Origin of the sequence: Mesorhizobium sp. B2-6-1 (assembly GCF_006440475.1) — a bacterium.
GTDB lineage: Bacteria > Pseudomonadota > Alphaproteobacteria > Rhizobiales > Rhizobiaceae > Mesorhizobium.
Genome location: NZ_VFUH01000009.1, coordinates 224,387 through 271,154, shown reverse-complemented (window position 1 = coordinate 271,154; position 46,768 = coordinate 224,387). Strand labels below are relative to the sequence as shown.

Here is a 46,768-nt window from a genome sequence, read left to right as displayed (position 1 = left end):
TACGACTACACCGACGCCGACGGCAACCTCGTCTTCCAGGTCGCCCGGATGCAGTACAAGCAGTCCGATGGGACCTGGCGCCTCAACAAGCACGGCAAAATCGATAAGACCTTCGCGCAGCGTCGCCGCTTCGCCGAGGAGAAGGACGTGTGGATCAACGGCCTCCTCGACGGCGAATACATGCGGAAGGGGCCCGGCCAGAATTGGACCCGATACGATTCCAAGACCTTCGACAAATGGGGAATGAAGGAGCGCCGCGAGTTCGACGGTATCTCGCAGCTGCCGCTATACCGCTGGCCGGAGGTCGCCGAGGCGATCAGCATGGGTCAAGCGATCTACCTCGTCGAGGGCGAGAAAAAGGCGGATGCCCTTTGGCAAGCCGGGATCGCGGCGACCTGCAACGCCGGTGGCGCCAAGAAGTGGACGCCCTATCATGCGGAGCAGCTGCGCGGCGCCCACATCATCCAGATCCCGGACAACGACGACGCCGGCAGGATGCACATGCAGATCGTCGGTTCCCGAATGAAGGAGATCGCGGCGTCGGTCATGATGCTCGATATCCGGTCGTTTTGGCCCGATGTTCCGGAAAAAGGCGATATCTGGGATTGGGTGCAGGCTGGTGGTGACCCCACGGATCTCTTCGACATCGTCGATCAGCACGCCCGACCATGGACGAAGGAACCACCGAAGTCGCGGTTCGGCGCCGTCACCTGGGACCGGCTTGATGAAGTCGGCCAGGAGCACGAATACCTCATCGAGGACATCCTGACCCGGCATGAGGTCGCCGTGATCTACGGTGAATCCGGATCCGGCAAAAGCTTCGAGGCCATCGACATGGCGATGGCGGTGGACCGCGGCGTCCCCTTCAACGGCAAGGAGGTCAGACGAGGTGGCGTCATCTACCAGGCCGGCGAAGGTGGCATCGGTGTAAAACAGCGCCTCCGCGCCTACCGGCAGACCTACATGGAGCCCGGCGAACGTGTCGACTTCGTCCTGCTGCCATCCCGCGTCGATCTCTTCGCCAAACCCGGGGAGCAGGATGTCGAAACCAGCCGCGGCACCGATGCCCTTATTGCCGAGATCAAGGCGTGGTCGGAGACCTTCACCGTTCCGCTCGAGCTCGTCGTCATCGACACCCTGGCGACGGCGACGCCCGGCGCCAACGAGAACGCCTCCACCGACATGTCCGTGGTGCTCACCAACCTGGAGCGGATCCGCGACGAATGCCGGACCTCCGTTCTCATGGTCCACCACAAGCCGCGGAACGGGAACAATCCCCGGGGCCACTCCTCGCTGTTCGCCAACGTCGACAATGCCATCGAGCTCGAAATCACACAGCGCCTCGATGTGGGCCAGCGTGCCGACGGCACTCAGCTGATCCGCCAGATCCACCGCGCCACCGTCCAGAAGAACAAGGATGGCGAACGCGGTCATGGCTGGGACTTCATCCTGAAGCAGGTCGTCCTCGGAACCCGGCCGAACGGGAAGCCGCTGACCTCCGTGGTTTGCGCTCCTCCAGGCGGGCAGAGCCCGGAGACCAATGACGACAAGCGGCTGACCGACCAGCAGCACATCGCGATGCAGGCCCTGATGTTTGCCCTGGAGCAGTTCGGCGAAGACACCCCCGAGATCCTCAAGCTCCCTCGCAGCATCAAATCCGTGGTGCTGTTCAAGCACTGGCGAGCCGAGTTCGAGAAGCTCACCTTCGTCGACGATGAAGATGAGAAGAAGCAGCGGGAGCGCATCAAGTCGGCGCTGAAGCGCGCAGGCGAGGCCTTCTACGGCCGCAAGTTCATCGGTCGCGCCGATCGGTTCATCTGGCTCACCGGTCGCCCGATCCCGGGCTTCAGGACGAGGAACAGCACGGAGATCGAACCACCGCGGCAGGATGCCAAGCAGACCTTGGCGGCGATGCAAGAGCTCGCCGACGGGGACATCCAGTTATGAGCAAGGATGTACCCATCAATGTACCCAGCCATATTTCGGCAATTTCCAAGCAAAGCCTTGCGGTGCAAAGGATTGTGGGGGATGCGCAGGATGTGCTCCGTGGCCCCCCATCGCGGCCTTGTACCCAAAATGTACCCAAAACACCGGAAAATGTACCCTGCCCTGTACCCCCGCTGCGCGTGGAAGCAATCGGCTTCGGCGCCTACTATTGCGCCGCCTATCGACGTGACGGCGCCCCCGACATCCTGCTGGATGGTGCCGACGGCAAGCCGCAGCGCTTCGCCTCGGCGACAGCGGCCGTCAAAGCCGCCAAGCTCGCCCTGCACTTCAGGCCGGATCAGCCGGCTGCCCCTGACGTTCTCGGCGCCAAGCGGTTCCACGAGCACCGCGCCGCCGAGCAGGCCGCCCTTCAGATCGAAGCCCTTGGTGGTGTCGTCGTCGACGGCCGCGTCGTCCCGGTGGAGGTGCGCCGGCGATGAAGCACCGTTGCGATATTTGGCGCGTCGCCGAACAATGCGGGGTTCGCCTCGTCGACCCTGACGCCCACGCCTGGCGCCAGCGCCGGCCGCGGGAGTGCTACGCTAAAAAGACGCTGAAGAAGATTGGGCAACGGCATGGCGAAGCCCATCTCGCGCTGACGCTGCGCCTCATCGTGGAGACCTATGAAAACGCGGCGGAGCTTTATTCGGAGACCATCCAGGCGGTGTCCTCGCTGGTGGCGAACCCCGCGATCGAGGCGCGCGGCGGCGCCCTGTTCGAGCAGTTCGATCGGATCAGCCTCGCCGAGATCCGGCATCAGGCCCGACAACTCGCCCTAGGGCTGCCGCTGGCGCACGTCATGCGGGTGCTGCTGGCGGTTAGGCTGGCCGATGGTATAGTCGCTGGGGATCGGAGGGCGGCGTGATGACCAAAATGGAAGTGGTGGGCGCGGTTTGCGTTGCGGTTTCGTGGTACTTGGCCCTTGAGGGCGGCTTCCGCGGGGCCAGGTGGGTATCGGAGGGCAATGATCCGGGTGGAAGCTGGTCTAAAGCTTCAACGATGATCATCCTTTCAATACCGATCGGCCTTTTCGGGATCGCGGTAATGGTTTGGTGGGGTTGATGGGGGCTTGGACCGCCAAAGCCGTCGAATACCGCGTCCTTGAAGCCGCGGAGACACTCATGCTGACACCCAATGTCGGCGGTGGCGTCGGCTCCGCATGGCCCGAGTACATCCCGCACTATCCCCGCGCCATGAAGATCAGGATCCGGCCCTCCCCCGGTGCGCTGACCCGGATGATGGAAACCTGGGGCTGGATAAACGCGTTGCAATCCGAGTCGGATCGGCGTCTTCTCTACGCTTGGGCCTGGACGAAGGCCCGGAAGGGGAAATTCCTCGACGATTTCGCCTCGCGGGAAGGGATCAAAACCCGGACGCTTCGCTGGACGATATCCCGTATTTGCCAAGCCATAGCGGAGCATTTGGAGCAAGCCAAAGTTCCCTGCTTCGAGCAAGCCATTGACGACGTTGCCGAAATCGAGCCAGAAACCGCATCACAAATGGTATCTTCCGAGACGTCTGCCACCCTCGAAATCGATGGTATCCGCAGCTCGATCGAGCCAGGCGCCCGCCCTCGCTACCCCACCAGAGATGAGATCACCGCCCTGGCGAAGCGCTTGGAGAGGGCGAACCGGAAGCGGGCTAAGAGCCGAGCTTAGATGGAAGCATATCGGTGAAGATTGCGGCCACCGCTGCTCGGTGCTCTGGACTGGTATTGGCTATTGCGCTTGTAAGGAGCAGCCCGGCAGCATCGTTCCGTACGACACCGACAGACTCCAAGTGTTTCAACAACTCCACGTTTAGCGCAAGACTAGCAATCGCGAGATCGTTCACATTGTGATCGGCCATATTCACCTCCCTTTTTCGGGTGGCAACGAAGCACGCCACTCGGGCTAAAACAATCCCGCTCGCCGATATGTCCACCGCGAATCCTTGTGCAGTTGGAAAACCGTCAAGGGAAATCGTCTCGTGCGAGGGTACACCGACGGGGACACGCCTTCGGGTCGTCTGCCCCGCAGACCCTTATGTGTCCGTCGAAATGGGTACGCCGGCGGGGTACATTCCGGGTACATTTGGGTACGGCCAGAGACGACACAATTCGTGATTTCCCTTAATGCCCTGAATTCGTGCACTTCTTCGCGCCTCCCTCCCCTCGCGTAGACGCCAAGTTCTGATGAGTGCAGCCTGACGGCGAGCGCGAAAGCGCGCTGCCGCCGTCATAGAGCTCTACGTTCTCAAGGCTGGCTCTATATCAAGAACCGTAGAAGAGAAGAGCGCTCGCTTGCGCGAGCTCCTGTCCGTCAGGGGATCGCTACCGTAGAGGTCACCACCAGCATGGCGAAGCAGATCGGCCCCCAGGTCCGTCAGCTCGACACGAGGACCGCGATGCCAGCAGCGAAGAAGGCAGACGCCGAGCTGCTCACCCCTCAACATAGGGCGTGGCGTGAAGCCGTCCTGCGTCGTTCCAACCATAGATGCGAAGCCATCGATGATGGTCGTCGCTGCCCTACATCGGCACCATCACGCCTCTTCGCCGACCACATCATCGAGCGCAAGGATGGTGGTGCACCCCTCGTCGTCGCCAATGGGCAGTGCCTTTGTGGGCGGCATCACACCCTGAAGACCGCCGCCGCTCGAGTCAAACGGATGAAAGAGCGATATTAACTCTCCCACTGTTCCGTACTGCGATCGTATCGGACCGTTCGCATCTCTACCGTCGACTGGCGCGGATAGCAGTCGATTGCCACCTCGGCCGCGGTCGATACGATGTGCTCATCGGCCCTTGCTTTCGCCCCCTCAAGCGCGTCGAAAGGGGGTGCGATCATATGGCCGTCCAGCGTAATGAAATATTGCATTTGGTCCGATCTCCTTCAGCCCCACCGATCTTCCGGCCAGCTGATCCTCGCCGTCAAGGGCGGGGGGTATCGAATCTCTAGGGCCTTTCGGGGGTCGAACCGCTCGGGGCTCATGTTCACGAAATTTTTTCCGCCGCCCATAAAAACCGGCTGATTTGCCGAAAGTGACCGAAAAAGCATGGCGAAACGAGGAAGGCCGCAGTGGAAGCCGACGGCGGCGATCCGGCGTACCGTGGAAGAGATGCGGTCATGCGGAGAGAGCGAGGCCACCATTGCGCGGTCGCTGGGCATCGACGCCGACACGTTGCGCAAGCATTGCGCCGATGAACTCGACAATGGGTTCTCTCACCGCCGGCGCGAGGTCATCGGCCTACTCTACAAAAGTGCGCGAGGCGGCAACGTCACCGCGCAGAAACGCCTCGAGGAGATGACGCGCCTCGCCGGCGCCGCGGCCGAGTTCGACGACAAGCAGAAGCAAGCTGGCCCCACGGCACCCCAACCGGTCGCCACCAGGTCGCCGAAGCGCGGCAAGAAGGAAGTCCAACGCGAGGACGCCTTTCACGCCGGCACGAATTCCGAATGGGGTGAGGATCTCGCGCCTATCCCGGGCACGAAGCCGAACTGATGCAATGGTCGACGGCGTGTCTCGACTGGGAGGCCCGCATCATTGCCGGCCGGTCCCTCATCCCGGATGGGTTGCCGATCGACAAGCTCCGCGCAGAGAAGGCGCTACGCATCTTCAAGCGGCTGAAGGTGAAGGACATCATCGGGAAACCAACGCTGGGCGAGGTCTGCCCTCAGTGGATCTTCGATCTCGTCTGGGTGGTGTTTGGCGCGCATGACAGCGCGGCGAAACGCCAGTTGATCCGGGAATTCCTAATCCTGATCAGCAAAAAGAACGCGAAGTCGACGATCGCCGCCGGCATCATGGTCACCGCGCTGATTATGAACCAGCGCGCCATGGGCGAGTATCTGATCCTGGCGCCGACGAAGGACGTCGCCGATAACAGCTTCCTGCCGGCGCACGGCATGATCACCGAGGACGACGCGCTCTACAAGCGCTTCAAGCCAAGTGATTCGACGCGGGAAATCACGAACCGGCTCGATGGCGCCGTGCTAGCGGTGAAGTCGGCCGATGCCGATGTCGTCGGCGGGCAGAAGGCGATCAGCTCCTTCGTCGACGAGCTCTGGCTCTTCGGCAAGAAGGCTTCCTCGGCCAACGTGCTGTCAGAGGTCACCGGCTCACAAGCATCGAGGCCAGAAGGCTTCACCATCTATGCGACCACGCAGAGCGATGACCCGCCGACAGGGGTCTTCAGCCAGAAGCTGCTCTATCATCGTGGCATCCGCGACGGGAAGATTGACGACCCCACCTCGCTACCGCTGATCTATGAGTACCCGGACGAGATGGTGAAGGCCCAGGCCTGGCGTGACGCCAAGACCTGGCACATCCCGAACCCAAGTCTCGGCTACTCGGTGGACCTGCAATGGCTGACCACGGAGCTGAAGAAGAAAGAGCTCGAGGGGACCGCCTCACTCAGCCTCTTCGTCTCGAAGCACTTCAACATTGAGGCCGGCCTCGGTCTCAAGTCGGGGAGCTGGGCCGGCGCAGAATTCTGGCTCGGCAACCAGAAGACCGGGGCCTCGAATGTCGATCGCACCCTGACGCTGCAGGAAGTAATCCGCCGGTCCGAGGTGATCACGATCGGGATCGACGGCGGCGGCCTCGACGATCTGCTTGGCCTCGCCGTCCTCGGCCGAGAGATCGGAACCGGAAAGCTGCTGCTGTGGTGCCACGCCTGGGCCCACGAGATCGTAAAGCAGCGCCGAACCGAAATCGCCTCAAAACTCGACGAGCTCGCCGGCTTGCATGAACTCACATTCGTTCAGCTGCCCGGTGATGACGTCTACCAGCTGGCCGATAACGTGCTCGAGGTTCACGCCTCCGGCAAAATGGCAGACGAGAACGCGATCGGCGTCGACTCCTTCGGCGTCGCCGCCATCACCAAGGCGCTGACGAGCCCACACCCGGAAACCGGCGATGAAAGTCCGATCGAAAAGGATCGGATCATCGGCATTCCGCAGGGCTGGAAGCTGAACGGCGCCATCAAGGACACCGAGCGAGATCTCGCCGGCGGCGTCATCACCCACAACGGCAGCGCTCTGATGAGTTTCGCTGTCGGCAACGCGAAGACCGTTCAACACGGCAACGCGGTGTCGATCGACAAGCAGGTCTCCGGCTCCGCCAAGATCGACCCGTTGATGGCGGTTCTCCATGCGAAGGTGCTGATGGGCTTGAACCCACAGGCCGGCAGGTCGGTTTACGAAGAACGCGGATTGAGGATCGCCTGACATGCCGAAGAACGATGAAGCCGGGCCCGGGATAAAGATCGATCGGCAGACCATCCGCGAGGTCGTCGGCGTTTGCGGCGCCGTCCTGGCCGGCTACGGCGCCTGGCTGCACTACGCGCCGGCGGGGTTCATGGTCGCCGGCAGCATCCTTGTCGGCCTCGCCGTGATCGGCACGCTGCGCGGCGGTAACTGACGATGGGTCTCTTTTCGACCGTACTCGGTGGCGTTAAGGCATCGAGTGGCGGCGGCGCTTGGCCTGCGGACGACGACCGCTGGTACGATGGTGCGGTCTCGAGCATGAGCAACGCGGGCCGTCGCGTCACGCCCGATGGCGCGATGCGCGTATCCGCCGCTTATGCCTGCATCGGCCTGCTCTCGAAGACGGTGGCGACTTTGCCGCTACGGATGTACCGAAAGGAACCCGCAACCGGGAAAACATACGAGGCACCCAACCATCCGCTGAACGATCTCCTGGAGTACCAGCCGAACTCTTGGCAATCCGCCTGGGATTTCAAGGCGATGATGATGATGCATCTCGCGCTGCGCGGCAACGCTTATGCCGAGATCGTCTCCGGCCCCCGGGGTTTTGCCGATAGTTTGGAGCCCATCCACCCGGATCGGGTTCTCGTCGACAGACTGCCAGACCAAACCATCCGCTACACGGTTTCCGATCCGGTCAAGGGAACCCGTCGCCTGCTCCAGGACGAGGTCTTCCACGTCCGGAGCCATATCGCGCCTGGTGGTCTCGTCGGCATCAGCCCGGTGACCTACGCCAGGGAGACTATCGGGCTCGCACTGGCGGCCGAAGAGCATGGCGCTCGGATGTTCTCGAACGGGGCTCGCCCGTCCGGTGTGGTCACCGTTGAAAAGACGATGAGTGACGCCGCGTTCGACCGCTTCAAGGCGCAATGGAACGCCAGTTTTGGCGGCATCCACAACGCCATGAAGACGCCGATCCTTGAGCAGGGCGCCAAATTCGATCCGATCAGCCTCGATGCCGAGGAGGCCCAGTTCATTCAGACGCGCGAATTCCAGATCGAGGAGATCGCGCGCTGGTTCGACGTCCCGCTCGTCCTGCTTCATCATATGACGAAGACGAGTTCGTGGGGTACCGGCGTTGAGGCCATCATGCTGGCCTTTGTTCGCAACAACCTCATGCCATGGTTGGGCTGCTGGACCGGGGCGATCCGCCGCGATCTCATCCTGGCGCCGAACATCTACGAGGCGCAGTTCGACGTCGAGCCACTGATCAAGGGCGATTCCCGTGCCTTGGCCGACTTCTACTCGAGGACGGTCCTCAACGGCATCCTCACCCGCAACGAGGCTCGCGCCGCACTCGGCTACAACCCGATCGACGGCCTTGATGAGCCGTTGGTGCCGACCAACACGACAACTTCGCAAGATGTGCCACGGGGCGATGGTCAGCCGCCGAACGGGTCCGCGCTAATCGGCCACAACGGTGGTCCCAAAATCGAAGACACCACGGAGCAAGCCGATGCCAACTAGGTTCCCGCACCTGCGTGCCGCGGTCCTGCAGCATCCCTGGGCGATTATGCCCGATCGTCTGGAGGCGATCGCGGAAGTCATAGAGCGTCGCGTCGAGGGCGTCAGACTTTCCGCGGACGAGATCGCTGGCATCAAAGGCGACCGCGAACCGAACGGTGTGGTTTCGCTACTCGATTCCGATACGCTGGGACCATCCGCAGCGGAGGCTCGCGCCGAGGGTGGCGCCGGCGGCCCATCAGTCATTGCGGTGATCTCAGTCTTCGGGATCATCGCGCAGCATGCGCGCCAGGTCGACGACATCAGCGGCCCCGGCGGCACCTCGACGGAGCGCGTACTTTCGAGCTTCCGATCGGCGCTGAACGACCCGAACGTGAAGGCGATCGTCCTCAACATCGACAGCCCGGGCGGGAATGTTAACGGGGTCCAGGTCCTGGCCGACGAGATCTTCAACGCTCGCGGCCAGAAGCCTGTTGTCGCTCAGGTCAACAGCCTTGCCGCTTCGGCCGCCTACTGGATCGCGTGCTCCTGCGATGAGATTGTCGTCACCCCCGGCGGCCAGGTCGGCTCGATCGGCGTCTACGCGCTGCATCGCGACGTCTCGAAGGCCGCCGAGATGGACGGTTTCAAGTTCACCTTCATCTCTGCCGGCAAATTCAAGGTTGAAGGCAACCAGTTCGAGCCGCTCAACGATGAGGCATCGAAAGCAATCCAAGACCAGATCGATGCCTACTACTCCGATTTTACGATGGCAGTGGCGCGCGGCCGCGGTGTCGAGGTCGCCGATGTCGTTGGGGGTTTCGGCCAGGGCCGAACCGAAAAGGACAAGAAGGCGGTGAAGGCGGGCATGGCAGACCGCGTCGCCACGATGGATGCGACGCTTCGCAAGCTGGCCGCCGCGAAGAAGCCGGCCGCTCCCAAAGCCGAAGCTGAAGGTGATACGCGGGTCGATCTCGAACCCGATGTGCAACCTGCTGCCCAGTCGGAGACCGAAACGACTGTCGAATCGACTGACAAACCCTCGAACAGCGAGGCAGAGGCCCTGGCCGCGCAGGCCGCGGCAGACCGAGATGTATTTCGTCGTCGCCGGCACGCAGCCCGCGCCCGCGGCGCCTAGTAGCCACTCAAATTCTTTGCGCCCCACGAGCCGCCGGGCACGTGGGCAGACTTTCCGCGCCCTTCTGCCCGGTTTTCAGCAACGTGGAGACCTAAAATGAGCATTAAAGTCCTTCGCCAGAAGCGCGCCGACCTCGTCAAAGAGGCCCAGGGCGTCTTCGACGTCGCCACCGCCGAGAATCGCGGCCTCACCGAGGCTGAAGCGGCGCGCGACGACGCGATTTCGGCCGAACTGACCGACATCGACGCACAGATCGTCCGTGCCGAGCGTCAGATGGAGCGCCAGCGCTCAATCGGCGGCGCCATAGATGCCAATGTCGATACCGACCAGCGCGATCGCGGCGGCCGCGGCAGCGAGCAGCGTTTCGCCACCCTTGGTGAGCAGATGATGGCAGTCGCTCGCGCAGGCAACCCCGATTATCGCGGCTCGGCCGATCCTCGCCTGATCATGTCCGGCCCGACCGGACTGTCGGAAGGGATCGCGGCCGACGGCGGCTTCCTGGTGCAGAACGACTTCAACAACGAGCTGCTGCAGAACACCTACGAGAGCGGCGAAATCGCCAGCCGTGTTCGCCGCATCGGAATTGGACCGAACTCCAACGGCATCAACATGAACGGTGTCGATGAAACCAGTCGCGCCAACGGTTCGCGCTGGGGCGGCATCCTGTCCTACTGGACCGGTGAGGCCCAGTTGAAGACCGCCAGCCAGCCGAAGTTCCGTCGCATCAAGATGGAGCTCGATAAGCTCACCGGTCTTTGCTATGCGACCGACGAGCTGCTGCAGGACAGCACGGCGCTGGAATCTTGGCTCCGCCAGGCGTTCGCAGACGAGTTCGTCTTCAGGATCGAAGACGCCATCATGAACGGCAACGGCTCCGGCATGCCGCTCGGCTTCCTCAACGGTGGTTCCACCATCACAGTGAACAAGGAGGCCAGCCAGGTCGCCGCCACCATCGTGGCGGAGAACATCCTGAAAATGTGGGCCCGCATGCCGGCGCGGTCTCGCAAAAATGCGGTCTGGCTTGTTAACCAGGATGTTGAACCGCAGCTCTACCAGTTCAACATCAAGATCAAGAATGTGGCCGGCACCGAAAACGTCGGCGGCATCGCAACCCCGCAGGTCATCTTCACCCCGCCTGGCGCCAACGGCAACCAGTATGCGACCCTGATGGGCCGGCCGGTCATACCGGTTGAATATGCTGCCACGCTGGGCACCGCCGGCGACATCGTGCTCGCCGATCTGTCGCAGTACCTGGCGATCGACAAGGGCCCGATGCAGTCGGCCTCGTCGATCCACGTCAGGTTCATCTACGACGAGACCTGCTTCCGGTTCGTATACCGCTTCAACGGCCAGCCGATCTGGGCTGCGCCGATGACGCCGTTCAAAGGCACTGCGACGCAGAGCCCGTTCATCGCCCTCCAGACGCGATAATCCCTGCGCCAACGGGCCGGCCTTCGGGCCGGCTCACCGCTCCCCCGATCAACCTATTCTCGCTGTCCTAGGAGACCGCAATGACCAAATTCACCCTTCCGCACCAGATGAAGCTCGTTGAAGGCATCGCGCCTGCGGCCGATGCCGCGGGCCGCAGCTCGGACATCGTCAGCCTGAAGAACGTTGGCAAGGCTTACATTTTGATCCACCTCACGCAGGGCAACGCTGCCACCATCGCGTTGACCCCGATGCAAGCCCAGGACGTCGCCGGCACAGGCGCCAAGGTCCTCGCCAACGCGGTGCCGATCTGGTCGAACCTCGACACCTCGCTTACCGACACGCTGATCCGACGCACCGATGCGGTGAACTACACCACCGATGCGGCCGTCAAGAACAAGCAGGTGGTCTTCGAAATCGATCCGGCCCTGCTCGACATGGCGAACGGCTTCGACTGCCTCTATTTCACGACCGGCGCGTCCAACGCGGCGAACATCACCCAGGCGGAGTTTCTCTTGGTGGATCTCCGCTACCAGCAGACGACACCGCCGAGCGCCATTATCGACTGATAGCGGGTCGCTACAGCCCGAGGGCCGCCGAAGAAGCGGCCCTCCTCTCCCTTTTCAACCCGGAGCACGCCCAATGTTCGTTCGCCAATTGATCGGTCGTGAGGCCGGCACCATCATCGAATTGCCCTACCACGCCGCGACGGCGAGCCTCGGAATGGGGACTTGCGCCGAAGTGACCGACGATGAAATCGCCGAGGCAGGTCTTACCCCGGCACCGACCTATTCCGCCATCCGCCCGGACGAGATGCCGGATGGCTATCGTGCGGTCGCGAGCGAAGGTGGCGGCTTCGACGTCATCGATGCCGGCGGCGTCGTCGTGAACCAGGAATTCATCCCGAACCTGCCGGCGGCGCGTTCATTCGCGCTGGCTTTGGCCGGGCACGAGGTTCCGCCCGCTGATCCTGTCGAGGTCAACGACCCCGACGAAGACCTCGAGAAGATGACGCGCGCCGAGCTCGACGCCCTGGCTGCGGAACGCGGCGTCGATATCTCTGAAGCCAAGAACAAGGGCGACGTGATCGCGGCGCTGCAACTGGCGGCCGAATAGCGCTGCCTTTTGACTGGTGGAGGCAGCGATGCGCTCATCCCTTGCAGTTACCACGCCGGCAGGCGACCTCTCGCTGCTCACTCAGTCCGAACGGCGCGAAGCAGCCGGCCTCGCCGCCGGTGATGCGTCGCAAGATGCAAAGCTCGCCGCACTCGATCTCCGCCTTGCCGCCGCCATCATGGCGGAATGCAAAATCGCCATCGGCGCCGGCGGGGAGCCCACCCTCCTTCAAGAAACCCTCACCGAGACGTTTCGGGGTGTCCATCTCGCTGAGATCATCCTTTCTCGGCGGCACAAAATCGAGATCACCAGCCTCACCGAGGATGATACGGCGATCACATTCGATACCGATTTCGTCGTCGATCCCGAATCTGGCCTCGCCGCACGTCTTTGCAGCGATCAACACGTCCGCTGGTGTGCCTCCAAAATCGTGGTTGTCTACAAGGCCGGTTTCACCTTCGCGACGATCCCGGGCGACCTGAAACAGGCCGCAATGGATTTCATGCGTCTTGCATGGGCGGAAAAGGACCGCGATCCGTCGCTGAAAAGCGAGGTTGTCGACATCCCCGACGTTCGCCGTGTGGAGCGCGGCTTCTGGGTCGGCTCAGTACCGGGGCAATCCACTGAAGGTGCGGTTCCGGACATCGTGGCCGGTCAGCTCGCCCGGTACCGCAATTGGTGGATTTCGTGACAACTCCGGCGTCCCTCATCGCCGACCTCGACGCCGCCCTTGCCGACGCCGGCGAGACCGTCACGATCCGGCGCTACACCGCGCCGACGGGGACGCCGCGGCCGAAGATCGACGTTGCCTCTGTCCCGGCCGCGATCCGCCCGGTGAAACCCGATGAGCTCGTCGGCGACGTCCAGCAAACGGATCGTCTCGTCGTCCTCAGTCCGTCCATGATCGAGGCGCTGTTACCGCTGAAGATCGGCGACAAGGTGCTGATCGCCGGCGCCGAGGCGAACGTGCAGTTCGCCGGGCATATCCGGGTCCAAGACGTCGTCGTCCGTTTAAAGCTTATGGTGCGGGGCTGATGGCCAGCTTTGCCACCTTCGAGCGCGACCTCAAGGTTGCCACAGCCGGCCTGGAGCCAGCTGCAATCAACGCAGCCGTCGCCAAGTTTGCTCGTGAGGAGATCGCACGGGTCGTCGCGTCCGGCGAGGGTAGCCCGAATTTCGACCGCTACGTCAACGGCCGCGCCGGCGCCGCCGAGGAATCGGTGCAGGCGCCAGGACCGATCCTTTATGTCTTCAACTGGTGGGCGGACATAATCACCGCAGCGCTCGAGGAGCTCGTGAAGCGAAGCCCACGGAAATCGGGGCGCTACGCCCGCTCGTTCCTGGTTGTCGTCGGCGGCAGGACCGTCGTCACCGACTTCACCAAGCTTCGCGGCGACGCCGAGGTCATCATCTTCAATCCGCAGCCGTACACACGCCGCATTGAAACCGGATCGATGTCGCTGTCAGTGCCGGCACGTCACTTCGAAACGGCGAGAGGGGCGCTGCGCCGGCGCTTCGGCAATTCGTACCGCGTCGAGATGAAGTTCGTCGAGGTACCGAGCGGGATCTCCACCATGGCGCCCTACCGGCTTCGAACGGGCGAGCGAGCCGGCGCCATGCTGACCTATCCCGCACTCGTGATGAACGCGCTCTGATGTCCAGTCCCGAAGCCTTTGACGGCATCCACGACTACCTGTTGGCGGCCTGGGCCGGCCGGACGCCGATGGTGTTTGAAAACGAGCCCTCCCCGATCGGCGACACCCCGGAGGCATGGGTGCTCGTCGAGATCTTCGGCGACTTCTTCGATCTCGCCTCGATCGGCGCCGAACCCGTGCTTGCGAATCGCTGGCGCGAAGGCGGCCAGGTTCTCATGCATGTTCTCACTCCGAACGAAACCGGCTCCCGGGCCGGCCGCGTCTACGCCAAGCAGCTGGTCGATCTCTTCCGCGGCCAGGAAATCGCCGGCATCCGCTTCCGCGACGCCTCGATCGGCGCCGGCGAGCGGGGAACGCAGGATGGAAACTACTACCGCATGACCGCAACAATCGACTGGGAGCTCGACCAATGAACAATGTTCTGAAGCCCTTCAACTCGACGTCACGCCGGTATGCTGTTGGCGATCCGGTCCGCGAAACCGACGATCTCTCGCCGCACTCCTTCGAGGACCTGAAGGCGCGCAAGTTCATCGGGACGCCCAAGCCTGCCCAGGCCGAGAAGGCCGCTGCGCCATCCTCAAAGGACAAATAGTCCGCTTCGCCTTCCTGACCACCAGAACCGCCCGCTCGGCCCCGCCGTAGCGGGTTTTTTCATGGAGAAACCCAGTGACAGATTCCAATCGTCTGCGCCTTACCACCGTGCGGGAATCCTCGCTCGGCGTCACTCCCGTTACCCCACGCATGCGCACCATGCGCATCACCGGCGAGGGTTTGAAGTACGAGCCTCAGTTCGTGCAGTCCGCCGAGCTGCGGTCCGACCGCATGAACGCGGATCCGATCAAGATCAACGAGCAGAACTCGGGTCCCGTGAATTTCGAATTCTCCTACCCCGTGCAGGACGGGTCGCTTGCCGACTTCATGCAGTCCATGATGTTCAATCCTTGGGTCAACACCCCGACCCGTGACAACGACGGCACCGCCGATAGCGTCATCACGGCGCTCACCGGCACCACGGATGTGGTGACCTGTACGACTGGCCCCGCCTTTGCCGCGGGACAGATCGCCAGGTTCTCCGGGTTCGCTACCGGGGCGAACAACGGTGTCTTCAAGTGCACCACTGGCGGCGCCACCGCTCCGGCGTTTCTCGGCGCCGGCTTCGTCACGGAAGCGGCGCCGCCGGCAGCGGCACGCATCAAGGTGGTTGGCTTCCAGGGTGCCTCTGGCGACGTCACCGCGCTGGCCGATGGTCTGGGATCGACCGCGCTCGATTTCACCACTCTCGGGCTGGTGCCAGGTCAGTGGGTCAAGATCGGGGGCATCGCGGCAGGCGATAAGTTTGCGGCTGCGGTCTGCAACGGATGGGCCAGGACTTCCGGAGCCATCACGGCGACCAAAATTCCGCTCGACAACCTGCCCGTGGGCTGGACCACAGATGACGGCTCCGGAAAGACTATCAAGGTGTGGTTCGGCGATCAGATCAAGAACGGCGTCACGATGACGTCGCAGACGATCGAGCGTGGCTTCATGGGCCAGGCCGTGCCGACCTATATCGCGCAGCGCGGCATGGTCGTTGGCCAGGCCTCCTTCAACTGGACCACGGAACAGGTGATCTCGGGTTCGTTCACGATGAACGGTCTCACCGGCGAGCAAGGCACCACGCCTCTCGATGCCTCCCCGGATGCAGAAACCACCAATCGCATCATGGCCGCCAATGTCGACGTCGGCCGCATCGCTGAATCCGGGGCATCTGTGGGTTCACCGAACTGGATCCGGGCGTTGACGATGAACGTCAACAACAATCTCCGCATGAAGACGGCTGTTGGCAACATCGGCTCCGTCGATATCGGCGTCGGCGAACTCGCGATCGACGTCACGCTGGAGACCTACTTCGGCGACAACGCGCTTCTCACCAAGCTGCTCGCCGGCACCGTCGGCAACCTGAACTGCCGCACCGCCAAGGACGGCCAGGCCGTCGTGATGGCGCTGCCGCGGCTGACCTTCACCGGCGGCGCTCCCTCAGCCGGCGGTAAGAACCAGGATGTCACCATGGCGCTCGCCGGCATGGTGTCGAAGGATGCCCTGACGGCTGCCAGCCTCATCTGGGACCGGTTTGAGTACTTCGAGGCCTGATCCCAAATCCCGGCCCGACACCGGGGAAAGTTTGCGCGCGAAGGCGGGCGGCGCTGTCGGGGCGTCGCCCGTTTCCTCCCGACAAAGGATCCACCGACATGACGATCAAGCTAGGCAGCCTTGCTGCAGATCTCAAAAAAGAACGCGAGGGCGACTGGATTGAGCCCAAGGAATGGGGTGGTCTAAACCCGGAGAAGCCATTCGAGATGACGCCGCTGCCCGGTCTCGCGCTTCTCGTCCGTTCGACAAACTACCCGCCGTACATGACGGCAAGACAAGCCGCGCTGGAGAAAATCAAGCTCGACTATCCTGACGGCCAGGTCCCGCCGGATGCGCAAGCGCGGATCAACGGTGAGCTCGCCGTTCAGCATCTTCTGCTTGGCTGGCGCGGTCTCGACATCGAGTACTCCCCTGACGTTGTGAGCAATGTCTTGGTGGCCGAGGAACACCGCGTCCTGCGCGATATCACTTACTATTGCGCCGGCCTGGTCGGCAAACGTAAGGTCGAGTTCGTCGAGGCCGCCGCAAAAAACTAACAGCGGCCTTCCGCTACGATCTGAAGCGGAAAGGCCTCGATACCTGGCTGCTGAAACTGGCGGCCCAATACCCGAATGAGTTCCCGAAATCGCAGCTGCCGTCTCGGCCGCATGACGCAAAACCCGAGTTCTGGCACGAGTTCTACTGGCGAGCCTGGGAAGCACTTCGGTTCGATCGCCAGTACGGCGCATTCGGTGGTGAAAGCCCGATCAGCTTCGTCACCCTCGACACATATGCACGTCGTTACGGCATCGAGGGTGAAGCCTTCGAGACCTTCCATCGGTTCATGACGGCCATCGATACCGAATGGCTGCTCTACACAGCTGAAAAAGACAAGGAAGAGGAGGCTAAACGCAAATGACAGTTCAGCTTTCCAGCCTCCGCGTCTCCGCCGACATTGACGCCTCGAAATACGTCGCCGGGGCGCAGCAGAAGGTTGCTGCTGACGCCGCGATGACGGCGTCGAGCCGAAACGCAGCGGTTGGGATTGCAGCAGTTGGAACGGCTGTCGGCGCCGCAGCCCCCAAGATCAGCGAATCTGGCGACGTCCTCGCGCGGCTGTCGCGCCAGTACGTCGAAGGCTTCGCGGCCTCCCAGAAATTCAACTCGGCGATCAACCAGCTCGCCAAGGGGGTCGACACCGGCAAGATCGCGATCACGCAAACTGGGCCAATCCTCGACGGCATCTACAAGAAATTCGGCCAGACTGCGGATTCCTCGGCGATCATGGCCAGGGGACAAACCGAGCTCGCGCTTGCGGTCACGGCGGCAAACGCTCGCTTCGTTGCAGCCCGCAAGCCGCTCGATGAGGTCGGCAATTCCGCGCGCCTGACGTCGGGCCAACTGCTCAATCTGTCGCGCCAGGGCAATGACGTCATCACGATGTTTGCGCTCGGCGCCCCGTTGATGCAGGTCTTCGCTTCTCAGGCTGGCCAGGTCTTTGACGCCCTGGAAAGCGGGCCTGCCGGCGCCTTGGGGTCCTTGAAGGCGATTGGTGGCGGCCTCCTCAGCTTCGTTGCGACACCGCTTGGTGCTGTCACGGTGGCAACGACAGCCGCCGTCGCTGGGCTAGCCGCGTATGCGACCTTCGGGCGCGAGCACATCCGCGATGTCGACGAGGTCCTCAAGGATCACGAGAAAAACATTCGGGCGCTGAAGGATGCCTACGGTGAGGCCGCTGACAGCGCGATCGCCTACGGCAAGGCGGCATCCAATGAGGGCCGCGCTGGAATTGCAATTCCGACCGCTATCACCGAGCTGGAGCTGAGGCTCTCTCTCGCAGAAGCTACACGCACGGCATCGCGGAGTATGACCGCCAATGCCAACGGTCTGCAAGGTGGATCGCAGTTCGGCCCGAGCGTGACATCGCAGTTCAAGGATTTTGCCGCCGAGATCGATAAATTCCAGGGCACAATCGCACAAGGTAACCCTGATCTTCTCGCCTTTCGCAAAGCAATCACGGAGAAATGGGATCTCGATCGCAACAACGAAGCGCTGACCAATGAAGCCTCAGCGCTGCTGAAGCTTACCGATGCCGCCGCGAAGGCAGCACTCGCCTTGCCCGCCGCGAAGGCAGCAATCGACGCCTTGAACAACGGCAGGTATCCAAGCTTCGCCGACATCCAGCCCCGCCAGGACTATGAGGATCGGAACAGCGCCAATCTGACATGGATGGAGCGGCAGCGTGCCGCTGCACTCGGCGGTATCGGCGCCAAATCTCCTAATCAGTTGCGCGCGGCCGCTATGGCGACGGAGGCTGCCCGGCCGAGTGCCGCCGGTGAGAGCGACGACGTCCGGCAGTACAGGATTGCGAGCGCCGGCGCCCTCGCTTACGCGCAAGCCGTTCATTCGTTGGCCGAGGCCCAGAAGGATCGTGCTCGTGCGCTTGACCAGACCCTTGCCGGCCAGCAGCTCGATCTCGACCTCGTCGGGAAAACCGCTGGCGAAGCCGCCAGGCTCCGCATGGAGTTCGATCAAATCGCGCAGCTCCGCGCCGAGGCGGCTCGCAACGGCGTCGCCGCCGACGAGCAGGAAATCGAGCGGATCAAGGAAAAGGCGGCAGAATACGGCAAATTCGCTGATCAGATCGCCCGCGCCAATCTTTCACGAGATCTCGCTTTCGAGCGTGACCAGCTCGGCCGCACCTCACAAGAGCAGGCGATTGCATCCCGTCTGCGCGGCGCCGGCTTGCCCGTCGATCTCAACTCGCCGGAAGCGCAGCGGATGCGTTCCAACCAGGTGTTCTCCGACAACAAGGAGATGGCAACCAGCTTCCTCAACGACTTCAAGAGCGAGCTTCTCAAGAACGGCGGCAACATCGGCAAGGCGCTTGGGACTTCGATCCTGAATGCGCTGACGCATTCGATGGACAAGCAGTGGGAAGCCATCTTCGACAGGCTTGGCACCGCCTTTGCCAACTGGATGAGCGGCGGCAAAGGCGCCGGCGGCGCACTCGGTGCGGGGTCGGGCATCGTCGGTGCCGTGCTCGGTGGTGCCAACGATAACTATGCGCCTGGAGCCGTCACGCGCGCGCCGTTGGGCGCGACCGGCGGCAGCATGGCGCAATATGCCGCCGCGATCCGCTCGATTGAGAGCGCTGGTAGCGGTGGGTATTCAGCGCTGGGGCCAGTCCTGAAAAATGGCAACCAGGCGCTCGGCGCCTATCAGGTCATGAAGAGCAACCTGCCTTCGTGGTCGCAGGATGCCCTTGGCAAGACCCTATCGCCGAGCCAGTTCCTCGCCGACTCCGGCGCGCAGGACGCGATCTTCGCGAAGCAGTTCGGCAAATACCTGTCGAAGTACGGAAATCCGCAAGATGCGGCATCAGCCTGGTTCACCGGCCGGCCGCTATCGAGCGGCGCCGGTGCCAGGGATGTCCTGGGCACCACCGGTTCCGTCTATGTCGACAAGTTCAACGCCGCGGTGGACAAGGCCGCCGGAAGCCTTGGTGGCCTGGATAGTAGCGTCAGCAACACGGTGCAGGCGCTCGCCGGCGGGATTGGCGGCAAAGGCGGCCTCGCCTCCATCCTGGACGGACTGAAGCCGTCGAATTTCCAGGCCAACACTACGCTGTCGGATATTCTGGGATATTCGGGAGGCGGCGCCGCGGCACCTAGCGGCGGTGGCGGTGGCTTCCTAAGCTCGATCTTCAGCTTCATCCCGAAGTTGTTCGGTTTCGCCGATGGCACCGAATCGGCCCCAGAGGGCTGGGCATGGGTTGGTGAGCGCGGTCCGGAGCTCCGCAGGCTTCGCGCCGGCGACACCATCCGCAGCAATGCGAGGTCGATGCAGATGGCATCGGCCGGCAATTCGAACAGGCAGCCCAACGTCGAACTGCATGTCCACGTCAACGGCGCCAGCGGTGATGATCATATCCGAACGCTGTCCAAGCAAGGCGCCCAGGAGGCGATCGGCGAGTATCATCAGGGCCAGGTGAACGGCGGGTTCGGTGATACGCAACGCCGCTACACTTCACAGAAGGGGTAAGGCATGGGGTACATCAATCTCCCCACGCTCGACATCGACTTCCTGCGGCCATCCAAGATGTCCTTTGACACCAAAGGCGGCGGCCTGGAAGGCGGCCGCAACGGGCTGGGCGAATCGATCACGATCGAAACCAGCGGCGGCGGTGTCCTCATCGGCTCCTACGAGGAGTGCTTCGTCCAGGCGAGGGAATCGCACGAATATATCAACTGGGTGGCTGCCCGAATGAACAGCTCGGTCCGGTTCATGAACGTGCCAATCAAATCCGACTGGATGGGACCTTTCCCGGTCGATACGAGGAGCATCCCGCGGCCGATCATAGACGGCATCCCGCATTCGGATACCTCGCTGTTTTCCGACGGCGCCGGCTACAGCCAGTTCACGGTGTTCGGCACCATGGGCGCCGCTGCGGCGCTCAATGCCGGGCAGATCACGCTGAACATCTACGGCGCTGAGCGCAACCTACGTTGGTCGGATTGGTTCTCAATCTACCATCCGATCAAGGGCTGGCGCGCGTACCGCTACTGGGAGACGACCGATCCTGTCCCGGTGACGGAAACCGTTGAGGGTGTCGTCTACACCGGTTCGCAATACGTGCTGTCGCTCGACCGGCCGTTGCGCGAATCGGTGCCGGCGGGGACGCGCATCGAGTTTGCGAGGCCGCGCTGCGTCATGAAATTTCCGTCAGGGTTCACCCTGCCTTGGGATGCGCAAGGGTTTTGGCAGTCGACGCCAACAATCCAATTTGTCGAAGGCTTCTAACCCATGGCCTGGCAGGATCTGATCGGCTCCTATGACCTCGACTATGTGCCTCAATCGGTCCTAGATCGTATGGCATCGAGCCATATACTCGGCATCTTCTTCCGGCTCGACAGCGATCCCGGCCTGCATATCTGGGCAGGCGTCAACGACATCCCGGCCGGCTTCGACAGCCTCGACGAGGATGGTACGGTCTATCTCGGCGGCGGCAGGCTGCTCAACATCCCGACGCTCGAGGTGCTCGTCAACGGCCAGAGCTCCAGCGTGGAGTTCGGGATTTCGGGCATCGACCCGGATACCGCAGCCAATGTTCTTGACAACATGCCCGACATCCGCGGCAAGGATTTGAAGATCGGCTTCACCACGCTGGATGACTATTACCAGCCGACGACGCCGATCATTGCGCTGTGGACCGGAACGGCGTCGCATCCCACCGAATCCATGCCGCCAGTCTCAGGGACGGACAACCCGACCACGACCCTGACGCTTGCCGTGGTTTCGGGGTCGAACACCAGGTCGCGCGCCTCGCTGGTGCTTTGGTCGGGACCACACCAGAAGGCGATGTATCCGACCGACAAGTTCTGCGATGGCACCGCGCGTCTGGCGCGAGGCGTCGCACCGGCCTGGCCGAACTACTGAGGCACCAATGACGCTTGAACAGTATATCCGGCTGCCGCACCGCTGGCAGTGGGGGTTCACCGACTGCACTCTGTTCGCGGCCGACTGGGTGGTCAAGGCAACCAGCAAGGATCCGGGCGCCGAGCTGCGCGGCACCTATTTCGACGCCGATGGCGCTGCCGCCATCCTGCGGGCCGCTGGCGGCTGCGAAGCCCTCGTCGGGGCAAAGCTCGGTGCACAAGGCTTCCAGCGCGTCCAGCAGCCGCGGGACGGCGATATCGGCATCATCAGCGCCATGACGGGTTTCGAGGCAGCCGGCCTCGCGGTCAAGGAAATCCCAGCCATAAAATTCGGCCCGCTCTGGGCGGTGATGTCGGCGCGCGGGGCAATGGTGAAGCATCTCGACTGGACCGGCGTGGCATGGCGTATCGCGTGAACCCGTTCGATGACGCGTTGCGCCAGGCGCTGGCCAAGGTTTCGCGAGCGCGCACCTACAATCCCGGCATGGGCGCCTTCGAGACCGCGTCGACGCAGGAGATCATCGCAGAGGGCTGGCACGGCGAATACCGCTGGCCTGTCCGCAAGGATCCGATCTTCACGCCGATCTTCACCGCCATTCTTGGCTCTGGCGGGTTCACGCTTTTCGGCACGACTGTCTCCTATGCGGCCATCGCCTCGGCTATTGCCACCACGGCGATCGTCGCCGGTGTGCAGTATCTGCTGACGCCGAAGCCGCCGAAGCCGGAGGACGGCCGCGCGCCACTGACGCAGCCGATCCCTTACCGGTTCTGGGGCGTCGGGGAGGCCAGGCTTGCCGGCGCAATGATGCTTTGGGAAGCGGTCGACAACCGGATGTACTCGGTGCAGGCCATCGTCGGCCATCGCATCAATGCCTACACCGGCTACTACCTGAATGACGACAAGGTCGAGCTCGACGGCAACACCGTCATCAGTCCGGACGGCGACCGATACGCCAGTGCCGATCCTGTGCGCATCTACCGGCGCCTGGGGCTGACGCCGGAAACCGCGATTGCCGAAATCGTAGATGATCTGGGCGCCGAAGGCGTCTGGACATCAGACCATCGAGGCGACGGCCAGGCGTCGGTCGGCATGACATGCCGCGCACCAGGTGCGGAAAACTTTCAGAAGCGGTATCCGTACGGCAAGCCTGCTCTGTCTGTCGTCGCCGAGCTCGCGCTGTGCTGGGATTTCCGCGATCCGGCGCAGGACCCGGAAAACCCGGGGACATGGCTCTTCACCAAGAATTCTGCCCTGATTCTGGCGTGGCACGAATGCTTCAACCCGTTCGGCACCAAGCGTGATTTTCGCAAGGCGTTGCTGCCGGTTCTCGACATGTGGCAAGAAGAGGCCGACGTCTGCGATGAGGACGTGCCAAGGGCCGCTGGCGGCACGGAGAAGCGCTATGAGTGCGGCGGCTTCGACACTACTGACCACGACCCGAAAAGCGGCACGAATGCCATCCTCGCCTCCTGCGACGGCTGGATGTGCGAGCGCGGCGATGGCGCGCTGCTATTCGTCGCCGGCAAATTCAGGGAAAAGTATGTCGCCACGCTGACTGATGCCGATATCGTCGGCCACACCGTGCAGCACGATGTCCTGTTTGAGGAAGAGGTCAATCAGTTCATCCCGAAATTCACCTATCCGGCCACGGATTTCACGACGACCGACACCGACTTTTTCGAAGATACGCCGGCACAGATCGAGGCCGGTCGCGTCTTGCCACAAGACGGCAACTACATCTGGGTGCAGCAATGGCGGCAAGCTCGCCGGCTCGGCAAGCGGGAGTTCGCCCGTCTGCGGGAGAAGAAGCGCGGCACGTTCGACGTCCGCTTCACCGGCATCAACGCGGTCTACGCGCCATGGGTCAGGCTGGCGACACCGCGGCGGCTGCCATCGATGGATGGCAAGCTGATCGCCAACCGGCGGTCGACCCTCTCCGTCTCGCGCGGCGGTTTTCAGATGACGTGGATCAAGATGCCTGGTTCCGGCCCGGAGATCGACGACTGGAACCCGGCGGTCGATGAAGGGGCGGCGCCACCGGTGCCGGCGAAGCCGGTTTCCGACGGCATTCCGAAGCCAATCATCGATACCGCGGCGGCAATATCCGGCAGCGGGACGGTCTATATCCGCCTCGCCTTGGTTGATCCGAACCGCACGGATCTCACGCCGGCCCTGCGCTATCGCGTCGCCGATGTGGGTGGTGGCGTCCCTGGCGCCTGGATCGAGCAGAAATTCCCTGGGATCGCGCCGGATGCCGGCCTCATCGTGCTGAACACCAATCCGGTTCCCGCCGACACATCGATCAACATCGAGGCCGTCTATATTGGGTCGAACGGCAGCTATGGCGACTACTCGGAAAGCGAAACGGTGGTCTCCACCGTCGACAACACACCGCCGGCCGCGGTGTCGGGTGTTGTCGCCACTGGCGGCGTCGGCCAGGTTGCCTTGACCTGGAATACGCCGAACTCTGGCAATTATGTAGCCACCAACATCCGCCGAAACACCGTCAACAACGAAGGCGCCGCAACCGTGGTCCGCACCGAATATGGCGCGCCGTCCTCGTCCGATGCCTGGACCAATACCGCGCTCGCCGCCGGCACCTATTACTACTGGCTGCGCTCAGTGAACGGCTCTGGCGTGGAGAGCACGTCCAGCGTCGCCACCGGCCCGAAAGTCGTCACCTAACCCCCGGCCCATCTACCCGTTTCCACGAATTTCACCCTTGCCGTTCCGGTGGGGTCTCCAGCCCTGGAGCTTTCGCATGCCCGAACTGATGAATACGATCATGGCCGACGGGCCGTCCTCCAATCCGTCTCAGCCGGTCAAGGCGCTGTTGCGGGCATGGGGTACCTGGGTCGAGGGCATCATCACCGCCTTTCTGTCTAATGGCGGTCTCATCTACGACACCAAGGCGCACATGGATGCCGATCTCGCCCACGGCGCCAATTCGTCGGCATGGGTTCTGGGCGATCCGACCGTCGCCAACAATGGCATCTATCGGAAGCTCGGCGCCTCCGGGGCGGGATCCTGGAATCGCATTGCCGACCTGCCCTACAGCTTCATCGCGGCGACCGATGCCGGGGCCGGCACGGCTAACGCGATCGTGGCGACAACGAGCATTCCGTTGCCGTCGGCGAACGGTGCGGCGCTCATCTCGCTCAACATCTTCGAGAACAATACCGGACCTGCGACGGTATCCTTCAACGGTGGAGCAGCGCTGACCATCAAAACCAATGCCGGCAACGACGTGCAGACCAACTATCTGGTGGCTGGCATGATCGTCGCCGGCTACGTGTCGGGCTCGACATTCCGGTTGATCTCGGAAATCGGCACCGCCGCAGACCGGGCCGCGGCTGAAGCAGCGGCTGCCGCGTCCGCAGGCTCCGCCGCGGCTGCTGCCGCCGCTGCCGCGACGGTCAATCTGCCCACTACCGTAGCCAACACCATGCTTGTCGCAAAGCCGGATGGCTCCGGCTACCTGGCAAAGGTGGCTGCTGACGTTCGGGACTTCCTCGATACGCCGGTCTACGTTGCCGATCGAGCCTCAGCGAAGGCTCTCGACCCGACGAAGGATAAGGCATTCATCATCTACGACGAGGGCGGTCGCAATGGCCCCTTCATCTTCAAGCTGACCTCCGCTCTGACCGCAGCGGAGTCCACGGCGAAGGCCGCCGACACACAGGAGGGCATCTATTTCACCAACGGATTGTACACGGCGATCCGGCAGGGCAAAGTTTTTGATGTCACCGTCTTTGGCGCGGTGCAGAATGGCGTCACCGATGACAGCGCTGCAATTCAAGCATCTCTCGATGTCCTAGGGTACGCAAACGTCCTCGAATGGAAGGGCAGCACGATCAAGGTGAATAACATTCGCCTGAAGGAATACGGAAACACTCTCCAAGGCTATGGCTGGCCTAAGCTGATTTCGAGTGCGGGCGTGGTCATCAACATCGAGCACAGCTTTCAGACGGTGCGCGGATTTCAAATCGACGGGACGCTCCAGACCTTAACCGTTCCGGCGATCATGCTCAAAACAGGGCTGCGAGGTTTAACCACAGTAACTGTAGAGGATATCTACGGCATCAACTGTGGCGCGGGTATCGCGGATGATCACAATGGAACAAACAAAGGTGTGTTCATCAACTTCCGAAACATGACTTGGGAAGGCCATCGCGGCGGTGGCATCACTACGTATGATTGTTGGGCATCCTACTATATCGTGAATGTTGTGTTTAGCCGCGTAGGTGTGACTGGCGCTTCATACAACTACAACAGCTTCTACATCAACGGAGCGCAGGGCGTATTCTTCCTGAACAATGCGGTCAACGGGTCGGCTGGCACAAGCATTCAACCTCAACAAGACGGCGCGTTCTTCGACAATTGCGGTTTCGTCGTTTTCGACAACTTCATCCCGGATCACGTCGGCGGTCGAGGCATGGTCTTCAATGCGTGCATCAACGTCCGGGGAGGTAGGAGCACGATCGTCAATTGCGTAGACCATGGCTTCGTTGTTGTCGGGGGCAGCTATTACAGCATCGAGGATGTTCACTGCTCGCAACTGGCGGCAGTCGGTCTTGCCAGCAAGGACGGGTTCAGCCTCTCAGGCGCGGTCAATACGTTTAGAGCTACAGGCCTGGCCGCTAAAGGCTTTACGCGCGACGGCTTCCATGCAGATGTCTGCGCGAGGCTCAATGTTTCTGGCGATTTTTCATCGAATGCCGGTCGCGGCATCGTGACTACGGGGGCGGGAACCGTCAACCTTTTCCACGGCTGCCTCACAGCCGGAAACACTGCTGGAAATTATAGCCTGTCGTCGGCAACCGATTTTCTGCGCGACCATATCGTCAACGCAGGAACAATCGGGGACGCGACGGGGCCGGCAACGGCATAATCGCTTGCTTGAGGGCAGAGCTGAACTGGGCTAAGGACACGGATCTAAACCTCGGAGCGCGCGTTGTCCCCACTTAAGCACATCACGATTATCCTGCCGATTGCCTATCGAGGCGGTTCTCTTCGCGTTACCAAGACGATAGCGCGCATGATCCGCGCCGGAAGCGATAAGGCCGGCGTGCCGTGTAAAGTGCGGATCGGTGTCCCTGAGGGAAAATACGATCTGGTTTCAGACTTCAGCGATGCCATCGAGGACGGTGTTGAGGTGGCGGAATTCGAATGGTTAAAAATAGACGATAAGGCCGTTACGACCGCGAATTCCCACCAAGGCAGGCAGGTCAATCTTCCCTTTTTGGAATACCAAATGCCCATCGCTGAAGGGTCGAAAAATTTCTCGGACTCAGACCTTTGGCTTTTGGTTTCTGATCGTACAGAGAAGCCGCTGGCGCCAATCAGGCCGTATGCGGTTTTCGCAACGGACTACATCCAGCGCTATGTGCCTGAGATTTTCGAAGGCAATGCGAGCGGGAGCTACGACCTGTCGTTCTTGCAGACAGTCAGGCAGGCAAACGCGGTAATCACCACAACGCCGCAAACTGCCGAAGATGTCGTTTCTTATGTCGGGGTTCCCCGGAACAAGGTCCAGCTCGCGCCGATGGATTTCGATCCAACGCCACTGTCAGGGACAGCTTCATCAAAGAAAAAGGAAGAAGGCTACTTTGTGTGGCCCACCAACACTACCAAGCACAAGAATCATTTGAGGGCATTCGATGCTCTCATGGACTATTACGACCTGTTTGGCGGCAATCTGCGCTTGAAGGTCATGGGGCCATTCTCGGATTATATGAACCCCGACAATGAGGACGTGCCGGACTGGTTCCAGAAGATCCCCTATATTCAGGACATTCAGAAGAAGATCCGTTCGTCTTCATCGATCCGGCAAAACGTAGAATTCGTTGGGGAGCTGTCCGATGCTGCATATGCCGCAACGGTCGCCGGTGCGGAGTTTCTTTGGCACCCGACCATCTACGATAATGGGACTTTTGCTGTCGCAGAGGCCGCTTGGCTCGGGACGCCGGCTCTATCAAGCGGCTATCCGCAAATGAGATACATCGGGGAGCGGTTCTCAATCCCGATGGAGTTTTTCAACGCGAGAAACACAAGCGAGATGGCCGGCGCGCTGAAGGGCATGGAGGCGAAGGCCTCTGACTTGAGGAAGACCCTCCCGAGCCGTGACGGCCTGGCGCAGCATTCGTGGCAAAGATACGCGTCTGACTACTGGAGCATGCTCCAGTCGATCCCGTTGAACTAGATCACCACTTACGATCTGCGTAGCACGTTTAACGATCCGCTTCAAACCAAGTCGTCGTGATGCCGTTAGGATGCGTTACCCTGATCCATTCGCCGGCCTGAGGTTCTTCCCGACACGGTATAGTTATTGGTCCACGGGTCTTTGCGGCATCGACAACATTCTCGGCCCGAACCTCGGCCCGCTCGACCGCTTCGCTGTCGCGCATCAACTCGACGATGAAACACCGCATGAGCCGCGCATCAATCCAGCGTATCGAGAGGCATGTCGGGCCGCTTCTGCTCTGGATCGTCTCCTCCACCAAATATCATATATGCCATGGCTAAGCCGCCTATCGCAGCGACTGATGCGGACGCCCACACGAGCGCGCCCGTCCACCAAAACAAGCTATTCATAGTTTCTCCCCTTGCCCGGGAGCTTTGTATTACATTGTTCTAAATAGAGCAAATGTACCAGCAGCAGTCGCCACAACGGCAAGTTTGCTCGGCTAGTGCTCAGCCAGCAACCAGCTCGTCTCACTGCTGCCTAGCTCGGCCTGCGCACCACATTACGGATCACATCGGCATCGTTGTGATCGCCGCTCATCAGCACTTCCCACACGCGTCAATGCGTATGAGACGCCCGCCGTCATAGGTGTGTATCTCGCCGGCGTTCAAAACCGCATCGCGCATGCCCTGCCGTAGCTCAAGCCACGGCTTGGGCAGCGATACCCAATCCCCTCGGGGTTCGTCGTATCTCATCCCTGGGCCCTCCCGCGGCCGACCATAGCCAAAATCCGAAAAGCCACAACCTGCCCCGCGAGGGCGGAAAGGATATGCCATGCAGATCTCCGCTGCCCTTCTGAAGCGCATCGCGAAGGGAACTCCCGACAATGCCAACGTGCAGTCGATCGTCATCGCCATGAATGAGTATGGGCAGCGCTTCGGTCTCGACCTGCCGCACCGTGCGGCGCATCTGATCGCTCAGGAGGCGCACGAGTCCGGTGGCTTCCACTATGACCGCGAGATCGTCAGCGGCGCCGCCTATGAAGGCCGCAAGGACCTTGGCAACACCCAGAAAGGTGATGGGAAGCGGTTCAAGGGCCGCACCGGTATCCAGATCACCGGCCGCGCCAACTACCGGAAATTCACCGCCTGGGTGCGCAAGTTCATCCCGGATGGCCCCGATTTCGAAGCCAAGCCCGAGCTCGTGAACACCGATCCATACGAGGGCCTGGTGCCGATCTGGTACTGGGACGCCGGCAACCCGACGGGCAAGACGCTGAACGTCTATGCCGACCAGAACAACATCGAGATGATCACCCGCAAGATCAACGGTGGCCTCAACGGCTTCGACGATCGGCTCGACTATTACGACCGCACCGCCCTGGTGATGCTCGGCTATCCCTTGGGGGCCTACAAGGCCTTCCAGCAAGCGGCAAAGCGCAAGGGCTGGTACACCGACGCCAAGATTGACGGAGCACCCGGCCCGAAAACCCGGGCAGCGCTGGCCTTGGCGCTGGTGCACATGACCGACCCAAATATCCAGCCCGTCACGCAGGCGGCTCCGGTTGTTGAGACCAAGAAAGTCGAGACCAAGGTGGAGGTACCCGTCGAAACCCCGGTGCCGGTGGCGGTCGGCGGCGAAACGGAGCAGAAGCCGTTCTGGCAGGATCCGCAATTCCAGAAGGACGCCGCGCTCGGCGGCGCCGCGCCGACACTCACCGCGCTTGGCGGCGCTGACTGGAAGGTGGTGGCGATTGTCGCCGGCGTGCTTCTGATCGGCATCGGCGCGTTCTTCCTGATCCGCCGCGCCAAGCAGGCCAAGGTGCAAGCCCAGAAGGCGGAGATCAATGCGCAGGCCGCCACGATCAGGGCGGGCATGTGATGATGAGCGAGGTCAAGACGCAGCCGGTTGTCGCCCAACTGGTCGACAGCATCATCGACGGCCCTGCCGGCAGCATCAAGTTCTATGATGCCGAGGGCCAATCGCCATCGGGCTTCCACTTCCAATGTCCTTGCGGATGCGGCGACATCGGCGCGGTGAAGTTGGCTGGCGCTGGCGCTTGGACGTTCTGGAACGGCTCCCGCGACAAACCGACCGTCAGGGAATCGGTGGCTCTCACGACGAATGGCGGGCCGCATTGGCATGGCTATCTCACCGATGGCGTCTGGGAGAGTTGCTGATGCTCGAGCTCCTCACCGTTGCACTGAAGAACTGGAAGCTGATCGCGCTCGGCGCGCTCATTGCCGCGGTGCCCGCAAGCTACCTGGTCGGGCACTGGAAGGGCGATTCCCAGGGTTATAGCCGCCGCGTCGCGGAAGTCGCGGCGGCGGATGTCAAAGCCGAACTCGAAAGGAAGGGCGACAATGCGAAGCTCGCTGGTATGTCTGACTATGATCTTTGCGTTTCTGGCCTGCGCGGGAGCGGCATGCCAGTCGACGCCTGCGACCAGCTGCGCGGGGTTCCTCAAAGCAAGCCTTAGCCCGGCCGGCACGGTGGCGCTGATCGGCGCCGACCGGCCTGGTTACGAGCGCGTGCTGGGCAACGACCGCAACGGCCAGCGCCGCGGCTGCTGGAAATAACGACAACAGTGCATCAAGGGGCTTGGGAACGTTGAGCGAGGATAACCAGATGCCGAACACTTCGGAGAAGATTGCAGACAACGTCCTTCTTCTTGCAATAGCGCGCGTATCGATGGCGCTCGCGATGCCGACGCTCGGTCTCATCGTCTTTTTCGGATCGCAATGGCTGGACGGGCGTATAGACGCCGTCACCAAGACGGCCAATCAGGCGAACGTTGCGGCCGACAAGGCCAACGATGTCGCCGCCAAAGTGAATGACCGGCTGATCGCGGTCGAGACAAAGCAGGTGCAGGACATGGCCGCCAACGAGCGTTTCCAGAACGGGACGCTGACCAGGCTGGACCGGGTGCAGGATAGCATTGTCGGCCTCTCAAACGCCGTTGCGGCGCTTACCGCCACGCTCCAGGCTGTGGCGGAGGAGCGCGCCAGGAGCAAGCCGCCGTAGCGCCCGACCATTTTCCCGACGCCAGCAATATGATCGCCCGTCTCGGCTCACGCCGGGGCGGGCTTTTTGCGTTTTAGCGCGGAACAAACCGGCTGTGTGCTAGGTTTTGAGCGTCGGAAGCTTCGCAGCGATGACAACTCCCCAGGCTTCCGCAGCCCGTCTCGCTCCACGGCAATGGCTTCGAGACGGGCTGTTTTTGCGTTCAGGCTATGCCTTGATATTCGGCGCCGGCGGCTTCATGGTCGCTTGCAATTGCAATCTCTCTACCGTCGCCACGATTGCCGCTGAGATCGCCTCGGCCTCGCCCAGCAAATCGGGACCAAAGAGGCCGTTCACCATCTCTTCGCTTGGCAGCACGCCCGGCGGGCAGTGTTCCTCGATCGTTCGCCGGATCATCGTCAGCGCCAACCGGCAATCGTCCACTTCGATGTTCATTTTTCCCACATTCAATTTCGCTAAAATGCAACCAAAACGGCCAGCGCGGCTTGAATCGCGGTTGGAGTAGCCAGTGCATGCGTAACGCCGGAGAGCGGCTGAAGTTCATCCCGCCCATGGAGCCGGAGCTTGTCGGCACCCCACCCGAGGGTGACGACTGGCTGCACGAGGTTAAGTTCGACGGCTACCGCACGCAGATCATCAAGGACTCCGGCGGCATCCGCCTGCTCACCCGGAGAGGGCACGACTGGACGGAGCGTTACAAGGTGCTCGCCGAAGATGCCGCGGCGATCGAGGCCGAGACCTTCATCCTCGAGGGCGAGGCCATCATGATCAATGAGGCCGGCCTGTCCGACTTCCATGCCTTGCAGGCGGCCGTCAGCAAGCGCACGCCATCGCGCGACCTCTATCTCGTCGCCTTCGATCTCCTCCATCTCAACGGCCACGACCTGCGCGACATGCCGGTGGAAGACCGCCGCGAGATCCTGCACGCCATGATCCCGGCCGGGGGCCGCATCCAGTTCAGCGAGGCGCTGCCGGGAACCGGCGATGCCGCCTATCACCTTGCCTGCGAGGCGAACATCGAAGGGATCGTCTCGAAGCGAAAAACCAGCGCCTACCGCAGTGGGCCGACGATGAACTGGCGCAAGATCAAATGCTTCGACGAAAAGGAGATGGACATCATCGGCGTGCAGCGAGAGACCGGGAAGCCGGCCATGGTGCTGATGGCCGACAAGGGCCACTACAAAGGCGGTGCCTTCGTCACCTTCAAGGCCGACAAGCGCCAGCGCCTGTGGGATCGCGTGCAGGGCAAGGTCGGCGGGCCGGTGCCAAAGGGCCTCAAGAAGGAAAAGGCCGAATGGCTTAAGCCTGGTCTTGTCGGCCGGGTGAAATTCCTCAAGGGTGAGGAAAAGCTGCGGCATGCGAAGCTGCTGGACTACAGGGAGAGTAAATGATGGCGGTAGCCAAGAAAGACCAGGAGCGCGTCACTTACGCCTGGATGTATGGTGCCCAGGCTCAAAAGGACGGCAAGGAGCGCGCGGTGCCGGCCTATTGGCAGGAGCACGCCGACGCCTGGCTACAGGGCTATGACGGGACCCCTCTGAACGGCGGGCCGAAGCCGATCAGTGATCAGATGGAAGCAGAGATCGACGAGGCCGGCGTCGAGAAAAGCTAAATCGACTTGCCGGCACGGATCATGGCGCGCGCTATTGCCAACTGTGCCTCCGTCTTGGCGTTCTCCTTCTGGGTCATATTGTCGGCCGCGATGAGCCGTCGCAGTGATTGCATGATTTCGCCTCGTGTCCATCCCACCTCGAGCATGCAATCTACGATGGCTTGAAATTCCGGCTCCATAGCCTCTTGGCAATCGATCGATCGGTCCGAATAGTCTTCCTGGCGCTTGGGCGGATTGATCATCGTTCATTCCATGTCCGGCACTTCGCCGCTGGTGAAAAGCACATTCGGCGGGCCGTAGTCACCCACCGCCGGGTCTGCATCTCGGCTCCAGGCTATGACACCGGCATGTTGTGCGGCAAGCGCCTTGGCCGTTCGAATGGCGCGCTCTTCACTCTGCTGATCTGTTGGGCCGTATGCGGTGAACAACTCACCGTCTTCGCCACGATCGAACGCGACGACAACAATCAGTTTTGGTTTCTTCTGGTTAGGCAGAACTTGATCGGACATTGCCGCCCCTAAAGGTAATGATCGCCATCAGCTCGATGCGCCAGACAGAACCAGTGTGGCTCTCGTCGCGGCCGAGCAAAGCCGAACGGCGCCCGCAGGCCGCACCCGGCATGTTCGCAGACGTGGTTCTCAATTCGTACCCGCTCGCGGGGTACCGCGGTCATGCCATCAGCAACTCTGGCCGGTTCGTCGCTCATCCGAAGCGCTTGCCGAGAGGAGAAGCCTCGAGCGCGTCGAGCTGATCCTGAAGGCGGCCGTTCAGCACGATCATTTCCTTCAGAGCCTTCATCGTATCGCCCTTGTGCTGGGCAACGAACTTGTCGGCTACGGCTTGCAAGGCTGCTTCCTGACGGCTGTCGAGTGTAATGATGCGGTCTGCCATGAGCGGAACCTCCACTGCTTAGAACAATGAGCCCTGCTGCGGCGCCTGTTGCGGAAACTTGATCTGGGTCGCTGGCTTGTCGACGATCACGAGGGCATCGTCAGGCGCGGGGCGCTGCAACTTCTTCGCCTCCGACCAGGGCGCGGTAAGCCAGGTCTCGATCTCTTCCTGGCTGGTCAGGATCACCGGCATGGCCTTCTCGTGGATCGGCTTGATCAGCGCGTTGGGCGCGGTTGTCATGAAGCCGTAGAGCTCGAAGTCTCCCGGGCCATCCTTGACCTTGCGCACGCCATGCCAAGGCGTCCAGAGGCCTGCGAAGAAGAACAAGGGACGCTCCTCGTTCAGCGCGAACCAGTAATTCCGCTGGATACCGGTTTCGGGGTCTTTGTCGCCGGGCGTTGGGGACGGCTCGGCAAAGCTGGTTACAGGAACCACGCAGCGATGCTCGATCCCGACATATTGCTGCCAGTGTCCATACTGTGGATTGCGAATGTTCGTGGTGCCGTAGTCGGCGGCGCCTTTCACGCGCTCGGCAGGCGTCGGCATGCCCCAGAGAAGGTTAGCGACCTCCCGCTGCCCATCTTGAGCGTTCCGAACCACCGGGCCCGGCCTGTTCGGGTAGATGTCGAGCGACGGTTCCAGGTTGCCGAGGACGTCGCGCAGCGCGCTCGTCCACTGGCGTATGGCCTCCTGGCTGGTCGTGAGATTGTAGAGATTGCACATGTCTTGCCCCTAGTTGCGCAGAATCTCGGGAACGCTCAAAGGCCCAAGGTCGAGGATGCGCTTGTATTCGCCCGTGCGGCGCCAGACACCCCGGATCTTCCCACCCTCTCGATCGCGTTTGGGATCGAACACGTCGCCGCCAAAATGGTCAAGGAAGGCCTTCGCCGCGGCGGGGTCGGCGAAGCAGTGGATGCGATAGTCCTCATATTTGCCGCTCGGCCATATCGCCTGCACCCGCCTTATCTGAGGCTTGACGCCGATGTCCTGGCAGAACCGCGTGATCATGGTCAGGTTCCGATCCGTGCAGATGTCATCCGGCAAGGCGACCTGGTACGGCCAATCCCGGTCGATGACCGATGGCGCCGGCGTGACGCGATTGCGTTTAGGCATCAGTGTAACGACGGCTTCTCGGTAGCTGCCTCCAGCGCATTGATTGCGTCGCGCACAGCCCGGCGCTTCGGCTCGATCGGTTCATCCGGGCGACGATGCGCAAGGGCTAGGACGGTGAAGGCCATAGACAGGTCGCCAATAAGGTCGCGCATTGAAAGCTGGCCAACGACCTCGGCAGCAACCCGCCAAGCCAAAACAGCGTCCTCCCCGTTCAACGTGTCCTTGCCATCTTGCTCGAGATGTTCGCGAAGCATCGCCAGCGCTGCCGAACGATCGGCGAGTTGCGTCTCCGCATCGGTCAGCAACTCCAGGCTGACCGAGATGGGCTTGCGGTTCTCCGGCCAGCCGTCACAACAGGCCTCCAATGCTGCAGCATGAGCTTGCGCCCAAGCACTTGCGGCGCGGGATGCCGAATGGTCAGGACCATCTTCGGGCGGACCGTTGATGTCCCAACCTTCAACGGTAAAGGCACCGTAAGCTGCTTCCTCGGCAGTGAAGCCAGCGCGCGCCAGGGCTTCCTCTGCTGCCGCTAGGCCTCGCGAAATTTCCTCGGGCGATGCGCCCGGAACTGACAGAACGAGGTCCATGTCATCCTCCTGTGACTATCCTGCCGATAGTGAACGAAATGAGAACATTTGAGTCAAGCCCCCTCTTGACGAGTCAGGAATACGTTCCTCATTTCTGGGTATGCCAGAGACCTACGCGCCCAAAAGACGAGACTATCCGCTGTCAAATTTGAACGACGGCATGCGTCTGGTGCGCATCCGCTGTCGCTACTGCAAGCGGACCCACTGCTACTACCCCTCGGATCTCATCCAGATATTCGGGGACGTCGATGTCGATTCCCTGATGGAAAGAATGAAGTGCGAAAATGATCCAAGCCACGGCCGGCTCGATGTCGAGGCGTTCGCGCCGACGGGCAGAGAGGCCGTCGGGCTTCGGATCCGGCGCCTTGTTGCTCTCAAGATCCAGCGCGTTCCTGTCTGGCGAGAGGAGCCGCCGCGGTGACCGATCGCCTGACCGTCCGCCTAGCCTAGGCGGTTTGGCCCCGCTAGTTATCCACAGAACGACTCGCGAACGTCCGTGGGACTTCCCGTGGGACTTTTCGTCGGGTTCCCCCGATATCTGCCCAGATTGATCGGCTTCTGTTCTCATCGCGCTTTTTTGCTCTTGCACCGCAACGCCTGAGAATATAGGGCTTTGCGCGGTCCGGAGTGTAGCGCAGCCCGGTAGCGCACTTGACTGGGGGTCAAGGGGTCGTCGGTTCGAATCCGGCCACTCCGACCATTTTAAACAAGGACTTACCCCCAAAGTCCGTCTCATCTATCGCCATCTACCCCTGGCACACATCGACCCATTCGGCGCCGGTAAGATCAGCCATGCGTTGCGGTGCGATGCGCACCGCCGCGTTGGTGGCGCCGGCGGCGGGCACCACCTCTTCGAAACCGCGCAGCGACACGTCGCAATAGACCGGCAGCGGCGCCGGCAGGCCGAACGGGCAGACACCGCCGACCGGATGGCTGGTTGCCTCGATAACCTCAGCGGCCTCCAGCATGCGCGGCTTGCTGCCGAACCGATCCTTGAACTTGCGATTGTCCAGCCTGGCGGTGCCGCTGGTCACGACCAGCATGGTGCGTTCGCCGACGCGAAGGCAGATCGTCTTTGCGATCTGTGCCGGCAACACGCCGTGCGCCTGCGCAGCCAATGCTACGGTTGCCGAACTCGCGTCAGTCACGATCACGTCGATGTCAGGCGCCTTGCTGGCAAAGAAGGCACGAACGGATTCCAAGCTCATCGAAACCCCGCGGATCGAAATGACGAAGCAGCAAGCTAGGCCGGCGCGTCCATAAACACGTGCCGAAGCCTTCAGTCACGGCAAACAGAAAACCCGCCAAGGTCCCCGGCGGGTTTTCGAACATGCATGGCACTGGCGCTACAGCGCGGGGCGGTCTTGCGCGGCCCGCGCCTGCACGGCCGTGCCGAGCAGCGCCTCCTGAGGAAGCCGAAGCGCCGACGCAATACGGCGCAGTTGCGACGGATCGGCCGTCCTGCCGTTCTCGATATCCTCGATTTCGTCGACCGACAGACCGGTTGTCAGGGAAAGCTCCTCGACACTGTATCCCTTGGTTTCCCGAATCGTTCTGAGGGCGCTATGGCCTTGCCCGGCTTCGCTGGCAACCAGTTCCGGGAGGGGTTCGCGCTTTGCACTGTATGGCATTGGCAACTCCGTTGGCTGAAAGAGTTTGATGAAAATGGTGTTGCCTGAGACGGCGAGAACATGCCCGCTTGCGGGTGATTTGCCAAGTCACAAACTGGCCGTCACAGCATCGTGAACCATGCCTGGCGGACGCCGCTCGCAACCGCTCTCGATCAAGTTCTTTTGAACACCTGATCACCTCGTCCCTCGATGATTTTTACGACCCCGTTCGTTGGTTCAATTGCGCCGGCGCGAAACCCAAGACGTTGCCGGCGCGGCTGTCATTTTCCTGAAAGGATCGATGCGATGAAATTGCGGACAATCATGATCGTGCTCGGCACGCTTTCCAGCCTTGGCCTTGCTGCAACCAGCGCGCCGGCGGCAGACACGGTGCGGGTGCGCGGCGTCGTGGCCAGTTCCGACCAATCCCAGCTGACGGTGAAAAACCGCCAGGGTGGCATGGATAAGATCAAGCTCGCTGCCGGATGGAAGATATCGGGCGTCGCGGGCGCGTCGGTAAAGGACATCAAGCTCGGCGATTTCCTCGGCATAGCATCCCTGTCGAAGGCCGATGGCGGCAGCGGCGCGCTCGAGGTCGTGGTGTTTCCCGCAGCCTTGAAAGGCACGGGCGAAGGCGACCGCGCCTGGGACCTCAAGCCCAACAGCCGCATGACCAACGGCACCGTCGCCGACGTGACCGACGTGAATGGCCGCGCGGTGACGCTGACCTATGACAACGGCCAGACAAAGAAGATCTCAATCCCCGACAAGACGCCGGTCGTCACCTTCGCGCCGGCCACGCCGGGCGATCTCAAGCCCGGCGCGCCCGTCGTGGTCACCGCGACGCGCGGCGCCGACGGCACGCTGAGTGCCAACCGCGTCGTGGTCGGCAACAATGGCGTGGTCCCGCCCATGTAAGCCGGTTGCGTCTGCGGCCCCGTATCGAAATTTCTCCCGCTCATCGGCGCTGTGGGCTCAGCCTGTCGGCGGAGCCCACAGCCTGCGCCGCCAGACACATTCCAGAAACAAAATTCTATATTCGGGAAATACTGACGAAAAAAATCGGGAGCGTAATCCCGCTCGCGGCGAACAGGCTGTTGGCCTGATTCAGATTGCCTGCGAAAAAAGGAAGATATCCATGAAGAAGTCCCTCCTCTCGGCCCTCGGGCTTGCAGTTGCACTTGCATTCACCATGCCAATCCTCGGCGCGACCAGCGCTGATGCCGCGCCGATGCACAAGCATCATCGTCATCATCGCAAGCACCATCGCAGCCACCACTACCATCATCACCACCACAAGGTTATGGGCAAGAAGGCCTGAGCTTAACCGACTGCCAATGAGAAGACCGGCTTTGGCTTCTTGTTCGAAGCCGGTCTTCTCCTGGTTTCCTCCGGATACGCGCCGTATCAGCGCGATCTCGCAGCGCTACAACGAGCGCCTGCTCTGACGAAAAAACCCCTGTTCGTGCTGCAGACCGACAAGCTGGGGCTATGGCCCTTTTTTCGTGGCACCCACAGGTGCCGCTGTCCTAAACCGGGTGCACTTTCGGGCAACATGAATCGCCCGCGCACCGATCCAGCGGAACCGAGGAATAAATAAAGGTCAGCGCCGGCTGAACAGCAGACTGGCGACCAGACCAAGCACCACAAAGCCGATCGCCGCGGCCGTCGCCGGATGCTCGCGGGCGGATTTCTCGATCGCCCTGCCCCGCTCGCGGATCGCCGGCAACGCATCGTGCAGACGTTCCGCAAGGTCGGAATACGTGTCAAGCGCCGCGTCGCGACCGTCTTCGTAATAGGCGCCGCCCCGCCTGGACGCAGCCTTCTTCAGGGCCGCCAATTCCCTGGAGAGTGCAGCGACCCGCCTGTCGAGATCGACGTCCGAGAGGGTCGAGAATAATGCCATGATGCGTTTCCTTGTCTGCTCAAGCCTTGTCTTGCTCAAGAAAACGTAACGCATCACCCAAAGGCGGGTTCCCGTTCTTCAGGCGCCGGCCGGTTGCCCGTCAGCGCACTTGGTCGAGGAGGCGCTTGCATTCGAGGAGGTCGAACAACGCTTCCTGCAACAGCGCGCGATTGTCCCGCGACAGTTTCGAAGCGTCCGGCTGGACCGGGCCTTCCTCGTCGCTCTTGCCAAGACCGAAGAAACGGCGGCTGGGCTTGACCCTCGGCTGGCCAACCAGTTCGTCATCTCCGCCGCGCGGCTGCGCTGCCGCCGTCAACGGCACCTGGTCGGCCTGCTTTCGTTGCGAGATCGCCTCGACGGCGGCCATATCGCCATTGCCGATGGCAACCAGGAAATGGTTGCCATTTTCGCGCAACAGCTTCTGCACGCCCTTGATGGTGTAGCCCTGGTCGTAGAGCATATGGCGAATACCCTTGATCAGTTCGACATCCTGCGGCCGGTAGTAGCGGCGGCCGCCGCCGCGTTTCATCGGCTTGATCTGGTTGAAACGCGTTTCCCAGAAGCGCAGCACGTGCTGCGGCAGATCGAGGTCTTCGGCGACCTCGCTGATGGTGCGAAAGGCGTCAGGGCTCTTGTCCATGGGCGAAATCCTCACACTGGAGCATGATCCCGGGACATGGGAACCGGCGTTCGAACGAGATTCCCTCGACAGGAGGGGAGCTCATTCCGGCTGCGCGTAACGATCACGCGGAACACCAATCCGGCCATGTTGCCGAATCGGGTCTCATTTCAGCGGTTTGTGAGGCAATATTCAAGCCCGGCATCATCGCAAGGCCTGTTTTCAACCGTGCATTTGCAGCGAGCCTACTTGCCGCCCTTTGCCTTGCCGCTCTGGTGGGAGCGCAAGATGCGGTTCTTCAGCACGTTCGACGACTTGAAGGTCATCACCCGGCGCGGCAGGATCGGCACCTCTTCGCCGGTCTTGGGATTGCGCCCGATGCGCTCGTTCTTGGAGCGGACGTGGAACGTCGCGAAAGACGACAGTTTCACCGTCTCGCCACGGACGATCGCCTCGCAGATCTCGTCCAGCACCGCCTCGACGAGTTCGGCCGATTCAGTGCGCGACAAACCTACCTTGCGGTAAACGGCTTCGGCAAGGTCGGCGCGCGTAAGTGTCTTTCCCCCCATGCGACCGTCCCATCAGCTCAAACATAAAATCGATACAACAGCGGCAGAGCCTAAGTAATTGATCCGGCAAGGTCAAGGACCGAACCGGACCGTTCGGCACTTACCAGCGAAGCAGAACCGCGCCCCAGGTGAAGCCGCCGCCCATCGCTTCCAGAAGCACAAGGTCGCCCTTTTTGATGCGGCCATCGGCAACAGCCACGGAAAGCGCCAGCGGCACGGAAGCAGCCGAGGTGTTACCGTGCAGATTGACCGTCACCACCACCTTTTCCTCAGCTATCCCGAGCTTCCTGGCGGAAGCGTCAATGATCCGTTTATTGGCCTGATGCGGCACGAACCAGTCCAGGTCGTCGGCGGTGATGCCGGCCTGCGAAAACGTCGCCTCGATGACGTCGGTGATCATGCCCACCGCATGCTTGAAGACCTCGCGGCCTTCCATCCTGAGATAGCCGACCGTTCCCGTCGTCGAAGGCCCGCCGTCGACAAAGAGCTTGTCCTTGTGCGCGCCGTCGGAGCGCAGGCTCATCGCTAGCACACCGCGGTCGGCAATACTGCCGCCCCCTTCGCCGGCTTCAAGAACCAGGGCGCCGGCGCCATCGCCGAACAGTACGCAGGTCGAGCGATCGGTCCAGTCGAGGATGCGCGAGAAGGTCTCCGAGCCGATCACCAGCACGCGCTTGGCCAAGCCGCCGCGAATATAGAGGTCGGCCGTGGTTACCGCATAGACGAAGCCCGAGCATACCGCCTGCAGGTCGAAGGCAAAGCCGTGATGCATGCCGAGCCGGTTCTGGATTTCGACGGCCGTGGCCGGAAAAGTATTGTTGGGTGTCGAGGTCGCCAGCACGATCAGGTCGATGTCTCCGGGTGTCAGGCCGGCATCGGCGAGCGCTGCGCGCGCCGCCGCCTCACCCAGCGAAGCGGTGGTCTCGTCGTCGGCCGCGATATGGCGCTGGCGGATGCCGGTGCGCTGGGCGATCCACTCGTCCGAGGTTTCGACCATGCCTTCAAAGTCGGCATTCTTCATGATGCGGCGGGGCAGCGCGGCGCCCATGCCGCGCACGACTGATCTGATCAAAGTTCTTTCCTATTCCTTTGCGTCGCTGACGACGTCGGATTTCCTAGATGTCTGGGCATGCGGATTGCGCGCATGGAACAAGTCCAGGTCGGCCTCGATGCGGTCGAGCAGATTGTTGCGCACCATATCGTAGCCGAGTTCGATGGCGGCGGCGAAACCATCCGAATCGGCGCCGCCGTGGCTTTTCACCACAATGCCGTTCAGCCCCAGGAAAACGCCGCCATTGGAGCGGCCGACATCCATCTTTTCGCGCAGGCGATCGAACGCGCCCTTGGCGAAGATATAGCCGACCCTGGCCATCAGCGTACGGCTCATCGCCGCCCGCAGGTAGCCGCCAATCTGGCGCACCGTGCCTTCCGCCGTCTTCAGGGCGATGTTGCCGGCGAAGCCTTCGGTGACGACGACGTCGACCACGCCCTTGCCGATATCGTCGCCCTCGACGAAACCGTGATAGTTCATCGAGGCCATATTGGCTTCACGCAGCATGCGCCCAGCCTCCTTGACCTCTTCCTGGCCCTTGATCTCCTCGACGCCGACATTGAGCAGGCCGACACTGGGCCGCGAGACGCCGAAGACCGATCGGGCCATGCCGGTTCCAAGGATGGCAAAATCAATGAGCTGGTGCGCATCCGCGCCAATGGTGGCGCCGACGTCGAGGACCACGCTTTCGCCGCGCAGCGTCGGCCAAAGTGCCGCGATCGCCGGGCGGTCGATGGTGGCCATGGTGCGCAGGCAGAATTTCGACATCGCCATCAGCGCGCCGGTGTTGCCGGCCGAGACGCAGGCGTCCGCCGTACCCGACTTGACCGCCTCGACAGCCTTCCACATCGACGATTTCCAGCGGCCATGGCGCAGTGCCTGGCTCGGCTTGTCGTCCATCCTGACGGCCACCTCGCAGTGGAAGAATTCGCTCACACCGGCCAGCTTGGGAAATTTGGCCAGTTCGGGTCGTACGGCCTCCTCCCGCCCGTAGATGACGAAGCGGACGTCGGGACGGCGGGTCGCGACCGTCATGAGCGCCGGAATGACCACGGCTGGTCCGTGATCGCCGCCCATGGCATCGATGGAAATCCTGATCACGCGGTATTCATCTCACGGTTTTGCTTAGGCGGCGGATCGTTTTAGTGATCGCGAAGGTTCGGCGAAAATAGCGGTTTTGGACATTCGCACAACCGACTTTTCCGTCGCGGGTGAGGTTTTCAGGATTTTCCCAACAGCGACCGCAGTTTCTGCTGAAATTCATTCTCCACCGGTTCGGCCTCGCGGCCGGCATCAAGCGACGCACCCGGCTTGCGCGGATAAGGATCGATGGCCAGTCCGAAGAACTGCTCGGCGAGTGCCCCGACATCGATCGTGTCGCCTGAAAATGTTTCGGGACTGTCAGGTCCATCCGCGTCGAGCAGGATCTCGCCGCCGCCTTCGAATCCCTGTCGTCCAAGCTTGGAATCCTCGGGCAGGAACAGAGCCTCGAATGATTCGTCGATATGCGCCCCGACCGGATCGAGCGTGACGATACAGGCCTGGGTGATGTCGGCCTCGACCCGGCCGCTGACCTTCACGCCATTGCGTTTCCACGGCGTCACCAGGAATTCGGCACGGTAGGCTTCGACCGAGAGCAAGCTGTGCTCTTCGGCGAGTGTCGCGCGCTGGGTGGCGTCGGCCTCGATGACCACCGGCAAGCCCTTCTGCGGCAGGCGGGCGACGTTGGCAAAAAACGATACCGGACTTTGCGGATCGGCGTGCTTCATCGATCTGCCTCCTGGGCGAGCGGAAAGGTCACCGTGCCGGAGACGATCGCCCGGCACGGCTGCGTGGCCAGCCGGTTGCGGGCATCGGCGACATAGTCGGACAGTCGTGACGCTTCCGCCCAGGCCGCGGCGTCGGGCCGGACATTGCGTGCAAGGGCGGCGGTGAGCCCATCATGATCATTGCGCTCCAATGCGTCGTCATAGGCGGCGGTGCGGCCATAAAACATCTTCGCCAGCTTTTTCATGCGCTTGGGCACTCCGACATCGCCAATGCCGAGTTCCCGCAGCGAATGGTCGACGTCGAGAAAAAACTCGTCGATCAGCACCTGCGCGATCTCCTGCGCCACGCCGTCTTCCCCACGCAGCCGGTGCTGGACCAGGAACATGTGCAGCGACAGCATTTCGAAACGCCCAAGCGGCGTGTCCGGCACATTCCAGTGGGAATAAAATACGGTCTGCCGCGCGGCCGCCACGATTTGTGCGTAAAGCGCGTCGGTGATGGCGCGGTTGGCGTGGCGTTCGCGACCAAAAAGGCGCTGGAACATGGGGATGGTCTCCGGGGACCGTTTGTTGAATTGGCCTTGTTGCATCGGCAAGCAAGCTGGTTTACCGGTTTTGCGGCCCAGCGCAAGTTGCGGCGATATAATGGAGAATTGTTGTTGCGCGCGCTGAATTTCAAGTCGACCTTCTCTTCCAGGCCCGCTGGCGCGATCTCGCTGCTGGCCATCATTGCGGCGCTTTCGGCCTGCAACAGTTCCAAGATGATCGGTGATCTGAACCCCAGCGAAACGCTGACGCAGGGGTATGTCATCGATCAGCAGGCGATCGATTCGGTGCCGGTCGGCTCAAGCCGCGAGCAGGTGCTGCTCGCGCTCGGCACGCCCTCGACGACGGCGACCTTCGACAATGAAGCCTTTTACTACATCTCGCAGACTCGCAAGCGCTATGTCGCCTTCGACAAGCCCCGGCTGATCGATCAGCATGTGCTGGCGGTTTATTTCGGGGCCGATGGGCGGGTCACCCAGATCGCCAATTACGGCCTGAAGGACGGCAAGATCTTCGACTTCATCTCGCGCACCACGCCGACTGGCGGCAAGGACCAGAACTTCCTCAGCCAGATCATCAACGGCGCCAGCAAGCTGGCGCCCGGCATTCCCGGCGGCGGCACTCCCTGATCTCAGACCCGCCTCCCCTTGGGGATGGCAGCACCATCTCAGGCGACCAAAAACCCGTGGGAGCGATCCCACGGGTTTTTGTTATCATGGGGCGGGAGAGGCCGGCTCGTCGGCGATGGGCAGACAGCGACGGCAGGACGCGGACGCAGCCGTTGAAATTCGTTTTCCGCGTTCCAAAACCGCCGTCAAATAAAAACCCGCGGGGATTGCTCCCCGCGGGTTTTCATTGTCGAGCTTTGCCGCTCAGCCGTGCGCCAGCACCGCCAGCAGCAGGAGCGCCACGATATTGGTGATCTTGATCGCCGGGTTGACCGCCGGGCCGGCCGTGTCCTTGTAGGGATCGCCGACCGTATCGCCGGTCACCGAGGCCTTGTGCGCCTCGGAACCCTTCAGGTGCTTGATGCCGTCCTTGTCGGTGAATCCGTCCTCGAACGACTTCTTGGCGTTGTCCCAGGCGCCGCCGCCCGAAGTCATCGAGATGGCGACGAACAAGCCGTTGACGATGACGCCGAGCAGAGAGGCGCCGAGAGCCGCAAAGGCCGACGCTTTCGAGCCCGAGATCAGCAGCACGCCGAAATAGACGACGAGCGGCGCCAACACCGGCAGCAGCGACGGGATGATCATTTCCCGGATCGCCGCCTTGGTCAGAAGATCTACCGCGCGCGCATAGTTCGGCTTGGACGTGCCGGCCATGATGCCCGGGTCGTCACGGAACTGCTTGCGCACCTCCTCGACGATGGCGCCCGCCGCGCGGCCGACGGCCGTCATGGCGATGCCACCGAACAGATACGGGATCAAGCCGCCGAAGATCAGGCCGGCGACGACGTAGGGGTTGGAAAGATCGAAGGAGACCTCGCCCATGCCCTGGAAGTAGGGATATTTGTCGCCATTGGCGGCAAAGAATTTCAGGTCGTTCGAATAAGCCGCGAACAGCACCAGTGCGCCGAGGCCCGCCGAACCGATGGCATAGCCCTTGGTCACCGCCTTGGTGGTGTTGCCGACCGCGTCGAGCGCGTCGGTGGAGTGGCGCACTTCCTTGGGCAGGCCGGCCATTTCGGCGATGCCGCCGGCATTGTCGGTGACCGGGCCAAAGGCATCGAGCGCGACGATCATGCCGGCAAGGCCGAGCATGGTGGTGACGGCGATCGCCGTGCCGTAAAGGCCGGCGAGCTGATAGGTCGAGATGATGCCGCCGACGATGACGATGGCCGGCAGTGCCGTCGATTCCAGAGAGACCGCAAGGCCCTGGATGACGTTGGTGCCGTGCCCGGTCACCGACGCCTGGGCGATCGAGTTGACCGGACGCTTGTTGGTGCCGGTGTAGTACTCGGTGATCACGACGATGAGACCGGTCACCACGAGGCCGATCAGGCCGCAGATGAACAGGTTCTTGCCGGTGATGACCATGCCGGCGACAGTGCCGACCTCGCCCCAGCCAAGCGTGGCCGAGGTGGCGACGCCCAAGCCCACGATGGACAACAGGCCGGTGACGATCAGCCCCTTGTAGAGCGCGCCCATGATCGAACCGTTGGAGCCGAGCTTGACGAAGAAAGTACCGACGATCGAGGTCAGGATGCAGGCGCCGCAGATAGCGAGCGGATAGAGCATCGCGGCACTCAGAACCGCGGTGCCGCCAAAGAAGATGGCGCCCAGCACCATGGTGGCGACGACTGTCACCGCATAGGTCTCGAACAGGTCGGCCGCCATACCGGCGCAGTCGCCGACATTGTCGCCGACATTGTCGGCAATGGTGGCGGGGTTGCGCGGATCATCCTCGGGAATACCAGCTTCGACCTTGCCGACCAGATCGCCGCCGACATCGGCACCCTTGGTGAAGATGCCGCCGCCGAGACGGGCGAAGATCGAGATCAGCGAGGCGCCGAAGCCGAGCGAAACCAGCGAGTCGATGACGATACGGTCATTGGGCTGAAGCCCCATGAAATGGGTGAGGATCAGGTAGTAGATCGACACGCCAAGCAGGGCAAGGCCGGCAACAAGCATGCCGGTGATGGCGCCCGACTTGAATGCGATGTCGAGGCCGGCGGCAAGGCTGTTGGAAGCGGCCTGTGCCGTGCGAACATTGGCCCGCACCGAAACATGCATGCCGATGAAGCCGGCCGCGCCGGAAAGCACGGCCCCGATCAGGAAGCCGATCGCGGCGGTGATGGACAGCAGCCACCAGGCGAGCAGCAGCACGACCACGCCGACGATGGCGATGGTGGTGTACTGGCGCGCCAGATAGGCTTGCGCGCCCTCACGGATGGCGGCGGAGATTTCCTGCATGCGTGCATTGCCCTGGTCCGACGCGAGGACCGAACGTGTCGCCCAGATGGCGTAAAGGACAGAAAGCAGGCCGCAGGCGATGACGGCGGAAATTATGGTCATGCCGGGTTTTCCTCGATTGCTGGCCCAAAAGAACCCCTCCCTGGGCCGTTGAGACAAAGACGGAATCCCGTGCGCGGAATCCCCCTCTTCGCAGCGGTGTATGCGAAACAGGGCCGCGAACGTCAAGATATTGTTCGGTTTTTGCCCGGCTTTCGCCCAAAAGAGCCAGACGGCGGCAGATGTCGCCATGCCGCTGCTGCTTTATATCGATTGAAATCACGGATCAGCACTCAGGTTTGGCGCAGATCACCGTCTGGCTGGATGACGAAGATCAGCACCGCCAGCATGGTCATGTAGAACATGAATGCCTTCTGCTGGCCGTTCCAGATGCTCGATTGCCACATGGCGAACCACTCGCCGCCCACCACCATAAATCCAAGATACCAGATCAGGAATCCCATCGTCGCGGCGATAACGGCGAATTTCTTGGCATCGTTGAAAACCTCTCCGCTGGCATTGCGCGCTTGCCACAGGTTCCAGGCCGCGATCAGGTAGAGCAGACAGGTCAGCGCCTCGCCGGCGATGATGAGCCAGTAGCCCGTCGTCCATAGCGAGGGGTTGGTGATCGAGCGATACATCAGCGCGTTGCCGGGAAAGGTCGTGTCCATGCTCAGCACGTGCTGGACAAAGGCGAAGTTTGAGCCGTAATCGGTGACGTTGCCGAAAGCGACAAGAAAGGCGAAAGCCGCCAGACAGAGACACATGACGATCTT

57 protein-coding genes and 1 tRNA gene (2 of these 58 cut by a window edge) are annotated in these 46,768 nt (G+C 62.0%); 39 read left to right on the top strand and 19 right to left on the bottom strand.

The features are described 5' to 3' along the window. The 5 genes from FJ443_RS20085 to FJ443_RS20065 all read left to right on the top strand — a co-directional run. A partial coding sequence (locus tag FJ443_RS20085; RefSeq protein ID WP_140665534.1) for an AAA family ATPase occupies positions 1 to 1,947 on the top strand: 1,947 nt, incomplete at its 5' end. Then, positions 1,944 to 2,426 (top strand): hypothetical protein, encoded by a 483-nt coding sequence (locus FJ443_RS20080; RefSeq protein ID WP_140665531.1) that lies wholly within the window; start codon positions 1,944 to 1,946, stop codon positions 2,424 to 2,426. The genes FJ443_RS20085 and FJ443_RS20080, both read left to right, overlap by 4 nt. After that, positions 2,423 to 2,851, top strand: coding sequence for a hypothetical protein (locus FJ443_RS20075; RefSeq protein ID WP_140665529.1), 429 nt, complete (start codon positions 2,423 to 2,425; stop codon positions 2,849 to 2,851). Before FJ443_RS20080 ends, FJ443_RS20075 begins: the two co-directional genes overlap by 4 nt. A 256-nt stretch (positions 2,852 to 3,107) precedes the next feature. Then, positions 3,108 to 3,644, top strand: coding sequence for a DUF6362 family protein (locus FJ443_RS20070; protein WP_140665526.1), 537 nt, complete (start codon positions 3,108 to 3,110; stop codon positions 3,642 to 3,644). A 676-nt stretch (positions 3,645 to 4,320) separates the two neighbouring features. Beyond that, on the top strand, positions 4,321 to 4,650 hold the full coding sequence (locus FJ443_RS20065) for an HNH endonuclease signature motif containing protein (protein ID WP_140665523.1): 330 nt from the start codon (positions 4,321 to 4,323) through the stop codon (positions 4,648 to 4,650). Here FJ443_RS20065 and FJ443_RS20060 read toward each other — a convergent pair. Beyond that, complete coding sequence (locus tag FJ443_RS20060; protein WP_140665520.1) at positions 4,647 to 4,841, bottom strand: hypothetical protein; 195 nt, start codon at positions 4,839 to 4,841, stop codon at positions 4,647 to 4,649. The two genes, FJ443_RS20065 and FJ443_RS20060, sit on opposite strands and share 4 nt — an antisense overlap. A 178-nt stretch (positions 4,842 to 5,019) precedes the next feature. Between FJ443_RS20060 and FJ443_RS20055 the strand changes: the two genes are divergently transcribed. The 26 genes from FJ443_RS20055 (at position 5,020) to FJ443_RS19925 (ending at position 30,768) form a co-directional block, all read left to right on the top strand. Beyond that, complete coding sequence (locus tag FJ443_RS20055; RefSeq protein ID WP_140665518.1) at positions 5,020 to 5,466, top strand: hypothetical protein; 447 nt, start codon at positions 5,020 to 5,022, stop codon at positions 5,464 to 5,466. Further along, on the top strand, positions 5,466 to 7,193 hold the full coding sequence (locus FJ443_RS20050) for a terminase large subunit (protein WP_140665515.1): 1,728 nt from the start codon (positions 5,466 to 5,468) through the stop codon (positions 7,191 to 7,193). The genes FJ443_RS20055 and FJ443_RS20050 overlap by 1 nt, the downstream gene beginning before the upstream one ends. Position 7,194: 1 nt before the next feature. Further along, positions 7,195 to 7,386, top strand: coding sequence for a hypothetical protein (locus tag FJ443_RS20045; protein WP_140665512.1), 192 nt, complete (start codon positions 7,195 to 7,197; stop codon positions 7,384 to 7,386). Positions 7,387 to 7,388: 2 nt separating this feature from the next. Then, positions 7,389 to 8,699, top strand: a complete 1,311-nt coding sequence (locus FJ443_RS20040; protein WP_140665509.1) for a phage portal protein — start codon at positions 7,389 to 7,391, stop codon at positions 8,697 to 8,699. Then, positions 8,689 to 9,813: a S49 family peptidase gene (locus FJ443_RS20035; RefSeq protein ID WP_140665506.1), complete on the top strand. Its 1,125-nt coding sequence runs from the start codon at positions 8,689 to 8,691 to the stop codon at positions 9,811 to 9,813. The genes FJ443_RS20040 and FJ443_RS20035 overlap by 11 nt, the downstream gene beginning before the upstream one ends. Before the next feature lie 96 nt (positions 9,814 to 9,909). After that, on the top strand, positions 9,910 to 11,244 hold the full coding sequence (locus FJ443_RS20030) for a phage major capsid protein (protein WP_140665503.1): 1,335 nt from the start codon (positions 9,910 to 9,912) through the stop codon (positions 11,242 to 11,244). Positions 11,245 to 11,324: 80 nt separating this feature from the next. Beyond that, positions 11,325 to 11,810 (top strand): hypothetical protein, encoded by a 486-nt coding sequence (locus tag FJ443_RS20025; RefSeq protein ID WP_140665500.1) that lies wholly within the window; start codon positions 11,325 to 11,327, stop codon positions 11,808 to 11,810. Between the two features lie 73 nt (positions 11,811 to 11,883). Further along, entirely contained in the window at positions 11,884 to 12,357 is a 474-nt protein-coding gene (locus FJ443_RS20020) for a Rho termination factor N-terminal domain-containing protein (RefSeq protein WP_140665498.1), read from the top strand. A 28-nt stretch (positions 12,358 to 12,385) separates the two neighbouring features. Then, the gene (locus FJ443_RS20015; protein ID WP_140665495.1) at positions 12,386 to 13,048 is read left to right on the top strand and encodes a hypothetical protein; all 663 of its coding nucleotides are present in this window, start codon (positions 12,386 to 12,388) and stop codon (positions 13,046 to 13,048) included. Beyond that, positions 13,033 to 13,392 (top strand): hypothetical protein, encoded by a 360-nt coding sequence (locus FJ443_RS20010; RefSeq protein ID WP_140665492.1) that lies wholly within the window; start codon positions 13,033 to 13,035, stop codon positions 13,390 to 13,392. Before FJ443_RS20015 ends, FJ443_RS20010 begins: the two co-directional genes overlap by 16 nt. Further along, positions 13,392 to 14,012, top strand: a complete 621-nt coding sequence (locus FJ443_RS20005) for a hypothetical protein (protein ID WP_140665489.1) — start codon at positions 13,392 to 13,394, stop codon at positions 14,010 to 14,012. Before FJ443_RS20010 ends, FJ443_RS20005 begins: the two co-directional genes overlap by 1 nt. Further along, on the top strand, positions 14,012 to 14,425 hold the full coding sequence (locus FJ443_RS20000) for a hypothetical protein (RefSeq protein ID WP_140583672.1): 414 nt from the start codon (positions 14,012 to 14,014) through the stop codon (positions 14,423 to 14,425). Before FJ443_RS20005 ends, FJ443_RS20000 begins: the two co-directional genes overlap by 1 nt. Continuing rightward, entirely contained in the window at positions 14,422 to 14,604 is a 183-nt protein-coding gene (locus FJ443_RS19995; protein ID WP_140665486.1) for a hypothetical protein, read from the top strand. The genes FJ443_RS20000 and FJ443_RS19995 overlap by 4 nt, the downstream gene beginning before the upstream one ends. Positions 14,605 to 14,678: 74 nt before the next feature. Next, complete coding sequence (locus FJ443_RS19990; protein ID WP_140665483.1) at positions 14,679 to 16,142, top strand: phage tail tube protein; 1,464 nt, start codon at positions 14,679 to 14,681, stop codon at positions 16,140 to 16,142. Between the two features lie 98 nt (positions 16,143 to 16,240). Next, on the top strand, positions 16,241 to 16,678 hold the full coding sequence (locus FJ443_RS19985; RefSeq protein ID WP_140665480.1) for a hypothetical protein: 438 nt from the start codon (positions 16,241 to 16,243) through the stop codon (positions 16,676 to 16,678). Between the two features lie 358 nt (positions 16,679 to 17,036). Beyond that, positions 17,037 to 20,165, top strand: a complete 3,129-nt coding sequence (locus tag FJ443_RS19980) for a phage tail length tape measure family protein (RefSeq protein ID WP_140665478.1) — start codon at positions 17,037 to 17,039, stop codon at positions 20,163 to 20,165. A gap of 3 nt (positions 20,166 to 20,168) precedes the next feature. Beyond that, positions 20,169 to 20,924 (top strand): hypothetical protein, encoded by a 756-nt coding sequence (locus FJ443_RS19975; protein WP_140665475.1) that lies wholly within the window; start codon positions 20,169 to 20,171, stop codon positions 20,922 to 20,924. A gap of 3 nt (positions 20,925 to 20,927) precedes the next feature. Beyond that, positions 20,928 to 21,560, top strand: coding sequence for a hypothetical protein (locus FJ443_RS19970; RefSeq protein WP_140665472.1), 633 nt, complete (start codon positions 20,928 to 20,930; stop codon positions 21,558 to 21,560). A 7-nt stretch (positions 21,561 to 21,567) separates the two neighbouring features. Then, positions 21,568 to 21,975 carry a hypothetical protein gene (locus FJ443_RS19965; RefSeq protein WP_140665469.1) on the top strand — a complete coding sequence of 136 codons (408 nt, stop codon included), beginning with the start codon at positions 21,568 to 21,570 and terminating at the stop codon, positions 21,973 to 21,975. Continuing rightward, on the top strand, positions 21,960 to 24,245 hold the full coding sequence (locus tag FJ443_RS19960; protein WP_140665466.1) for a hypothetical protein: 2,286 nt from the start codon (positions 21,960 to 21,962) through the stop codon (positions 24,243 to 24,245). The genes FJ443_RS19965 and FJ443_RS19960 overlap by 16 nt, the downstream gene beginning before the upstream one ends. A gap of 76 nt (positions 24,246 to 24,321) precedes the next feature. Continuing rightward, positions 24,322 to 26,451, top strand: coding sequence for a hypothetical protein (locus FJ443_RS19955; protein WP_140665463.1), 2,130 nt, complete (start codon positions 24,322 to 24,324; stop codon positions 26,449 to 26,451). 63 nt (positions 26,452 to 26,514) lie between these two features. Next, a complete protein-coding gene (locus FJ443_RS19950) occupies positions 26,515 to 27,762 on the top strand; it encodes a glycosyltransferase (RefSeq protein WP_181175117.1) in 1,248 nt (415 codons plus the stop codon). An 816-nt stretch (positions 27,763 to 28,578) separates the two neighbouring features. Then, a complete protein-coding gene (locus FJ443_RS19940; RefSeq protein WP_140665460.1) occupies positions 28,579 to 29,625 on the top strand; it encodes a glycoside hydrolase family 19 protein in 1,047 nt (348 codons plus the stop codon). Continuing rightward, on the top strand, positions 29,625 to 29,924 hold the full coding sequence (locus tag FJ443_RS19935) for a DUF6527 family protein (protein ID WP_210239613.1): 300 nt from the start codon (positions 29,625 to 29,627) through the stop codon (positions 29,922 to 29,924). The genes FJ443_RS19940 and FJ443_RS19935 overlap by 1 nt, the downstream gene beginning before the upstream one ends. After that, complete coding sequence (locus FJ443_RS19930) at positions 29,924 to 30,223, top strand: hypothetical protein (protein WP_140583700.1); 300 nt, start codon at positions 29,924 to 29,926, stop codon at positions 30,221 to 30,223. Before FJ443_RS19935 ends, FJ443_RS19930 begins: the two co-directional genes overlap by 1 nt. A 149-nt stretch (positions 30,224 to 30,372) precedes the next feature. Further along, on the top strand, positions 30,373 to 30,768 hold the full coding sequence (locus tag FJ443_RS19925; RefSeq protein ID WP_140583702.1) for a hypothetical protein: 396 nt from the start codon (positions 30,373 to 30,375) through the stop codon (positions 30,766 to 30,768). A 207-nt stretch (positions 30,769 to 30,975) separates the two neighbouring features. Here the strand turns inward: FJ443_RS19925 and FJ443_RS19920 are convergent, their stop codons facing one another. After that, positions 30,976 to 31,203, bottom strand: coding sequence for a hypothetical protein (locus FJ443_RS19920; RefSeq protein WP_140665455.1), 228 nt, complete (start codon positions 31,201 to 31,203; stop codon positions 30,976 to 30,978). A gap of 77 nt (positions 31,204 to 31,280) precedes the next feature. Here FJ443_RS19920 and FJ443_RS19915 point away from each other — a divergent pair, with 77 nt between their 5' ends. After that, the gene (locus FJ443_RS19915) at positions 31,281 to 32,159 is read left to right on the top strand and encodes an ATP-dependent DNA ligase (RefSeq protein ID WP_140665452.1); all 879 of its coding nucleotides are present in this window, start codon (positions 31,281 to 31,283) and stop codon (positions 32,157 to 32,159) included. Beyond that, positions 32,156 to 32,380 carry a hypothetical protein gene (locus tag FJ443_RS19910; RefSeq protein ID WP_246675740.1) on the top strand — a complete coding sequence of 75 codons (225 nt, stop codon included), beginning with the start codon at positions 32,156 to 32,158 and terminating at the stop codon, positions 32,378 to 32,380. The genes FJ443_RS19915 and FJ443_RS19910 overlap by 4 nt, the downstream gene beginning before the upstream one ends. Here FJ443_RS19910 and FJ443_RS19905 read toward each other — a convergent pair. The 6 genes from FJ443_RS19905 to FJ443_RS19875 all read right to left on the bottom strand — a co-directional run bounded on the left by FJ443_RS19905 (position 32,377) and on the right by FJ443_RS19875 (position 34,971). Continuing rightward, complete coding sequence (locus tag FJ443_RS19905; protein WP_140583707.1) at positions 32,377 to 32,622, bottom strand: hypothetical protein; 246 nt, start codon at positions 32,620 to 32,622, stop codon at positions 32,377 to 32,379. The genes FJ443_RS19910 and FJ443_RS19905 overlap by 4 nt on opposite strands. Positions 32,623 to 32,625: 3 nt before the next feature. Next, positions 32,626 to 32,889: a hypothetical protein gene (locus tag FJ443_RS19900; protein ID WP_140583709.1), complete on the bottom strand. Its 264-nt coding sequence runs from the start codon at positions 32,887 to 32,889 to the stop codon at positions 32,626 to 32,628. Between the two features lie 193 nt (positions 32,890 to 33,082). Beyond that, the gene (locus tag FJ443_RS31225) at positions 33,083 to 33,271 is read right to left on the bottom strand and encodes a hypothetical protein (RefSeq protein WP_181175116.1); all 189 of its coding nucleotides are present in this window, start codon (positions 33,269 to 33,271) and stop codon (positions 33,083 to 33,085) included. An 18-nt stretch (positions 33,272 to 33,289) separates the two neighbouring features. Further along, positions 33,290 to 33,994: an SOS response-associated peptidase gene (locus tag FJ443_RS19885; RefSeq protein WP_140583713.1), complete on the bottom strand. Its 705-nt coding sequence runs from the start codon at positions 33,992 to 33,994 to the stop codon at positions 33,290 to 33,292. A gap of 9 nt (positions 33,995 to 34,003) precedes the next feature. Next, on the bottom strand, positions 34,004 to 34,384 hold the full coding sequence (locus tag FJ443_RS19880) for a hypothetical protein (protein ID WP_140583714.1): 381 nt from the start codon (positions 34,382 to 34,384) through the stop codon (positions 34,004 to 34,006). After that, complete coding sequence (locus tag FJ443_RS19875) at positions 34,384 to 34,971, bottom strand: hypothetical protein (RefSeq protein WP_140583716.1); 588 nt, start codon at positions 34,969 to 34,971, stop codon at positions 34,384 to 34,386. The genes FJ443_RS19880 and FJ443_RS19875 overlap by 1 nt, the downstream gene beginning before the upstream one ends. Positions 34,972 to 35,131: 160 nt before the next feature. Here FJ443_RS19875 and FJ443_RS19870 point away from each other — a divergent pair, with 160 nt between their 5' ends. Continuing rightward, positions 35,132 to 35,392, top strand: a complete 261-nt coding sequence (locus FJ443_RS19870; protein ID WP_140583718.1) for a hypothetical protein — start codon at positions 35,132 to 35,134, stop codon at positions 35,390 to 35,392. 202 nt (positions 35,393 to 35,594) lie between these two features. Beyond that, positions 35,595 to 35,671 (top strand) — tRNA-Pro (locus FJ443_RS19865). A 46-nt stretch (positions 35,672 to 35,717) separates the two neighbouring features. Here the strand turns inward: FJ443_RS19865 and FJ443_RS19860 are convergent. Together FJ443_RS19860 and FJ443_RS19855 are read right to left on the bottom strand one after the other, a co-directional pair. Next, entirely contained in the window at positions 35,718 to 36,179 is a 462-nt protein-coding gene (locus tag FJ443_RS19860) for a YbaK/EbsC family protein (protein WP_140521801.1), read from the bottom strand. A gap of 138 nt (positions 36,180 to 36,317) precedes the next feature. Then, complete coding sequence (locus tag FJ443_RS19855) at positions 36,318 to 36,602, bottom strand: helix-turn-helix transcriptional regulator (RefSeq protein WP_140521799.1); 285 nt, start codon at positions 36,600 to 36,602, stop codon at positions 36,318 to 36,320. Between the two features lie 285 nt (positions 36,603 to 36,887). Between FJ443_RS19855 and FJ443_RS19850 the strand changes: the two genes are divergently transcribed. After that, positions 36,888 to 37,499, top strand: a complete 612-nt coding sequence (locus tag FJ443_RS19850) for a hypothetical protein (RefSeq protein ID WP_140521797.1) — start codon at positions 36,888 to 36,890, stop codon at positions 37,497 to 37,499. A gap of 220 nt (positions 37,500 to 37,719) precedes the next feature. Beyond that, complete coding sequence (locus FJ443_RS19845; protein WP_140521795.1) at positions 37,720 to 37,902, top strand: hypothetical protein; 183 nt, start codon at positions 37,720 to 37,722, stop codon at positions 37,900 to 37,902. Between the two features lie 282 nt (positions 37,903 to 38,184). Here FJ443_RS19845 and FJ443_RS19840 read toward each other — a convergent pair whose 3' ends face one another. The 7 genes from FJ443_RS19840 to FJ443_RS19810 all read right to left on the bottom strand — a co-directional run bounded on the left by FJ443_RS19840 (position 38,185) and on the right by FJ443_RS19810 (position 43,040). Next, a complete protein-coding gene (locus FJ443_RS19840) occupies positions 38,185 to 38,487 on the bottom strand; it encodes a hypothetical protein (RefSeq protein WP_140515713.1) in 303 nt (100 codons plus the stop codon). Positions 38,488 to 38,587: 100 nt separating this feature from the next. After that, positions 38,588 to 39,127 (bottom strand): MerR family transcriptional regulator, encoded by a 540-nt coding sequence (locus FJ443_RS19835; protein WP_140494005.1) that lies wholly within the window; start codon positions 39,125 to 39,127, stop codon positions 38,588 to 38,590. 224 nt (positions 39,128 to 39,351) lie between these two features. Further along, positions 39,352 to 39,675: an integration host factor subunit alpha gene (locus FJ443_RS19830; protein WP_140494007.1), complete on the bottom strand. Its 324-nt coding sequence runs from the start codon at positions 39,673 to 39,675 to the stop codon at positions 39,352 to 39,354. 100 nt (positions 39,676 to 39,775) lie between these two features. Next, positions 39,776 to 40,747: a beta-ketoacyl-ACP synthase III gene (locus tag FJ443_RS19825; protein WP_140494008.1), complete on the bottom strand. Its 972-nt coding sequence runs from the start codon at positions 40,745 to 40,747 to the stop codon at positions 39,776 to 39,778. A 9-nt stretch (positions 40,748 to 40,756) separates the two neighbouring features. After that, on the bottom strand, positions 40,757 to 41,827 hold the full coding sequence (gene plsX / locus FJ443_RS19820; RefSeq protein ID WP_140665449.1) for a phosphate acyltransferase PlsX: 1,071 nt from the start codon (positions 41,825 to 41,827) through the stop codon (positions 40,757 to 40,759). 119 nt (positions 41,828 to 41,946) lie between these two features. Then, entirely contained in the window at positions 41,947 to 42,495 is a 549-nt protein-coding gene (locus FJ443_RS19815) for a DUF177 domain-containing protein (protein ID WP_140515709.1), read from the bottom strand. Next, complete coding sequence (locus FJ443_RS19810; RefSeq protein ID WP_140494013.1) at positions 42,492 to 43,040, bottom strand: ubiquinol-cytochrome C chaperone family protein; 549 nt, start codon at positions 43,038 to 43,040, stop codon at positions 42,492 to 42,494. The genes FJ443_RS19815 and FJ443_RS19810 overlap by 4 nt, the downstream gene beginning before the upstream one ends. A 114-nt stretch (positions 43,041 to 43,154) precedes the next feature. On the opposite strand from FJ443_RS19810, the gene FJ443_RS19805 reads away from it, so the two are divergent. Continuing rightward, positions 43,155 to 43,670 carry an outer membrane protein assembly factor BamE gene (locus tag FJ443_RS19805; protein WP_140494015.1) on the top strand — a complete coding sequence of 172 codons (516 nt, stop codon included), beginning with the start codon at positions 43,155 to 43,157 and terminating at the stop codon, positions 43,668 to 43,670. A gap of 243 nt (positions 43,671 to 43,913) precedes the next feature. Here the strand turns inward: FJ443_RS19805 and FJ443_RS19800 are convergent, their stop codons facing one another. Both FJ443_RS19800 and FJ443_RS19795 read right to left on the bottom strand, forming a co-directional pair. After that, on the bottom strand, positions 43,914 to 46,055 hold the full coding sequence (locus tag FJ443_RS19800) for a sodium-translocating pyrophosphatase (RefSeq protein ID WP_140521791.1): 2,142 nt from the start codon (positions 46,053 to 46,055) through the stop codon (positions 43,914 to 43,916). A gap of 230 nt (positions 46,056 to 46,285) precedes the next feature. Next, a protein-coding gene (locus tag FJ443_RS19795) for a DUF2165 domain-containing protein (protein ID WP_140494019.1) crosses the window boundary here: on the bottom strand, positions 46,286 to 46,768 show its 3' portion. Its footprint extends 18 nt past the window's final position; 483 of the gene's 501 nt are visible here — the last part of the coding sequence; the start codon falls outside the window, past its right edge; it ends in the stop codon at positions 46,286 to 46,288. Further along, positions 46,758 to 46,768: the start of a hypothetical protein gene (locus tag FJ443_RS19790; RefSeq protein ID WP_246681225.1), read on the top strand. It continues 331 nt past the right edge of the window; only the first 11 of its 342 coding nucleotides appear in the window; the start codon lies at positions 46,758 to 46,760; its stop codon lies beyond the right edge, outside the window. The genes FJ443_RS19795 and FJ443_RS19790 overlap by 29 nt on opposite strands.

Bases quoted from the DNA above. Each gene is read 5' to 3' on its own strand.
- FJ443_RS19845 (WP_140521795.1), top strand. From the start codon at position 37,720: ATGAAGAAGTCCCTCCTCTCGGCCCTCGGGCTTGCAGTTGCACTTGCA.
- FJ443_RS19875 (WP_140583716.1), bottom strand. From the start codon at position 34,971: ATGGACCTCGTTCTGTCAGTTCCGGGCGCATCGCCCGAGGAAATTTCG.
- FJ443_RS20035 (WP_140665506.1), top strand. From the start codon at position 8,689: ATGCCAACTAGGTTCCCGCACCTGCGTGCCGCGGTCCTGCAGCATCCC.
- FJ443_RS20020 (WP_140665498.1), top strand. From the start codon at position 11,884: ATGTTCGTTCGCCAATTGATCGGTCGTGAGGCCGGCACCATCATCGAA.
- FJ443_RS19915 (WP_140665452.1), top strand. From the start codon at position 31,281: ATGCGTAACGCCGGAGAGCGGCTGAAGTTCATCCCGCCCATGGAGCCG.
- FJ443_RS31225 (WP_181175116.1), bottom strand. From the start codon at position 33,271: ATGGCAGACCGCATCATTACACTCGACAGCCGTCAGGAAGCAGCCTTG.
- FJ443_RS19850 (WP_140521797.1), top strand. From the start codon at position 36,888: ATGAAATTGCGGACAATCATGATCGTGCTCGGCACGCTTTCCAGCCTT.
- FJ443_RS19840 (WP_140515713.1), bottom strand. From the start codon at position 38,487: ATGGCATTATTCTCGACCCTCTCGGACGTCGATCTCGACAGGCGGGTC.
- FJ443_RS19830 (WP_140494007.1), bottom strand. From the start codon at position 39,675: ATGGGGGGAAAGACACTTACGCGCGCCGACCTTGCCGAAGCCGTTTAC.
- FJ443_RS19965 (WP_140665469.1), top strand. From the start codon at position 21,568: ATGACGCTTGAACAGTATATCCGGCTGCCGCACCGCTGGCAGTGGGGG.
- FJ443_RS19880 (WP_140583714.1), bottom strand. From the start codon at position 34,384: ATGCCTAAACGCAATCGCGTCACGCCGGCGCCATCGGTCATCGACCGG.
- FJ443_RS20005 (WP_140665489.1), top strand. From the start codon at position 13,392: ATGGCCAGCTTTGCCACCTTCGAGCGCGACCTCAAGGTTGCCACAGCC.
- FJ443_RS19870 (WP_140583718.1), top strand. From the start codon at position 35,132: ATGCGTCTGGTGCGCATCCGCTGTCGCTACTGCAAGCGGACCCACTGC.
- FJ443_RS19940 (WP_140665460.1), top strand. From the start codon at position 28,579: ATGCAGATCTCCGCTGCCCTTCTGAAGCGCATCGCGAAGGGAACTCCC.
- FJ443_RS19995 (WP_140665486.1), top strand. From the start codon at position 14,422: ATGAACAATGTTCTGAAGCCCTTCAACTCGACGTCACGCCGGTATGCT.
- FJ443_RS19855 (WP_140521799.1), bottom strand. From the start codon at position 36,602: ATGCCATACAGTGCAAAGCGCGAACCCCTCCCGGAACTGGTTGCCAGC.
- FJ443_RS19910 (WP_246675740.1), top strand. From the start codon at position 32,156: ATGATGGCGGTAGCCAAGAAAGACCAGGAGCGCGTCACTTACGCCTGG.
- FJ443_RS19835 (WP_140494005.1), bottom strand. From the start codon at position 39,127: ATGGACAAGAGCCCTGACGCCTTTCGCACCATCAGCGAGGTCGCCGAA.
- FJ443_RS20025 (WP_140665500.1), top strand. From the start codon at position 11,325: ATGACCAAATTCACCCTTCCGCACCAGATGAAGCTCGTTGAAGGCATC.
- FJ443_RS20040 (WP_140665509.1), top strand. From the start codon at position 7,389: ATGGGTCTCTTTTCGACCGTACTCGGTGGCGTTAAGGCATCGAGTGGC.
- FJ443_RS20015 (WP_140665495.1), top strand. From the start codon at position 12,386: ATGCGCTCATCCCTTGCAGTTACCACGCCGGCAGGCGACCTCTCGCTG.
- FJ443_RS19960 (WP_140665466.1), top strand. From the start codon at position 21,960: ATGGCGTATCGCGTGAACCCGTTCGATGACGCGTTGCGCCAGGCGCTG.
- FJ443_RS19935 (WP_210239613.1), top strand. From the start codon at position 29,625: ATGATGAGCGAGGTCAAGACGCAGCCGGTTGTCGCCCAACTGGTCGAC.
- FJ443_RS20000 (WP_140583672.1), top strand. From the start codon at position 14,012: ATGTCCAGTCCCGAAGCCTTTGACGGCATCCACGACTACCTGTTGGCG.
- FJ443_RS20045 (WP_140665512.1), top strand. From the start codon at position 7,195: ATGCCGAAGAACGATGAAGCCGGGCCCGGGATAAAGATCGATCGGCAG.
- FJ443_RS19985 (WP_140665480.1), top strand. From the start codon at position 16,241: ATGACGATCAAGCTAGGCAGCCTTGCTGCAGATCTCAAAAAAGAACGC.
- FJ443_RS19980 (WP_140665478.1), top strand. From the start codon at position 17,037: ATGACAGTTCAGCTTTCCAGCCTCCGCGTCTCCGCCGACATTGACGCC.
- FJ443_RS19905 (WP_140583707.1), bottom strand. From the start codon at position 32,622: ATGATCAATCCGCCCAAGCGCCAGGAAGACTATTCGGACCGATCGATC.
- FJ443_RS19810 (WP_140494013.1), bottom strand. From the start codon at position 43,040: ATGTTCCAGCGCCTTTTTGGTCGCGAACGCCACGCCAACCGCGCCATC.
- FJ443_RS20060 (WP_140665520.1), bottom strand. From the start codon at position 4,841: ATGCAATATTTCATTACGCTGGACGGCCATATGATCGCACCCCCTTTC.
- FJ443_RS19920 (WP_140665455.1), bottom strand. From the start codon at position 31,203: ATGAACATCGAAGTGGACGATTGCCGGTTGGCGCTGACGATGATCCGG.
- FJ443_RS20070 (WP_140665526.1), top strand. From the start codon at position 3,108: ATGCTGACACCCAATGTCGGCGGTGGCGTCGGCTCCGCATGGCCCGAG.
- FJ443_RS19955 (WP_140665463.1), top strand. From the start codon at position 24,322: ATGCCCGAACTGATGAATACGATCATGGCCGACGGGCCGTCCTCCAAT.
- FJ443_RS19900 (WP_140583709.1), bottom strand. From the start codon at position 32,889: ATGTCCGATCAAGTTCTGCCTAACCAGAAGAAACCAAAACTGATTGTT.
- FJ443_RS20050 (WP_140665515.1), top strand. From the start codon at position 5,466: ATGCAATGGTCGACGGCGTGTCTCGACTGGGAGGCCCGCATCATTGCC.
- FJ443_RS20055 (WP_140665518.1), top strand. From the start codon at position 5,020: ATGGCGAAACGAGGAAGGCCGCAGTGGAAGCCGACGGCGGCGATCCGG.
- FJ443_RS19885 (WP_140583713.1), bottom strand. From the start codon at position 33,994: ATGTGCAATCTCTACAATCTCACGACCAGCCAGGAGGCCATACGCCAG.
- FJ443_RS19925 (WP_140583702.1), top strand. From the start codon at position 30,373: ATGCCGAACACTTCGGAGAAGATTGCAGACAACGTCCTTCTTCTTGCA.
- FJ443_RS20075 (WP_140665529.1), top strand. From the start codon at position 2,423: ATGAAGCACCGTTGCGATATTTGGCGCGTCGCCGAACAATGCGGGGTT.
- FJ443_RS20065 (WP_140665523.1), top strand. From the start codon at position 4,321: ATGGCGAAGCAGATCGGCCCCCAGGTCCGTCAGCTCGACACGAGGACC.
- FJ443_RS20080 (WP_140665531.1), top strand. From the start codon at position 1,944: ATGAGCAAGGATGTACCCATCAATGTACCCAGCCATATTTCGGCAATT.
- FJ443_RS19970 (WP_140665472.1), top strand. From the start codon at position 20,928: ATGGCCTGGCAGGATCTGATCGGCTCCTATGACCTCGACTATGTGCCT.
- FJ443_RS19800 (WP_140521791.1), bottom strand. From the start codon at position 46,055: ATGACCATAATTTCCGCCGTCATCGCCTGCGGCCTGCTTTCTGTCCTT.
- FJ443_RS19815 (WP_140515709.1), bottom strand. From the start codon at position 42,495: ATGAAGCACGCCGATCCGCAAAGTCCGGTATCGTTTTTTGCCAACGTC.
- FJ443_RS20030 (WP_140665503.1), top strand. From the start codon at position 9,910: ATGAGCATTAAAGTCCTTCGCCAGAAGCGCGCCGACCTCGTCAAAGAG.
- FJ443_RS19860 (WP_140521801.1), bottom strand. From the start codon at position 36,179: ATGAGCTTGGAATCCGTTCGTGCCTTCTTTGCCAGCAAGGCGCCTGAC.
- FJ443_RS19975 (WP_140665475.1), top strand. From the start codon at position 20,169: ATGGGGTACATCAATCTCCCCACGCTCGACATCGACTTCCTGCGGCCA.
- FJ443_RS19930 (WP_140583700.1), top strand. From the start codon at position 29,924: ATGCTCGAGCTCCTCACCGTTGCACTGAAGAACTGGAAGCTGATCGCG.